39 protein-coding genes and 1 pseudogene are annotated in these 42,828 nt (G+C 68.7%); 15 read left to right on the top strand and 25 right to left on the bottom strand.

Translation table 11 applies throughout. The features are described from left to right. The first annotated feature begins 402 nt into the window (after positions 1–402). The 3 genes from ampD (at position 403) to ACIGKL_RS07835 (ending at position 4,341) form a co-directional block, all read left to right on the top strand. Positions 403–951 carry a 1,6-anhydro-N-acetylmuramyl-L-alanine amidase AmpD gene (ampD, locus tag ACIGKL_RS07845; RefSeq protein ID WP_397486101.1) on the top strand — a complete coding sequence of 183 codons (549 nt, stop codon included), beginning with the start codon at positions 403–405 and terminating at the stop codon, positions 949–951. A 12-nt stretch (positions 952–963) separates the two neighbouring features. Continuing rightward, positions 964–1,797, top strand: coding sequence for a regulatory signaling modulator protein AmpE (gene ampE, locus ACIGKL_RS07840; protein ID WP_397486100.1), 834 nt, complete (start codon positions 964–966; stop codon positions 1,795–1,797). A gap of 513 nt (positions 1,798–2,310) precedes the next feature. Beyond that, positions 2,311–4,341, top strand: coding sequence for a methyl-accepting chemotaxis protein (locus ACIGKL_RS07835; RefSeq protein WP_397486099.1), 2,031 nt, complete (start codon positions 2,311–2,313; stop codon positions 4,339–4,341). A gap of 281 nt (positions 4,342–4,622) precedes the next feature. Here ACIGKL_RS07835 and ACIGKL_RS07830 read toward each other — a convergent pair. From ACIGKL_RS07830 to ACIGKL_RS07810, 5 genes and pseudogenes are all read right to left on the bottom strand, one after another. Continuing rightward, positions 4,623–4,829, bottom strand: a pseudogene (locus tag ACIGKL_RS07830) (globin); the annotation flags it as partial. A gap of 12 nt (positions 4,830–4,841) precedes the next feature. Beyond that, complete coding sequence (locus ACIGKL_RS07825) at positions 4,842–5,060, bottom strand: DUF2788 domain-containing protein (protein WP_003240295.1); 219 nt, start codon at positions 5,058–5,060, stop codon at positions 4,842–4,844. 90 nt (positions 5,061–5,150) lie between these two features. Further along, complete coding sequence (locus ACIGKL_RS07820; RefSeq protein ID WP_021443909.1) at positions 5,151–5,630, bottom strand: Lrp/AsnC family transcriptional regulator; 480 nt, start codon at positions 5,628–5,630, stop codon at positions 5,151–5,153. Between the two features lie 386 nt (positions 5,631–6,016). Next, positions 6,017–6,901, bottom strand: a complete 885-nt coding sequence (locus ACIGKL_RS07815) for a cation diffusion facilitator family transporter (protein ID WP_397486098.1) — start codon at positions 6,899–6,901, stop codon at positions 6,017–6,019. A 7-nt stretch (positions 6,902–6,908) separates the two neighbouring features. Continuing rightward, positions 6,909–7,328, bottom strand: coding sequence for a polyribonucleotide nucleotidyltransferase (locus ACIGKL_RS07810; RefSeq protein ID WP_397486097.1), 420 nt, complete (start codon positions 7,326–7,328; stop codon positions 6,909–6,911). A gap of 362 nt (positions 7,329–7,690) precedes the next feature. Here ACIGKL_RS07810 and hrpB point away from each other — a divergent pair, with 362 nt between their 5' ends. Together hrpB and ACIGKL_RS07800 are read left to right on the top strand one after the other, a co-directional pair. Then, positions 7,691–10,225, top strand: a complete 2,535-nt coding sequence (gene hrpB / locus ACIGKL_RS07805) for an ATP-dependent helicase HrpB (RefSeq protein ID WP_397486096.1) — start codon at positions 7,691–7,693, stop codon at positions 10,223–10,225. A gap of 54 nt (positions 10,226–10,279) precedes the next feature. Then, positions 10,280–11,104 carry a TlpA family protein disulfide reductase gene (locus ACIGKL_RS07800; protein ID WP_397486095.1) on the top strand — a complete coding sequence of 275 codons (825 nt, stop codon included), beginning with the start codon at positions 10,280–10,282 and terminating at the stop codon, positions 11,102–11,104. 6 nt (positions 11,105–11,110) lie between these two features. Here ACIGKL_RS07800 and ACIGKL_RS07795 read toward each other — a convergent pair whose 3' ends face one another. Together ACIGKL_RS07795 and ACIGKL_RS07790 are read right to left on the bottom strand one after the other, a co-directional pair. Beyond that, on the bottom strand, positions 11,111–11,854 hold the full coding sequence (locus tag ACIGKL_RS07795) for a substrate-binding periplasmic protein (protein ID WP_397486094.1): 744 nt from the start codon (positions 11,852–11,854) through the stop codon (positions 11,111–11,113). Between the two features lie 88 nt (positions 11,855–11,942). Then, positions 11,943–13,022 carry an endonuclease/exonuclease/phosphatase family protein gene (locus ACIGKL_RS07790; RefSeq protein ID WP_397486093.1) on the bottom strand — a complete coding sequence of 360 codons (1,080 nt, stop codon included), beginning with the start codon at positions 13,020–13,022 and terminating at the stop codon, positions 11,943–11,945. Positions 13,023–13,113: 91 nt separating this feature from the next. Between ACIGKL_RS07790 and ACIGKL_RS07785 the strand changes: the two genes are divergently transcribed. Genes ACIGKL_RS07785 through ACIGKL_RS07775 form a run of 3 tightly spaced genes read left to right on the top strand, consistent with a single transcriptional unit; the run spans position 13,114 to position 14,972 of the window. After that, positions 13,114–13,353 (top strand): CDGSH iron-sulfur domain-containing protein, encoded by a 240-nt coding sequence (locus ACIGKL_RS07785; protein WP_397486092.1) that lies wholly within the window; start codon positions 13,114–13,116, stop codon positions 13,351–13,353. 33 nt (positions 13,354–13,386) lie between these two features. After that, positions 13,387–14,232, top strand: a complete 846-nt coding sequence (locus ACIGKL_RS07780; RefSeq protein WP_397486091.1) for an SDR family oxidoreductase — start codon at positions 13,387–13,389, stop codon at positions 14,230–14,232. Further along, complete coding sequence (locus ACIGKL_RS07775) at positions 14,232–14,972, top strand: substrate-binding periplasmic protein (protein WP_397486090.1); 741 nt, start codon at positions 14,232–14,234, stop codon at positions 14,970–14,972. The genes ACIGKL_RS07780 and ACIGKL_RS07775 overlap by 1 nt, the downstream gene beginning before the upstream one ends. A 46-nt stretch (positions 14,973–15,018) precedes the next feature. On the opposite strand, the gene ACIGKL_RS07770 is transcribed toward ACIGKL_RS07775, so the two are convergent. Together ACIGKL_RS07770 and ACIGKL_RS07765 are read right to left on the bottom strand one after the other, a co-directional pair. After that, positions 15,019–15,453 (bottom strand): VOC family protein, encoded by a 435-nt coding sequence (locus ACIGKL_RS07770; protein WP_397486089.1) that lies wholly within the window; start codon positions 15,451–15,453, stop codon positions 15,019–15,021. Between the two features lie 80 nt (positions 15,454–15,533). After that, on the bottom strand, positions 15,534–16,196 hold the full coding sequence (locus ACIGKL_RS07765; protein WP_397486088.1) for a YciC family protein: 663 nt from the start codon (positions 16,194–16,196) through the stop codon (positions 15,534–15,536). A gap of 118 nt (positions 16,197–16,314) precedes the next feature. Between ACIGKL_RS07765 and ACIGKL_RS07760 the strand changes: the two genes are divergently transcribed. From ACIGKL_RS07760 to ACIGKL_RS07750, 3 genes are all read left to right on the top strand, one after another. Continuing rightward, complete coding sequence (locus ACIGKL_RS07760) at positions 16,315–16,791, top strand: NYN domain-containing protein (RefSeq protein ID WP_397486087.1); 477 nt, start codon at positions 16,315–16,317, stop codon at positions 16,789–16,791. A gap of 8 nt (positions 16,792–16,799) precedes the next feature. Next, entirely contained in the window at positions 16,800–17,399 is a 600-nt protein-coding gene (locus ACIGKL_RS07755; RefSeq protein ID WP_397486086.1) for a PolC-type DNA polymerase III, read from the top strand. 138 nt (positions 17,400–17,537) lie between these two features. Next, a complete protein-coding gene (locus tag ACIGKL_RS07750; RefSeq protein ID WP_397486085.1) occupies positions 17,538–18,881 on the top strand; it encodes a DEAD/DEAH box helicase in 1,344 nt (447 codons plus the stop codon). Between the two features lie 56 nt (positions 18,882–18,937). On the opposite strand, the gene ACIGKL_RS07745 is transcribed toward ACIGKL_RS07750, so the two are convergent. From ACIGKL_RS07745 to ACIGKL_RS07735, 3 genes are all read right to left on the bottom strand, one after another. Beyond that, positions 18,938–19,810: a neutral zinc metallopeptidase gene (locus ACIGKL_RS07745; protein ID WP_397486084.1), complete on the bottom strand. Its 873-nt coding sequence runs from the start codon at positions 19,808–19,810 to the stop codon at positions 18,938–18,940. A gap of 67 nt (positions 19,811–19,877) precedes the next feature. Next, the gene (locus ACIGKL_RS07740) at positions 19,878–20,312 is read right to left on the bottom strand and encodes a DUF411 domain-containing protein (RefSeq protein WP_397486083.1); all 435 of its coding nucleotides are present in this window, start codon (positions 20,310–20,312) and stop codon (positions 19,878–19,880) included. 103 nt (positions 20,313–20,415) lie between these two features. Next, a complete protein-coding gene (locus tag ACIGKL_RS07735; protein WP_397486082.1) occupies positions 20,416–21,765 on the bottom strand; it encodes a hypothetical protein in 1,350 nt (449 codons plus the stop codon). A 424-nt stretch (positions 21,766–22,189) separates the two neighbouring features. On the opposite strand from ACIGKL_RS07735, the gene ACIGKL_RS07730 reads away from it, so the two are divergent. Next, positions 22,190–22,573 carry a DUF4345 family protein gene (locus tag ACIGKL_RS07730; RefSeq protein ID WP_397486081.1) on the top strand — a complete coding sequence of 128 codons (384 nt, stop codon included), beginning with the start codon at positions 22,190–22,192 and terminating at the stop codon, positions 22,571–22,573. 48 nt (positions 22,574–22,621) lie between these two features. Here ACIGKL_RS07730 and trmA read toward each other — a convergent pair whose 3' ends face one another. Further along, complete coding sequence (trmA, locus tag ACIGKL_RS07725; protein WP_397486080.1) at positions 22,622–23,710, bottom strand: tRNA (uridine(54)-C5)-methyltransferase TrmA; 1,089 nt, start codon at positions 23,708–23,710, stop codon at positions 22,622–22,624. A 134-nt stretch (positions 23,711–23,844) separates the two neighbouring features. Continuing rightward, on the bottom strand, positions 23,845–25,137 hold the full coding sequence (locus ACIGKL_RS07720; RefSeq protein WP_397486079.1) for an NCS2 family permease: 1,293 nt from the start codon (positions 25,135–25,137) through the stop codon (positions 23,845–23,847). A 193-nt stretch (positions 25,138–25,330) separates the two neighbouring features. On the opposite strand from ACIGKL_RS07720, the gene ACIGKL_RS07715 reads away from it, so the two are divergent. Then, complete coding sequence (locus ACIGKL_RS07715) at positions 25,331–25,882, top strand: DJ-1 family glyoxalase III (RefSeq protein ID WP_397486078.1); 552 nt, start codon at positions 25,331–25,333, stop codon at positions 25,880–25,882. A gap of 102 nt (positions 25,883–25,984) precedes the next feature. Here the strand turns inward: ACIGKL_RS07715 and ada are convergent, their stop codons facing one another. After that, the gene (gene ada / locus ACIGKL_RS07710; protein ID WP_397486077.1) at positions 25,985–27,007 is read right to left on the bottom strand and encodes a bifunctional DNA-binding transcriptional regulator/O6-methylguanine-DNA methyltransferase Ada; all 1,023 of its coding nucleotides are present in this window, start codon (positions 27,005–27,007) and stop codon (positions 25,985–25,987) included. 120 nt (positions 27,008–27,127) lie between these two features. On the opposite strand from ada, the gene ACIGKL_RS07705 reads away from it, so the two are divergent. Both ACIGKL_RS07705 and ACIGKL_RS07700 read left to right on the top strand, forming a co-directional pair. Beyond that, on the top strand, positions 27,128–30,637 hold the full coding sequence (locus tag ACIGKL_RS07705; protein ID WP_397486076.1) for a response regulator: 3,510 nt from the start codon (positions 27,128–27,130) through the stop codon (positions 30,635–30,637). A 157-nt stretch (positions 30,638–30,794) separates the two neighbouring features. Then, a complete protein-coding gene (locus ACIGKL_RS07700) occupies positions 30,795–31,982 on the top strand; it encodes an HD domain-containing phosphohydrolase (protein WP_397486075.1) in 1,188 nt (395 codons plus the stop codon). 411 nt (positions 31,983–32,393) lie between these two features. Here the strand turns inward: ACIGKL_RS07700 and ACIGKL_RS07695 are convergent, their stop codons facing one another. The 10 genes from ACIGKL_RS07695 to ACIGKL_RS07650 all read right to left on the bottom strand — a co-directional run bounded on the left by ACIGKL_RS07695 (position 32,394) and on the right by ACIGKL_RS07650 (position 42,755). Next, on the bottom strand, positions 32,394–33,365 hold the full coding sequence (locus tag ACIGKL_RS07695) for a peptide ABC transporter ATP-binding protein (RefSeq protein ID WP_397486074.1): 972 nt from the start codon (positions 33,363–33,365) through the stop codon (positions 32,394–32,396). Beyond that, on the bottom strand, positions 33,362–34,342 hold the full coding sequence (locus ACIGKL_RS07690) for an ABC transporter ATP-binding protein (RefSeq protein WP_397486073.1): 981 nt from the start codon (positions 34,340–34,342) through the stop codon (positions 33,362–33,364). Before ACIGKL_RS07690 ends, ACIGKL_RS07695 begins: the two co-directional genes overlap by 4 nt. A 129-nt stretch (positions 34,343–34,471) precedes the next feature. Continuing rightward, on the bottom strand, positions 34,472–35,374 hold the full coding sequence (locus ACIGKL_RS07685; RefSeq protein WP_397486072.1) for an ABC transporter permease subunit: 903 nt from the start codon (positions 35,372–35,374) through the stop codon (positions 34,472–34,474). 117 nt (positions 35,375–35,491) lie between these two features. Continuing rightward, a complete protein-coding gene (locus tag ACIGKL_RS07680) occupies positions 35,492–36,502 on the bottom strand; it encodes an ABC transporter permease subunit (protein WP_397486071.1) in 1,011 nt (336 codons plus the stop codon). Positions 36,503–36,665: 163 nt separating this feature from the next. Further along, positions 36,666–38,261 (bottom strand): ABC transporter substrate-binding protein, encoded by a 1,596-nt coding sequence (locus tag ACIGKL_RS07675; RefSeq protein WP_397486070.1) that lies wholly within the window; start codon positions 38,259–38,261, stop codon positions 36,666–36,668. Between the two features lie 41 nt (positions 38,262–38,302). Beyond that, entirely contained in the window at positions 38,303–39,901 is a 1,599-nt protein-coding gene (locus ACIGKL_RS07670) for an ABC transporter substrate-binding protein (RefSeq protein ID WP_397486266.1), read from the bottom strand. 224 nt (positions 39,902–40,125) lie between these two features. Beyond that, positions 40,126–40,836, bottom strand: a complete 711-nt coding sequence (locus tag ACIGKL_RS07665) for an SIMPL domain-containing protein (protein WP_397486069.1) — start codon at positions 40,834–40,836, stop codon at positions 40,126–40,128. A gap of 121 nt (positions 40,837–40,957) precedes the next feature. Next, positions 40,958–41,512, bottom strand: a complete 555-nt coding sequence (locus tag ACIGKL_RS07660; protein ID WP_397486068.1) for a DUF922 domain-containing protein — start codon at positions 41,510–41,512, stop codon at positions 40,958–40,960. Continuing rightward, the gene (locus tag ACIGKL_RS07655; RefSeq protein ID WP_397486067.1) at positions 41,509–42,093 is read right to left on the bottom strand and encodes an IMPACT family protein; all 585 of its coding nucleotides are present in this window, start codon (positions 42,091–42,093) and stop codon (positions 41,509–41,511) included. The genes ACIGKL_RS07660 and ACIGKL_RS07655 overlap by 4 nt, the downstream gene beginning before the upstream one ends. After that, entirely contained in the window at positions 42,093–42,755 is a 663-nt protein-coding gene (locus tag ACIGKL_RS07650; RefSeq protein WP_397486066.1) for a TetR/AcrR family transcriptional regulator, read from the bottom strand. Before ACIGKL_RS07650 ends, ACIGKL_RS07655 begins: the two co-directional genes overlap by 1 nt. Positions 42,756–42,828: the final 73 nt, after the last annotated feature.

Genomic DNA, 42,828 nt, shown 5'->3' with positions numbered 1-42,828 from the left:
TGGGCTTCGTCGCGGGCTCCTCAGCCCAACCTACGATTGAACCGGCAATCGGCCATTTATGTGGCGTAGGTTGGCGCTGAGCGCAGCGAAGCCCAACACGGGAGGCAACGCTCCCCGCTGATTTGGACGCGGCGTGCGCCGGTGTTGGGCTTCGTCGCGGGCTCCTCAGCCCAACCTACGATTGAACCGGTAATCGGCCATTTATGTGGCGTAGGTTGGCGCTGAGCGCAGCGAAGCCCAACGCGGGAGGCAACGCTCCCCGCTGATGTGGACGCGGCGTGAGTCGATGTTGGGCTATGAAGCGGCGTGCTCGATTTACGGGTCGAATCTTTTCCAATCCTTGCGCGCCCTTGGCCGTTGCGGCCGGCTGCTCTAGAGTGGGGCCTCGTTCAGGAGCGCCTCATGCAGCTTGACCCCTCCACCGGCTGGTTCCAGGGCATTGGCCACTGCCCCTCGCCGAATTTCAATGCGCGGCCAAGCGGCGAGGTATCGCTGCTGGTGGTGCATAACATCAGCCTGCCGCCCGGGCAGTTCGGCACCGGCAAGGTGCAGGCGTTCTTCCAGAACCGCCTGCCGCTGGACGAGCATCCCTTCTATGCCGAGATCGCCACGCTGCGGGTCTCCGCGCATTTCTTCATCGAGCGCGACGGTGCGCTGACCCAGTTCGTCTCCTGCCTGGACCGCGCCTGGCATGCCGGGCAGTCCTGCTTCGACGGGCGCGACAACTGCAACGATTTTTCCCTCGGCGTGGAGCTGGAAGGCACCGACGAGCAGCCCTACACCGATGCCCAATATGCCTGTCTGGGCGAGCTGACGCGCCAGTTGCTGACCGCCTACCCGGCGCTGTCGGCGCAGCGCATTCGCGGCCACAGCGATATCGCCCCCGGGCGCAAGACCGACCCGGGGCCGGCCTTCGACTGGTCGCGCCTGCACGCCGCGCTCAAGGATTAAAGGAGAAGTACGATGAGTTTTCTGGTGATTTTGCTGGTGCTGTGGGTCGAGAAGTTTTCCGCCTGGCGCCTGCGTATCCAGCAGGACGGCCCCTGGCTGGCCCAGTTGCAGCGCCTGCAGCAGGGCAGCCTGCAGCAGGCGCCCTGGTTGTGCCTGGCGGCGCTGGTGCTGCTGCCCGTGCTGGCGCTGGGCCTGCTGCTGCTGGTGCTCGAACCGCTGGCCTACGGCTGGCTGGCGCTGCCGGTGCACCTGCTGGTGCTGATCTACAGCCTGGGACGGGGCGATCTGCTGGCCGGGCTGGGACCGTTTCGCGACGCCTGGCGCCGCGGCGACGGGCAGGCGGCCTACCACGTGGTGGAGCGTGACCTGGCGCTGCAACCGGAGGAGGGCACCGAACTGTTGCAGCAGGTGCAGGGGCATCTGCTGTGGCAGGCCTACCAGAGTTTCTTCGCGGTGATCTTCTGGTACCTGCTGCTCGGCCCCATGGCCGCCCTGGCCTATCGCCTGCTGGCGCTCTGCGCCGAACATGCCGAGCAGGCGGGGCTGCGCGAGCGTGCGGTGCAACTGCGCCACGCCTTCGACTGGCTGCCGGCGCGGGTGCTGGCCTCGAGCTTCGCCCTGGTCGGCAATTTCGTCGCGGTCAGCCGCGCCTTGCTGCACGAGCTGCTCAGCTGGGACATTTCCGCGGCGCAGCTGGTGATCAAGGCCGGCCGGGCCGCCGGGGAAATGCCGGAACCGGTGCTGGGCGAGGCGGGCGTCGACACCCTGGATCAGCTCTGGCAACTGCTGATCCGCGCCGCGGTGGTCTGGTACGCCGGCTACGCCCTGTGGGTGCTGCTGGTCTGAGCGCTGCCGGCCGGCCTTGGATAGGGTTGTGTCTACTTACCTGTCGATTGCTCGCTCGGGCTTCTGTAGGGCTTCAGCCGCGAATTTCGCGAAGACATCGGATCGCGCCCGCCGCTCCTGCACGGCGTTCGACACTTGACCCATCCGCAGCCTGGATTACGCGCCTGACCTCTAGATATGTTCTGAAAAAGCCATTTATCGTCACTCCCGCGAAGGCGGGAGCCCAGGGACTACGCAGGTTCTGGATTCCCGCCTGCGCGGGAATGACGGCTATTTCAGAGTTTCCCCAGGGACAGACGCTTAACCTTAAGTTACAGAGATCGGCGTCGATAACGGGTATATAGGAGGCCGTAGTCGATCCTGTTTTCGTGATGTCCGTCTCACTACCTGCCTGTAGAGACGGCGCCTACCCACATACAGATCGGGCTGCACAGGATGTGGCCGTCAGCCCATGAGAGGCTCGGCGACGGTCCAGGCAACACTCATAACAATAATGGCAACTGGAGACGTCTAGTGAAGACCGTGTTGTATCCGGCCATCGCGCTGATGAATCGCCTCAGCTTCGGCATGAAGTTCAGCCTGATCAGCGTGCTGTTCTTCCTGCCCATGCTGGTCACCAACTTCTACCTGGTGCGCGACTCCTATCGCCAGTTCGTCGGCACCCAGAGCGCGCTGGAAAGCCTCGAGCTGCTCGGCGACAGCCTGCAGTTGCGCCGCGATCTGGAGAGCCTCAACGACCTGGTGCAGATCAACGCGATGATCGGCCAGTCCGGTCAGGCCGGCGATCTGGAGGGGCGCATCAGGCAGTTGCAGCAGGCGCTCGATGCCAGCCTGCAAGGCCTCGAGCCGGTGGCGCGCGATGCCGAGCAGGCCGCCGAGTTCGTCGCCAAGCGCGACGAGATGCTCGCCGCGCTGAACAGCGCCGAGGCCGAGACCTCGTTGCAGAGCAAGACGGTGATAGTCGAGAAGCTGCTCGGCGCCTCCCAGGTGTTCATCAAGCTGGTGGCCAGCCAGGCCGGCCTCAGCCAGGACCCGCAGCGCCAGGTGCGGCAGATCACCGAGCTGATCGCCAACGTCACCCCGCAGGTCACCGACGTGCTCAGCCAGGGCCGAGCCATCGGCTCCTACTCCCTGGGCCAGGGCTTCCTCAACTCCGCGGCCAGCACCAAGTTCGACGACCTGCTGCTGCAACTGGAGAAGCTGCACGCCGAGTACGGCCTCAACCTGCAGGAAGCGCTGGCCGGCAACGTCGCCGCGCAGAACGGCCTGGGCAGCCTGGCCGAGGCCAGCCGCCAGACCCTCAAGGACAGCGCCGTGCTGTTCGAGGATCAGGTGATCATCGCCGACAGCCTGGACACGCCCTGGGCGCAGTTCTACGACCAGGTCAGCCAGCAGATGGCCAAGACCCACGCCTTCAACGACGGCCTGCTGGCCTTCCTCGACAGCCAGCTGAGCGAGCGCCTCAACGACAACCGCGCGCAGATGGTGCTGCTGGTAGCGGCCCTGGTGGTGGTGTTCCTGCTGATCCTCTATCTCTACGCCGGCTTCTACGTCTCCACCCGCACCACCCTGAAGACCCTCGGCCAGGTGATGGACAAGGTCGCCGCCGGCGACATGACCGTCAGCTTCCAGGCGCAGAGCCGCGACGAACTGGGCGAATTGGGCCAGGTGTTCAACCAGACCGTGGTGCGTATCCACGACCTGATCGAGCGGGTCGGCCACACCGTCGGCGAGGTCGAGGGCCAGGCCGACCGCGTCGAACTGGTGTCCGGCGAGAGCAACCAGGCGGTGGCCGGCCAGCGCGCGCAGATCGAACAGGTGGCCACGGCGATGAACCAGATGTCCGCCACCGCCCAGGAAGTGGCGCGCAGCGCCGCCGCCGCGGTGGGCAGCGCGCAGAGCGTCAACCAGGAAACGGTCAGCGGCCGCGCCCTGGTCGAGACCCAGGTCGGCGCCATCCAGCGCCTGGCCGGCGAGATCGACCAGTCGGTGGCGGTGATCAACCAGCTGGCCAGCGACAGCGCCTCGATCAGCCAGGTGCTCGACGTGATCAAGGGCATCGCCGAGCAGACCAACCTGCTGGCGCTCAACGCCGCCATCGAGGCGGCGCGCGCCGGCGAACAGGGTCGCGGCTTCGCCGTGGTGGCCGACGAGGTGCGCAACCTGGCCAAGCGCACCCAGCAGTCCACCGAGGAAATCGAGTCGATGATCGCCAAGCTGCAGGGCGGCGTCGGCGCGGCGGTCAAGGCGATGAACGCCAGCCACCAGATGGCCGACGGCACGGTCAGCGAGTCCGCCAAGGTGCAGCAGGCGCTGGAGAACATCCTCGGCGCGGTGGGCATGATCGTCGACCAGAACCAGCAGATCGCCGCCGCCGCCGAGCAGCAGACCGCGGTGGCGCACGATATCGACCAGAACATCGTCGAGATCAACCACGCCGGCGAACGCACCGCCGCCGGCGCCAGCCAGACCGAGCAGGCCAGCCGCGAGCTGAGCGAACTGGTGTCGCGGCTCAAGCAGCTGATCGGCGCGTTCCGCGTCTAGCCGCTGGCGCGGTGCAGGCGGGCCCGCCCTCTGGCGGGCCTTTGCGTTTTTGGAAGTCGGGCGCAGCGGTGCCAAGGAAGTTCTGAGAAAGCCATTTATTGTCACCCCCGCGAAGGCGGGAGCCCAGGGACTACGCAGGCTCTGGATTATTCCCCTGCGGGCCAGCGCAAGCGCTGTTCAGCGATAGAGCAGCTGTCCCGCCTGCGTGGGAATGACGGCTGTTGCAGAGTTTCCCCGAGTGTCGGTGTGCACGGCGCATCTACGAGGTGGTGCCGCCGTTTTCAGTAACCTGCCTTGATCACCGCGATGCCCTTGTTCAGCATCTCGCGCCAGGCCTGGCGAATATCCGCATCGCACGCCTCGTCGTGCTCGCCGACGGTCAGCAGCAGCGCGTCGAGCCACAGCTCGTAGAGTTCGGGGCGGATGCCCAGGCGCTGGCGCGAGTGCGATTCGCCGAGGGCGCGCAGCTTGGTCTCGGGCAGGCCGCGCCGCGGACGGGGCTAGCCGTGAATGCCGCGGGCGGTCTCGATGATGTAGGTGATGATCGGCTTGGCGAGGAAGGCGAACAGGCACAGGCCCAGGCCGAGGAACAGGATGGCGGTACCCAGGCGGCCGGCCTTGGACTTCTTCGCCAGGTCCCAGATGATGAAGAACATGAACAGCATCAGCCCGCCGACCAGCACGTACATCATCAGGGCTTCGAATTGTTCGGTTTCCATGGGGCCTCGTGGTTCGGACGGCAAACGCGGGGCGCAGATTATACGCGCCCCGATCCGCCCTGCGGCATTGCCGCGCTGGGCCTGCGACCTTCAGTCGCGCAGGTGCTGCAGCGGCAGCTGGGTGCTGGAGAGGATCTGCTGCAGGACGAAGCTGGAGCGCACGCTGGAGACGCCGTCGATGCGGGTCAGGGTGCCGAGCAGCAGCTTCTGGTAGTGATCCATGTCCGGCACCACCACCTTGAGCTGGTAGTCGGCGTCCATCCCGGTGACCAGGCAGCATTCGAGCACCTCCGGGCACTTGCGGATCTGTTCCTGGAAATGCTCGAAGCGCTCCGGGGTGTGGCGGTCCATGCCGATCAGCACGTAGGCGGTCAGGCTCAGGCCAAGCTTCTTGCGATCGAGCAGGGCGACCTGGCCGAGGATGTAGCCGTCGTCCTCCAGCTGCTTGACCCGCCGCGAGCAGGGCGAGGGCGACAGGCCGATGCGTTCGGCCAGCTCCTGGTTGGACAGGCCGGCGTCGCGCTGCAATTCGGCGAGAATGTTGAGGTCGTAGCGGTCGAGTTTGTCCACTTTTTGCTCGCTTTCTAATTTTATTGCTTTCAATCATGCACGCTTAGTTAAAAATTGCGCAAGTGGTGGGTTATTGAGCAATGTTAGCAATCTTTCTTCGGCGCTGCGGGCGTAAGCTTTCTCTCAGTTTCACGGCCCGGACGACAAGTCCCACCGGCCTTGCCCAACCAGGCGAGCCGGAGCCGCCGATCCCACCGGATCGCCGCGGCACCCGGGTCCGCACTGCCCAACCAGGCGGGCGACGAAAGCGGCGACAACACCGCCAGCACCGGACAGATTCCCCGAGGGGGCCGCAAGGCCCCTTTTTTATTGGTCGCGCAATAAGGCGAGTCGCGTTCGCAGGTGGGCGCCGCGCGCATCAGCCGCTCATGGTGGCGGGCGCAGCCTCAGCGCTCGACCACTTCCGGCGGGTCGGCGTGCACCAGCACCTCGGCGCGCGGGAATTCGCTGCGGATCGCCGCCTCCACCGCCACGCAGTGGGCGTGGGCCTGGGACAGGCTGATCTCGCCGGGTAGTTCCAGGTGCAACTGGACGAACCAGCGGGTGCCGGAGATGCGCGTGCGCAGGTCGTGGGCGCCGAGTACGCCGGGCACCGCGCAGGTCAGCTCATGCATGCGCGCGCTGATCTCCGGCGGCAGTTCCTGGTCCATCAGCACCGCCACCGCTTCGCGGACGATGCTCACGGCGCTCCAGAAGATGTAGCAGGCGATGCCGACGGCGAACAGCGCGTCGCCCTGCTGCCAGCCGAAGCTGGCCAGCAGCAGGGCCAGCAGGATGCTGCCGTTGAGCAGGATGTCCGAGCGGTAGTGCAGCGAGTCGGCGTGGATCGCGGTGGAGCCGGTCTGGCGTACCACGTGGCGCTGGAACAGCAGCAGGGCGACGGTCAGCGCCAGCGACAGCAGCATCACCGCGATGCCCAGGCCCTCGGCCGCCAACGGCTGCGGCGCGAGCAGGCGCTGCACGCCCTGAATCCCCACCAGCACGGCGCTGATGCCGATGAACAGCGACTGGCCGAGGCCGGCCAGGGCTTCGGCCTTGCCGTGGCCGTAGCGGTGATCCTCGTCGGCCGGCTGCAGGGCGAAGTGCACCGCCACCAGGTTGATCAGCGAGGCGGCGCTATCGAGCAGCGAGTCGGTGAGCCCGGCCAGCAGGCTGACCGAGCCGCTCAGCCACCAGGCGATCGCCTTGGCCAGCACCAGGCTCAACGCCACCGCCAGCGCCGCGGCGGTGGCCAGGCGCATCAGCCGGGCGTGGTGGCGCTGGATCTGCATGGGCGGGTCAGGCCGCCGGGCGTAGGCCGAAGGCGGCCAGCTGCTCGGCGCTGCCGCTATGGCGGATCAGGCGCGGATCGTCCAGCGGCAACTGGTGACCGGTGCTGCGCTCGATCAGCGCCTTGAGGCCGGCCTGGTCGAGCTTGCCCTCGGCATCCACCAGCTGCTTGAGCTGCTGCGGGTCGAGCTGGGCGGTCTGGCCGCCGGGCAGGTAGATGGCGCCGGTGGCGAAGTCGATGGCGAAGGCGATCAGCCCGGGAATGACGAAGAACAGGATGCCGATGGCGTCCATGGCGGCGACCGCCGGGTCGATCTTGCCTTCGATCTGGCCGCGACGGTCCGGGTAGAACAGGGTGCCGCAGGCGGTCAGCTGGGTGAACAGGGCGACGGCGAGAACGCCGGCGATAACGCGGGATTGCGTGCGCATCGAGCACCTCCAGGGAGAAAAGTGGCGCGACTATAGCAAGGCGGTGATTGCAAAACTGCTGCTCGCAGCTTCAGACCTGAGGGTCTGTTGGCAGTTCGCCGCTATAGGGCGCCTCTAAAAACGTAGGCGAGGCAGTCAGCGCAAGGCAAAACCAGGCGAGAAACGCTCGGAGTCGCGGGCGACTTTACGAACTGTAAATGAGCATTTTGATCGGACTCGCGCACGAGCCTGTTTTGACTCGCTTCGCTCGCCCTTCGGGCCAGCCTTCGGCTGTTACTCCCGTTGGTCGTTGCAACGCAGCGATGACAACGTAGGTAGTTTTTAGAGGTGCCCTATAATCGCCGGCCTGCCGTGGAGACCTTATGAACGCCCTGCCCATCGATGCCCTGCTGCCGGCCCTGCGCGAGGCCCTGGCCGCCCGTGACGAAGCCGTACTGGAGGCGCCGCCCGGCGCCGGCAAGACCACCCGCGTGCCGCTGGCGCTGCTGGACCAGGCCTGGCTGGCGGGCCAGTCGATCCTCATGCTCGAACCGCGGCGCTTGGCCGCCCGCGCCGCCGCCGAACGCCTGGCCAGCGAGCTGGGCGAGCGGGTCGGCGAGACCGTCGGCTACCGCATCCGCCTGGACAGCAAGATCGGGCCGAACACCCGCATCGAGGTGGTCACCGAGGGCATCCTCGCCCGCCGCCTGCAGGACGATCCGGCGCTGGACGGCGTCGGTCTGGTGATCTTCGACGAGTTCCACGAGCGCAGCCTCGACGCCGACCTGGCCCTGGCGCTGTGCCTCAATGGCCGCGCCATGTTTCGCGGCGCGGACAGCGGCGCGCCGCCGCTCAAGGTGCTGCTGATGTCCGCCACCCTGGAAGGGCAGCGCCTGGCCGCGTTGCTTGGCGAGGCGCCAGTGCTGCGCAGCGAGGGCCGTATGTTCCCGGTGGATATCCGCTGGGGGGCTCCGTTCCAACCGGGCGAGTGGATCGAGCCGCGCGTCGTGCAAACCGTGCTGCAGGCGCTGGCCGACGAGCCGGGCAGTCTGCTGGTGTTTCTCCCCGGCCAGGCCGAGATCCGCCGCGTCGCCGAGCAGCTGGGCGAGGCCCTGGCCGGGCAGGGCGACATCCGGCTCTGCCCGCTGCACGGCGAGCTGGATCTGTCCGCCCAGCGCGCCGCCATCGAGCCGGCGCCGCCCGGCACGCGCAAGGTGGTGCTGGCCACCAATATCGCCGAGACCAGCCTGACCATCGACGGCGTGCGCGTGGTGGTCGACGCCGGCCTGGCGCGGGTGCCGCGTTTCGATCCGGCCAGCGGCATGACCCGCCTCGATACCCAGCGCATCTCGCGCGCCTCCGCCACCCAGCGCGCCGGCCGTGCCGGGCGCCTGCAGCCGGGTGCCTGCTACCGGCTATGGTCGGAGCACCAGCACGAACAACTTAGCGCCTACTCCGGTGCGGAAATCCTGGCGGCCGACCTGGCCGGGCTGGCCCTGCAGCTGCTGCGCTGGGGCGTGACGCCGCAGGAACTGAGCTGGCTCGACGTGCCGCCGCCGGCCGCCTACGCCCAGGCGCTGGACCTGCTCGGCCGCCTCGGCGCGCTGGATGCGCGCGGCGCGCTCAACGGCCACGGCCAGGCCATGGCCGAGCTGCCGGCGCATCCGCGCATTGCCCATCTGCTGCTGCGCGGCCAGGCGCTGGGCCTCGGCGCCCTGGTCTGCGACCTGGCGGCGCTATTGTCCGAGCGCGATATCTTGCGTGGCGGCGGCGCCGACCTGCACAGTCGCCTGGCTCTACTCAGCGGCGACAGCCGTGCCGGGCGCTCGGCCCAGGGCGGCGTGCAGCGTGCGCGGCAACTGGCGCGGCAATTCCAGGGCCTGCTCAGGGGCCGGCCGGTGATTCAGGCGGTCAGCGACGCTGAACACCCGCGCTGGCTCGGCTGCCTGCTGGCCTTTGCCTACCCGGATCGCATCGCCCAGCAGCGCCGCGCCGGCGGCGCCGACTACCGCCTGGCCAATGGCCGCGCGGCGCAATTCGCCGAGGCGGACGCGCTGATGAAGCACGAATGGCTGGTGGTGGCCGATCTGGGCAGTCGTCAGGGCCAGCGCGAGGAGCGCATCTATCTCGCCGCCGAGCTCGACCCGGCGTTGTTCGAGCGCGAGCTGGCCGAGCAGGTCGAGACGCTGGACCTGCTCGACTGGGACGAGCGCGAAGGCGTGCTGCGCGCCGAGCGTCAGCGCAAGGTCGGCGAGCTGGTGCTGCAGCGCCAGGCGCTGGCCGCGCTGGACGAGGAGGCGCGCTGCCGGGCGCTGGTCGGCCTGGTGCGGCGCAAGGGCCTGGAACTGCTGCCCTGGACGGCCGAGCTGCGCCAGTGGCAGGCGCGCGTGGCGCTGCTGCGCGAGCTGGACATGCAGCAGCAGGGCGCCAGCGACTGGCCGGATCTGTCTGATGCCGCGCTGCTGGCCAGCCTCGAGCAGTGGCTGACGCCTTACTTGAGCAAGGTCAATCGCCTCAGTCACTTCGCCGCCCTCGATTTGCCGGCGATCCTGCAGACGCTGCTGCCCTGGCCGCTGCCGCAGCGTCTCGACGAGCTGGCGCCGCGGGCGCTGACGGTGCCATCCGGCTCGCGCATCGCCATCGACTACGGGGAACAGCCGCCGGTGCTGGCCGTGCGCCTGCAGGAGCTGTTCGGCCTGGCCTCCACCCCGCGCATCGCCGGCGGCCGCCTGGGGCTCAAGCTGCACCTGCTGTCGCCGGCGCGGCGGCCGGTGCAGGTGACCCAGGACCTGGCCAGCTTCTGGGCCAATACCTACGCCGAGGTGAAGAAGGATCTGAAGGGCAGGTACCCCAAGCATTACTGGCCGGACGACCCGCTGATCGCCGAACCCACCGCGCGGGCCAAGCCGCGCAAGTGAACCCGCGGCGGCCGGGGGCTGTCCCAGCCGCTGCTTTCTGTCTGCGGAGCTGCCATGCTGACCCTCGATATCGGCCCATTGGCCCTGGCCACCAACCATCTGCTGTTGCTCGGCAGCCTGCTGCTGGCGACCCTGGCGGGTTGGTGGAGCGGCCGGCGCCAGGGCTGCAACCCGGAGCGGCAGCTGTTTCGCCTGTTGCTGCTGGGGCTGCTGGTGGCCCGGTTGGCCTTCGTGCTGGTCTACGCCGAGTTCTACCGCGCGGCGCCGTGGCGGGTGCTGGATATCCGCGACGGCGGTTTTCTCGCCTGGCCGGGGCTGCTTGCCGCGTTGGCCCTGGGTGCCTGGTACCTCTGGCGCGACGTGGGTCTGCGCCGGCCGTTGGTAACGGCCATGGCGCTGGGCCTGGCTTGCTGGCTAGGCGCCGGCGCGGTGCTGCAGGCCCTGCAGCAGGGCACCCGGCTGCCCGATCTGGCCCTGCAGGATGTGCAGGGGCGTGCGGTCAATCTGCAGGATTTCGCCGGCAAGCCGCTGGTGGTCAACCTCTGGGCCAGTTGGTGCCCGCCCTGCCGGCGCGAGATGCCGGTGCTGGCCGCCGCGCAGCGCGACGAGCCGGGGATGACCTTTCTGTTCGTCAATCAGGGCGAGTCCGCCGCGCAGGTGGCGGCCTTTCTCGATGCGGAGGCGCCGGGACTGGGCAACGTGCTGCTCGACGTCGGCAATCGTTTGGGCGAGCAGGTCGGCTCGCGCGCCTTGCCCAGCACGCTGTTCTACGCCGCTGACGGGCGTCAGCTGGGCAGCCATCTCGGCGAGCTGTCCGCGGCCAGCCTGGCCCATGCGCTGACGCTGCTCAGAGACGGCGAGAGCCCTGAGCCGCGCTGACACGGCTCAGGGCAGCTGCAGGTCTGCGCCGGCGGCGCGCAGTTCCTCGTAGGCGCGGTCGAGGGCGTCGCGCAGCGCCTCGGCGCCGGGGGCGTGGCGCGAGACGATCAGCTTCAGCGGCAGGCGCTGCAGCTGGACGAAGGGCAGCTCGCCCATGCCCAGGCGCCGGCGCGCCTGTTCCACCGGGGTCTGGTAGTCCAGCAGGTAGTCGCCACGGCGGCGCTGCAGCATCTCCAGCGCGGCGGTGTGGCTGGCGGTGCGGTGCTGGGCGATGCCCAGCGCCGGGTCGGCGAGCCACTGGTTGACCTCCTGCCAGTAGCTGTAGCCGCTGATCAGGATCACCCCGCTGTCCTTGAGATCCTCGGGCAGGCGCGGCAGCGGCGTGTCGCGGCGGAAATACAGGTTGAGGCTGATCTCGCCGAGCAGGTGGCGGCTCTCCAGGGTGTCCCCGGCCAGGTCGGGTTTGCCCGGGGCGCCGGGCCACAGCTGCACGCTGCCATCCTGCAGGCCGCTGTACAGGCGCGCACCGGGGTAGGAGCGGAACTGCGCCTGGTAGCCGGCATGGCGCAGCAGGCGCGCGCTGAGTTCGAGGATGGCGCCGCTGGGCCGGCCTTGGGCGTCGGTGTAGGAGTAGGGCGGGAATTCGTAATAGCCGACGCTGACCTGGCGCAGCGCGTCGATCTCGGCCGTGGCGGCAAGGCTCGGCAGCCACAGCAGGGCGGCGAGCAGTAGGCGGCAGCATCTTGGCATCTGGAATTATGCGGCTCGGCGCCGTCTTCGTTATAAAAGCGTCACGCGGCCAGCATGGCCAACTGCGGTGGCGCTTGTCCAGCCCCTGCTAATCGCGGCTGGGTAGAAAGAAGCGGCCGACCAGCGGCAGATGATCGGAGATGCGCAGCGTGTCGTGCTGGCGTACCGCGCTGCTCAACAGAGTCAGGCGCGGGCTGTGCAACAGGTAGTCGAGGGTGCGGTCCGGGCCGCTGGCGGCCGGGTCGTTGGGGTAGTGGGTGTACCAGCGCGCCTGCTCGCCGCCGGCCGCCTGATCCAGGCTGGGGATCAGCGGGTAGCGCGCGGCCAGCGCCTGCAGGCGGTTGTCGTTGGCGTAGCGGCTGCGCTCAGCCTCCGGCAACTGGCCGGGCGGCAGCAGCTCGAAGTCGCCGCCGAGGATCCAGGGCGTGCCCGCGGCCTGCAACTGGCGCAGCAGGCCGTCGGTCATGCTCAGCTGGCGCGCCTGGGTGTCGTCGTCCCGGGCGAAGGCATCGAAATGGCCGTTGAGCGTCACCAGCTCGCCGCCGCCGCGGATCGGCAGGTGGCTGAGCAGCAGCGCGGGCTTGGGCTGGAACGGGTGCGTCAGCGGGTTGTCGGGCCGCCGCGGCAGTTGCAGGCGTTCGGCGCGGGCGATCTGGAAGCGGCTGAGGGTGGCCAGCTTCATGCCGACGCTGCCGAGGATGCGCGGGTGCGGGACGAAGCCGGCCCGCCAGTAGAAGGCCTGGCTGGCGCAGGGGTAGAGGTCGGCCAGGCGCGCCTGCAGCAGGGCCAGTTGATCCTGATGGTTGCTGGCGCGGGCGCCGTCGTGCAGCTCCTGCAGCAGCACCAGGTCCGGCTGCTCGTCGCGCAGCACCCGCACCACCTCGTCGAGGGTGCTGGCCAGATCCGCGGCGCTGGGCCGGTCGTCGGGACCGTCGCCGCCGGGCAGGTCGTACCAGAACACATAACCCTTGCCGGCCAGGTACTGCAGGTTCCAGGTCATCACCTTGAGCGCCTGCCCCGGCTGCAGCTGCGCCGCCTGGCCGCTGCAGGCCAGCGGCGCCTCCTCGCGCGGCGCCGGGCGCCAGCTCAGCGCATGGACCAGGGCGAGGGACAGGCCGAGCAGCGCCACCAGGGCGAGCAACAGGCGAAGCGGGCGGGGCAGGGACATGGCGACGCGGGCGGCTATGCTGGAGGGAGGCGAGGATACCCGACTGCGGCCCATCGGCCCAGGCGTGGCGGCGTCCTGCCGGGAGGGTGCGATGAACGAGCCGCTGATCGCCCAGCGCGGCCCCTATGCGGTCGAGGTGCAGGCCGGGCAGGATTACTTCTGGTGCCGCTGCGGGCGCAGCGCCAGCCAGCCGTTCTGCGACGGCAGCCACAAGGGCAGCGGGCTGGCGCCGCTGAAGTACCATGCCGAGCAGGCCGACACCCTGTTTTTCTGCGGCTGCAAGCACACGGCCACGCCGCCCTGTTGCGATGGCAGCCATAACAGGTTGTAGTGTCGGCCAGGCTTGGCTCGTGGGGGGCAGTGCATGTATCGCAAGGTATTCGCCAACAAGGTATTCGACCGCAAGGTGGTGCTGATCAGCGGCGGTTGCGCCGGCATCGGTCGCGCCCTGGCCGTGCGTATGGCCCAGGCCGGCGCGCGTCTGGTGATCCTCGATCTGCAGCAGGCGGCGCTCGACAGCCTGGTGCAGCACCTGGCCGACCACCACAACGCCGAGGCCCTCGGCCTGCTCTGCGACGTCGCCGACGCCGCCGCGGTGCAGCGCGCCGTGGCCCTGGCCATCGAGCGTTTCGGCGGCATCGACGTGCTGGTCAACAACGCCGGCATCACCCACCGCAGTGCCTTCGCCGACACCAGCCTGGAGGTGTTCCAGCGGGTCATGGCGGTCAACTACTTCGGCGCGCTGCATTGCACCCAGGCGGCGCTGCCCAGCCTGATCGCCCGCGGTGGGCAGATCATCGTGCTCAGTTCGCTGTCGGGCATCGCCCCGCTGCTCTACCGCAGCGCCTACAACGCCAGCAAGCACGCCCTGCACGGATTGTTCGAGACGCTGCGCTACGAGCTCAAGGGCTCGGGGGTGAACGTGATGCTGGTGTGTCCCGGCTTCACCGCCACCGACCTGCGCAAGAACGCCCTGGTCGGCGACGGTTCGGTGGCCGCCCAGCCGCCGCTGGCGATGGGCAAGGTGGCCTCGCCGCAGGACGTCGCCGAGGCCATTTACCACGGCGCCCTGAGGCGCCGGCGCCTGCTGGTGCTGTCCAACGTCGACTGGCGCGCGCGGCTGCTGGCGCGGTTCTTCCCGCGGCTGTTCGAGCGGGTGCTGCTGCCGCGGCTGTCCGGGCTCAAACCGCAGGGTTCGGGGCGCGTCTGATGCGCTTCTGCTGGTTGATCTTGTTGTTGCTGGCGCCGCTATGCCGGGCCGGCGACGCGCCGCTGCGGGTGATGACCGACCTGTGGCCGCCGTTTCGCATGGAGAGCGCCAGCGGCGAGCTGCAGGGCCTGGATATCGACCTGCTGGCGGAGCTGTCGCGCCGCACCGGGCTGCGCTTCGAGGTGCAGCGGGTGCCTTGGGCGCGCGGGCTGGCGGCGCTGGAACAGGGGCGCGCCGACCTGATGACCGGGCTGGCCAGAACCCCCGAGCGCGAACGCTATATCCACTACCTGGAACGCCCCTACTACGCCTGCGCGCCGCGCTTCTACGCCAGCCCGGCGCTGGCCGCGCAACTGGGCGACTACGCCGCGCTGCGCGGGCTGCGCATCGGCTACGTGCTGGAGTCGGCCTATTTCCAGCCGTTCGACGGCGACGCCGGGCTGGACAAGGTCGGCGTCAGTAACGAGAGCCAGTTGCTGGAGATGCTCGCCCGCGGGCGTATCGACGCGCTGGTCGGCACCGATTGCCAGGTCGACTACGCCCTGCTCGATCCGGCGCTGGCCGGACGCATCGTCAAGGCCGCCTACCGCCCGGCGGCGCGCACCGAGCTGTATCTCGGCTTCTCGCGCCAGCGCCTGGCGCACCTGCCGCAGCTGGCCGCCGCGCTCGACGACCTGCTGCGCGAGGGCTGGGTCGCCCGCGCCGCGTTGCGCTACCAGCCGGTGGCGACGAGTCAGTAGCCGGCCAGTGCGTGGCCCCGCGACAGCCGGCAGGGCGTCGACTCGACTAGTGGTTGTGCGGCTCGCCGTAGAGCTGCTGAACCAGCGCCATGTCCCAGTAGGCGGCCTCGATCTTGTGCCCGTCGAGGTCGCGCACGAAGCAGCCGTAGTAGGGCTCGCCATACTCCGCGCGCGGCCCCGGCTGGCCCTCGTCGCGGGCGCCGGCGGCCAGTGCGGCCTGGTGGAAGGCGTGCACCGCGGCCTTGTCCGGGGCGACGAAACCGAAATGGCTGCCGTTGCCGAGGGTCGCCGGCTGGCCGTCGATCGGCGTCTGCACCCAGAACTCCGGGTACTCGCGGCCGAAGGCCACGGCGCCGGGATGGCGCATGATCTCCTGGCAGCCGAGGGTGGCCAGCACCTTGGCGTAGAACTCGCAGGCCGCCTCGAACTGGTTGGTGCCGATGGATACGTGGGACAGGATGCTGGGGTTGGCGTCGCTCATGTCGGGTGCTCCTTGCTGTTGAGGTGGTCAAGCCTAGCAGGCTATTGGGCAAGCATTCCGACGCCTCGTTCGGCAGCCGGCTAGTCGTTGTCGTGCCCTGCCGGTTGCCGGTCGAGCAGCATGAACAGGCGGAACAGCACCACCAGGGCGAACAACTGGAGGAAGCCGCTGGCGGCCTGCTGCAGCACCCACAACAGGCTGTCGTCGCGGTTCGGCAGGGTCCACCAGTCGAGCAGCCAGAGCGGCACCAGCACGCTGGCCAGGCAGCTGAACACCTCCCAGAAACGCCCATTGGTCAGCTCGAAGCTGCCGCGCAGGGCGCTCATCGGCGGCTGTTCGCGCAGCACCAGGAGCAGTTCGGCGAAGGCCAGCTTGACCATGATCCAGATGCCCGGCAGCACCAGCAGCGACAGCCCGAGCAGGATCGCCAGGGTGCTCAGCCCGGCCAGCAGGGCGAAGGCCGGCCACAGGCGCAGGGCGGCGGCGAACAGCTGGTTGCCGGTCGCTTCGCGGCCGTTGCTGCGGGCGTCGAGGAAGAGGATCAGCTGCGCGGCGTAGAGCGGATAGAACAGCACGCCGAGGAGGATGCCGTAGGCCGGATTGGCGCCTTCGCCGAGCTGCGCCGCCAGCAGCGCCTGGGCAATGGCCTCGACCAGTAGCAGCGGCAGGCATAGGCGGGCGATGGCCGCCAGGTTGTGGCTGAAGAAGAACCAGGCGTCGCGCAGGATCGGCAGTGGATTCATCGGCAGAACTCGGCAATGACGAAGACCCGCACTGTAGCAGAGGCGCCGCGCGCTCCGCGCTGATGGCAATGCTCTGGCATACTGGCAGGGCTTTCCGCCCGCCGACCGAGGATGCCCGGTGAAGAAGATCGCCGTATTCGCCGACGTACAGAACCTCTACTACACGGTGCGCCAGGCCCATGGCTGCCATTTCGACTACGCCGCCTTCTGGGCCGACGTCAGCCGCCAGGGGCAGATCGTCGAGGCCTACGCCTACGCCATCGAGCGCGGCGACGCCAAACAGCAGCAGTTCCAGCAGATCCTGCGCAAGCTCGGCTTCACCGTGAAGCTCAAGCCCTATATCCAGCGCAGCGACGGCTCGGCCAAGGGCGACTGGGACGTCGGCATCTGCATCGACGTGCTCGACGCCGCCGAGCGGGTCGACGTGGTGGTGCTGGCCTCCGGCGACGGCGATTTCGACCTGCTGCTCGAGCGGGTGCGCCAGCGCGGCACCGAGGCGATCGCCTACGGCGTGCCGGGGCTGACCGCGCAATCGCTGATTCGCGCCGCCAGCCGTTACGTGCCCATCGAGGGCGCTCTGTTGCTCAGGAATTAAGGATTTTCGTGGAATCCATCGCCGTCATCGACTTCGAAACCACCGGCGTGTCGCCGGCCCAGGCCCGTGCCACCGAGATCGGCGTGGCCATCATCGAGGGCGGGCAGATCGTCGCCCGCTACCAGAGCCTGATGAACGGCGGCGCCTGGGTGCCGCCCTTTATCGAGCAGCTCACCGGTATCAGCAACGCCATGCTGCGCGAGGCGCCGCCGTCGGCGCAGGTGATGGCCGAGGTGGCCGACTTTATCGGCGAGCGCCCGCTGCTGGCGCACAACGCCGCCTTCGACCAGAAGTTCTGGGACGCCGAACTGGCGCGCATCCGCCGTCGCCGCTCGCAGCCCTTCGCCTGCTCGCTGCTGCTGTCGCGGCGCCTGCTGCCGGAGGCGCCGAGCCACAAGCTGGGCAACCTCAACGCCTGGGCCGGGTTGCCGGACACCGGCCGCGCCCACCGCGCCCTGGCCGATGCCGAGATGGCGGCCAACCTGACCCTGCACCTGTTCGATTTGCTGCGCCGGCGTCACGGCCGCCACCAGGCCGATCACGCCTTGCTCTGCCAGTTGCAGAAGCTGTCGGCGGCCAAGGTGCGGGCGTTGCTGGCTGCCGGGTAGGCTCCAGTATGGACAGCGGGGGCGCCTAGCCTTGCCGGCGATGGTGAATGACGCGAAGGTATCGCCCGCAAGCGGGCTCCTACAAGTGTGCTGGCGCGGGTAAACTGCGCGCCTGTTTCTTTTCGACCGGTTGCCCCCATGACCTTCGCCTCCCTCGGCCTGATCGAGCCGCTGCTGCGCAGCCTCGAAGGCCTCGACTACCAGACCCCGACCCCGGTGCAGAGCCAGGCGATTCCCGCCGTGCTCAAGGGGCGCGACCTGATGGCCGCGGCGCAGACCGGCACCGGCAAGACCGCCGGTTTCGCCCTGCCGCTGTTGCAGCGCCTGACCCTGGAAGGCCCGCAGGTGGCGAGCAACTCGGTGCGCGCGCTGGTGCTGGCGCCGACCCGCGAGCTGGCCGAACAGGTGCTGCAGAGCTTCCTGGTCTACGGCCGGCACCTGCCGCTGAGCTGCTACGCGGTGTACGGCGGGGTCAGCATCAACCCGCAGATGATGAAGCTGCGCAAGGGCGTCGACGTGCTGGTGGCCACGCCGGGGCGATTGCTCGACCTGTACCGGCAGAACGCGGTCAGGTTCAACCAGCTGCAGTGCCTGGTGCTTGACGAGGCCGACCGCATGCTCGACCTGGGCTTCGCCCGCGAGCTGGACGAGCTGTTCAGTGCGCTGCCGAAGAAACGCCAGACCCTGCTGTTCTCCGCCACCTTCTCCGACGTTATCCGGCAGATGGCCGGCGAGCTGCTGCGCGACCCGCTGTCGGTGGAGGTCAGCCCGCGCAACGCCGCGGCCAAGAGCGTCAGGCAGTGGCTGATCCCGGTGGACAAGAAGCGCAAGGGCGAACTGTTCCTGCACCTGTTGCAGAAAAAACGCTGGGGCCAGGTGCTGGTGTTCGCCAAGACGCGCAAGGGCGTCGATCAGCTGGAGCAGGAACTGCTGGCCATCGGCGTGGCCGCCGACTCGATCCACGGCGACAAGCCGCAGCCGACGCGGCTGCGCGCCCTGGAGCGCTTCAAGGCCGGCGAGGTGCAGGTGCTGGTGGCCACCGACGTGGCCGCACGCGGGCTGGATATCGACGACCTGCCGCTGGTGGTCAATCTGGATCTGCCGATCAACGCCGAGGACTACGTGCACCGCATCGGCCGCACCGGCCGCGCCGGCGCCACGGGCGAGGCGATCTCGCTGGTGTGCGCCGACGAGGTGGAGCAGCTGGCGGCCATCGAGAACCTCACCCAGCAGCTGATCAAGCGCGTCGACGAGCCCGATTTCATCCCCGACCACCGCGTACCACTGACGGCGGTTGGCGGCCAGGTGCTGAAGAAACCGAAGAAGCCCAAGCAGAAGCTGGTGCCCGGCGCCGCCAAGCCGGCCGGCAAGGGCAATATTCACCTCGGCCGCTGGTTCGAGGATGAGGATGCCAAGCCCAAGGCCAAGGCGGTGCGCAAGGTGCCGAGCTTCGGCGGCAAGCCCAAGGGCGGCAAGAAGTAGGGGCGCCGTGCGCACCTCATGCAGATGAGGGCGGCTGGTCGGCCTCGCGACTACGGCTACAACCGCGCCACCTTGAAGGTATCGCAGCGTCCGGGCTGGCCGCTGTCGAAGCCCATGCGGAACCAGCGCACGCGCTGCGCCGAGGTGCCGTGGGTGAAGGCGTCCGGTACCACCTGGCCGCGCGCCTGTTTCTGCAGACGGTCGTCGCCGATGGCGCTGGCGGCGTTCAGCGCCTCTTCCAGATCGCCTTCCTCCAGCCAGGCATGGCGGCGCTGCGCGTGGTGCGCCCAGACCCCGGCCAGGCAGTCGGCCTGCAGCTCCTGGCGCACCAGCAGGCCGCCGTCGCCCTCGACCCGTTCGCCGCGCTGGCGCGCCGCGTTGACCTTGGCCGAGACGCCGAGCAGGGTCTGCACGTGGTGGCCGACCTCGTGGGCGATGACGTAGGCCTGGGCGAAGTCGCCGGCGGCGGCGAAGCGCTGCTCCAGTTCGCGGAAGAACGCCAGGTCGAGATAGACCCGCTGGTCGCCCGGGCAGTAGAAGGGGCCTACCGCGGAGTTGGCGAAGCCGCAGGCCGAGTTGACGCCGCCGGAAAACAGCACCAGCTTGGGATCGCGGTACTGCTGGCCGGCGCTCTGGAACAGCTCGCGCCAGGTGTCCTCGGTGTCGCCGAGGATGGCGCGGACGAACTCGCTGTGCTCGTCGCCCGCCGCCGGTGCCTCGCCCTGGGGCAGGCCGACCTGGCTGGTCTGGGTGGCCTGGCCGGCGATCTGGCCGAGGATCTGCAGCGGGTCCTGGCCCATCAGCAGGCCGACGATGACGATCACCGCCACCCCGCCCAGGCTCAGCCCCTTGCCGCCCATGCGCATGCCGCCGGAGCGGCCGCGCGCGTCCACTACGTTGTCACTGCGTCTTGCCTTGCGCCAGCGCATCTTCGCTCTCCCTGTGGCTCGGACTGTTCAGTGTCGTCGGCGTCTGTGCTGCGCGCCAGGCCGGCCGTCAGTTGCCGGGGTAGTCGGCCAGCACCTGGTCGCGGCGCTCGCGGTCCAGGCCGATCACCTGGTAGGCGTCGACGCGGTCGCCGTACTCCATGCCGGGCGAGCCGACCGGCATGCCGGGCACGGCGGCGCCGAGCAGGTCCGGGCGCTGGCGCAGCTTGAGGATGTCGGCGGCCGGCACGTGGCCTTCGACGAACTTGCCGTCGATCACCCCGGTGTGGCACGAGGCCAGGCGCGGCGGCACGCCGAGGCGCAGCTTGACCGCGGCCATGTCGGTTTCGACGTGGTCGTTGACGGTGAAACCGTTGTCCTGCAAATGGCTGATCCAGGCCTTGCAGCAGCCGCAGTTGGCGTCGCGGTGGACGTCGATGGTCAGCGGTTCGGCGGCCTGGGCCAGGCCGGCAAAGAGGGCGATGGCGAGTAGCGAGCGGCGCATGATGGGACTCCGATGGGCTATGGCGCAGAGCATAGCGCCATGGCCGGGGATGCCCAAGGACCGCGATGCGGCTCCGGAGGCGAACTCCGGAGCCGCGGCAGGGTTACTCCAGTTGCATCAGGCCGGGGTCGCGCTGCACGGGCTGGATCTGCTCCTGCTTCACCCCGCTCTTGAGCATCAGCTTGAGCTGGCTGGCCTTCTGGCAGGCGTTCTGCCCATCGACGAAGACGCCGCCCTGATTGCACTTCCAGTCATAGAAGTTGGCCAGGCCGCCGGCCAGCTGCAGGCTGTAGTCGGTGCTCTTGGTGCCGGGGCTGAAGGGTTGGCCGGCGGGGATGTTCTGGAACCAGCGCATCCACTCGGGCGAGCCGACGGCCGGCGGATTGGCCTGGAAGGTCGGGTTCATGATCGCCAGTTGTGGGTATTCGCCGGTCATGTGGCAGCTCATGCAGGAGCTCACCGGATTGTCCACCGGGCCGTTGAGGCGGCCGTTCCAGCCCAGGTGGGTGGGCGGCAGCTCTGCGCTGTTGGCGTTGATCGCGGTCTGCTTGAGGTTGGGGTTGATCCGGGTCTGGCTCGGCTGCGGGTTGCTGTAGTCGTTGCCGGTGTCCTGCGGGTCGTTGCCCCACATGATGCCGACCGGTACCAGGTTGTCCCAGCCGGCCTTGCCGGTGACGGCGCCGTTGTACTGGAAGGTGCCGAAGATCCAGCCGGTCTCGTTGATGCGGGTGTCGCGCACGGCGATGTCCATCTGGATCAGGGCGACTTCCTTCACCTCGCGGTCGGCCGAATCGAAGCTCGTGGTGATATAGCCCTGCCAGAGCACCGGGTTCTGCAGGAACGGCACCTGGCTGCGGTCGACGTCGGCGAACAGGGCCTTACACACCACGGTGCCGTCGGCGAAGCTGTTGGGCGTGGAGGTGAAGTCCGGGTTGGGGTTGTGCGGATCCTTCCAGACCTGGCCGATGGTGTAGGCGCCGATGTCGTTGTAGATGCCGACCGCGTAGGTCTGGCCGGTGGTGGTCTGGGTCGGGGCGAGTTGCTTGGCCTGGATCTGCGCTTCCTTGGTCAGGCCGTGAATGCCTTCGCGGCCCAGCGGGCCATAGTGCTGCCAGGGCATATGGAACCATTGGCGCAGGCTGTTCTTCTGCACGTTCCAGTCGTTTTCCACGTTGCCTTCCAGGCAGTAGTCCTTGACCGCGGCCATGTACTCGCGCCAGGTCTCGAAGTCGTTGCTCGGCGAGCTCGGCAGCAGCTTGAAGAATGCCGGCAAGTCGGACGCCGGCGGCGCCTCGGCGGGGTAGGACTGGCTGAGCTGGAACAGCGGGCCGCTGTATTCGCTGGCGGGAGGCTGGTAGCCGAAGTCGGGGTAGGCGCCGGCCTGGGCCAGGGCGGCGAACAGGGGCGTGGCAATCGCCAGTGTGCTGATCAGGGTTCCTTGGGACTTGCGCATGGATCGTCTCCTTGACGTGGTGCACGCCTGCCGGGCGCGGGACTCGCGCGATGGAGCAGGGTGTCCGTTATGTCTGTATTGGCTGCGCCGCGCCGCTGGGCGCGGGCGACTCACGGTGCTGCGGGCTGGGCTCCTTAGACGGATGGCAGGGAAGGTACTCAGGCAGACGCGCGGCGCTGTGCCGGCGAGCGGAAGGACGAGAGCGGCGCGAGGGGGGCAGGCGGGCACGTCGACCTCCTTGTCGAGTACGGTGGGGTGCGGCTGGTGCAGGGGTAGTTGTAGATCATCCTGACGAAAGCGCCATGAACATTTGCCCGCAACTGTGCGCAAGCGCAAGGTGCGCAGGCCTGCGGCGCGCGAGTCCAGGCTTTCGGCCGGGGCGGGCCCGGACTATGCTCGCCACTCGTCGCACGAGGAGTCGCCCATGCTGTTCGCCCGGATCGTGGTACTGATCCAGATCGCCGCCCTGACCGGGCTGGGCCTGGTGTATTTCGTCAAACCCCATGAAATGGCCAGCCTCAGCGGCGCGTTGCTGATGGGCAATGCCGCGGTGACCGAGGTGCGCGCCTACTACGGCGGCCTGCAGTTGGGCCTTGCCGCCTACCTGGTGCTGGCGCTGCTGCGCCTGGAGCTGCTGCGCCCGGCCTTGACGCTACTGGTGCTGCTCTACAGCGTGCTGGCCCTGGCGCGTATCGCCGGGCTGTGGCTGGACGGCGGCGCGCAGCAGACCTTCAACCTGGCCGCATTGCTGCTGGAGCTGGTCTCGGCCGGGCTGGCGGGGTGGGCGTTGCGCGGGTTGGATCGCTAGCCCGTAGCCCGGATGCAATCCGGGGCAGGTGATTCGGCCGAATGCCGCTCAGCGCCGCTCCAGCAGCACCCCGGCTTCCATATGGTGGGTGTAGGGGAACTGGTCGAACAGCGCGCTGCGCGTCACCTTGTGGGTGTCGTTGAGCTGGGCGATGTTGGCGGCCAGGGTCTCGGGGTTGCAGGAGATGTAGAGGATGCGCTGGAAGCGCCGGGTCAGCTCGCAGGTGTCCGGATCCATGCCGGCGCGCGGCGGGTCGACGAAGACGCTGCCGAAGTCGTAGCTCTTGAGGTCGATGCCGGCCAGGCGGCGGAACGGCCGTACCTCGTTGAGCGCCTGGGTCAGTTCCTCGGCGGAAAGGCGCACCAGCTCGACGTTGTCCACGCCGTTATCGGCCAGGTTGGCCAGCGCGGCGTTGACCGAGGTCTTGCTGATCTCGGTGGCCAGCACGCGGCGCACGCGAGTGGCCAGCGGCAGGGTGAAGTTGCCGTTGCCGCAGTACAACTCCAGCAGGTCGTCGTCGCGCTGGCCGAGGGCGTCATAGGCCCAGTTCAGCATCTTCTCGCACACCGCGCCGTTGGGCTGGGTGAAGGCGCCTTCCGGCTGACGATAGCGGAAGGTCCTCCCGGCCGCCCTCAGTTCTTCTTCCACGTAATCGCGGCCGATCACCAGGCGCTGGCCACGCGAGCGACCGACCAGGCTGACGTTCAGCGCGGCGGCCAGGCGTTCGGCCTCGGCCTGCCAGGCGGCGTCCAGCGGACGGTGGTAGGCCAGGGTGATCAGCGCATCGCCGGCCAGAGTGGTGAGAAATTCCACCTGGAACAGTTTGAACGACAAGGTTTCGCTGGCCTGCCAGGCGGCGCGCAGGCGCGGCATCAGCTGGTTGATGCGCAGGCTGGCGATGGGGAAGTCGTCGAGCAGGATCGGCGTGTGCTTGTCGCCCGGGGCGAACATCGCATAGTGACGCTGGCCGTCCTCGCGCCACAGGCGGAACTCGGTGCGCAGGCGGTAGTGCTCGCGCGGCGAGTCGAACAGCGCAGGCTCGGGCGCGCCGAAGGGCGCCAGCAGTTCGACCAGGCGGGCCTTCTTCTCGGCAAGTTGGGCGTCGTAGGCGGCGGGGTCGAATGCGGGGCGGCTCATCGGTCACTCTTGGGGCGGGAAAACGGGCCGCCATTGTAGCGGAGCCGATGCCGGCGTGCCTTGGGCTGCTCGTCGGCGTTCGCTGAAGGTGGGCCGAAGCGGCGCGCCGCCCGGCCCATCCTGCAGGGGAGGGGTCAGGCGAACAGGCTCAGCTTGACGACGAACAGCGCGGAGAGAATCCACATCGCCGGGTTCAGCTCGCGCCAGCGCCCGGACAGCAGCTTGACCGCAGTCCAGGCGATAAAGCCGAAGGCGATGCCGTTGGCGATGGAGAAGGTCAGCGGCATGGCCAGGGCGGCGGCCACCACCGGGGCGGCGACGGTGAGGTCGTCCCAGTCGATCTGCGCCAGGCTGCTCATCATCAGCACGGCGACGAACAGCAGCGCCGGCGCGGTGGCGTAGGCCGGCACCGAACCGGCCAGCGGGGCGAAGAACAGGCTGAGCAGAAACAGCGCGGCGACCACGCAGGCGGTCAGGCCGGTGCGCCCGCCGGCGCTGATGCCGGCGGCGGACTCGATATAGCTGGTGGTGGTGCTGGTGCCCAGCGCGGCGCCGGCCATGGTGGCGGTGCTGTCGGCCATCAGCGCGCGGCCCAGGCGCGGCATCTTGCCGTCCTTGTCCAGCAGGTCGGCCTTCTGCGCCACGCCGACCAGGGTGCCGGAGGTGTCGAACAGGTCGACGAAGAGGAAGGCGAAGATCACGCTGATCAGGCCGATGTCCAGGGCGCCGGCGATATCCAGCTGGAGCAGGGTCGGCAGCAGCGACGGCGGCATCGACACCACGCCCGGCAGCTCGGAAAGACCCAGGGCGATGGACAGGCCGGTGACCAGCAGGATGCCGATCATCACCGCGCCGGTGATCTTGCGATAGGCCAGCGCGGCGATCACGAAGAAGCCCAGGCAGGCGAGCAGGGCGCCGCCCTGGCTGAGGTCGCCGAGGCCGACCAGGGTGGCCGGGTGATCGACCACGATGCCGGCGTTCTTCAGCGCGATGATCGCCAAAAACAGGCCGATACCGGCGGCGATGCCGGCGCGCAGGGCCAGCGGGATGCTGTTGATGATCCACTCGCGGATCTTGAAGATCGACAGCAGAAAGAAGATCGCGCCGGAGAGGAACACCGCGCCCAGGGCGGTCTGCCAGCTGTAGCCCATGGTCATCACCACGGTGTAGGTGAAGAAGGCGTTGAGGCCCATGCCCGGTGCCAGGGCGATCGGGTAGTTGGCCAACAGGCCCATCACCGCCGAGCCGATGGCCGCCGCCAGGCAGGTGGCGACGAACACCGCGCCGTGGTCCATGCCGGTCTCGGCCAGCATGTTGGGGTTGACGAAGAGGATGTAGGCCATGGTCAGGAAGGTGGTGAGACCGGCGATGACCTCGGTGCGCACGTTGGTGTGGTGCGCTTTGAGTTGGAACAGTCTTTCCAGCATGGTGGGCTCCCCGGAGGCGCGAACGCGCCGAAAGTGGTGTGCAGCAAGCTAAGCATATTCGCGGCGGAAAATTGCCCGTTTGCGCAAAAGCCGCGCATCATAGCAGCAAGGTTTTTCCCGGTGAATTTATGGTCTGTCGTCTCATTTTATGACCAGGCGGACAGATTATTTTCCTGCCTGAAGGAGTTGAGATATGAGCAAGCGTGCGCTGATCGCCGTCGCCGACGGCGTCGAAGACCTCGAATGCGTGACCCTGATCGACGTGCTGCGCCGCGCCGACATCGAGGTGCTGGTGGCCAGCATCGAGGAACGCCGCATGATCACCTGCGCCCGCGGCACGCGGCTGACCGCCGACGCCATGCTGGTGGACGTGCTGGCCCAGGATTTCGACCTGATCGTGCTGCCCGGCGGCATGCCCGGCGCCCAGCACCTGGCCGATTTCGAACCGCTGGCCGAGCGGGTGCGCCGGCAGGCCAAGGCCGGCGAGCTGTTTGCCGCCATCTGCGCCGCGCCGGCGCTGGCCCTGCAGCAGTACGGCGTGCTCAAGCAGCGGCGCATGACCTGCTACCCGGCGTTCAGCGAGCGTCTTTCCGGCTGCACCTTCGTCGACGAGGCGGTGGTGGTCGACGGCAACTGCATCACCAGCCAGGGACCGGGTACGGCGTTGGCCTTTGCCCTGTGCCTGGTGGAACAACTGGTGGGCCGCGGCACGCGCGGCGAGGTGGCCAAGGCGATGCTGGTGTAGATGCCTGGATCGAACACCGGCGATATTGGTGCGCACAGCGCACCCTACGGATTGGCTGCGGGCCTGTAGGGTGCGCCGCGCGCACCGAGAACCCGCGATGCTCTACGACTGTTCCTGCTCCAACAAGCGCCGCTTGCGCGCCAGCCCCCAGCGGTAGCCGCCCGGGCTGCCGTCGCTGGCCACCACGCGGTGGCAGGGCAGCAGCAGGCCGATGGCGTTGCTGGCGCAGGCGCGGGCCACCGCGCGCGGGTGGCTGTGCAACTGGCCGGCCAGTTCGCCGTAGCTGCGCGTCTGTCCCGGCGGGATCGTCTGCAGCGCCTGCCAGACGCGCTGCTGGAAGGCGCTGCCGCGAATATCCAGGGGCAACTGGGCGGCCCGCGCGGGCTCGTCCAGTTGCTGCAGCACCTGTTTCAGCCAGGCTTTCAGTCCCTGGCCGTCTTCTTCCAGCCGCGCGGCGGCGAAGCGCTGCTGCAGCTCGCCGCGCAGCGCCTGCTCGTCGTCGCCGAACAGCAGGGCGCAGACGCCCTTGGCGCTGGCCGCGATCAGCACCTGGCCCAGTGGGCAGGGGGCACTGGCGTAGCGCAGGCGTTCGCCGGCGCCACGCCGGCGGCGCTGCGCCGGGCTCATGGCCTGGGGTTTTTCATACAGGGCGCGGGTGCCGGAATAACCGGCGGCCAGGGCGGCATCGAGCACGCTATCCGCCGTGCCCAGTTGCGCCTCCAGGCGCTGGCGCCGCTGGGCGGCGGCCCAGGCATGCGGCGTCAGCCCGGTGCGGGCCTTGAAGGCGCGGGCCAGGTGCGAGGGCGACAGGCCGATGCGCGCCGCCAGCTGGGCCAGGCTCAGGCGCTGCTCGCCGCGCAGCAGCTGGCAGGCGGCGGCGACCAGGGCGTCGAGCTGCTGCGCCGGGCTCTGCCCCTGCGGCGAGCAGCGCTTGCACGGGCGAAAGCCGGCGGCCTCGGCGCTGGCCGCATCGCCGTGGAAGCTGACGTTGTCGCGCCGCGGCCGCCGCGCCGGGCAACTGGGCCGGCAGTAGATGCCGGTGCTGCGCACGGCGAAGACGAAGCGCCCGTCCTGGCCCGCATCGCGGGCGCAGACGGCTTGCCAGCAGTGGTCGGTGTCGAGCATGGGACCTTCCTCCTGATGCTGTCGATTGTCGGCCGGCAGCCGCGCGCTGCCAATCCGTAATGCGCTTTCAAAGCCGGGCTAGGCTTACAGCCCATCGACGGCCGGCAAGGGGATGCAGGCATGGCGCGTTATGCTCGTTGGGCGCTGGCGATGCTGCTGTGGGGCGCGCTGGCGCCGGCACTGGCGGCGTTGCCGCTGAGCAAGGCGGAGCAGCACTGGCTGGCGCAGCACCCGCAGCTGCTGGTGGGGGTGGAACGCACCGGCTGGCCGCCGTTCGACATGGTCGAGGACGGTCGCTATGAGGGCATCAGCGCCGATTACCTGCGCCTGCTCGGCGAGCGCCTGGGGGTGGAGATCGACGCGGTCTACTTCGACGACTGGGAGCAGGCCCTGGCCGCGCTGCGCGAGGGTCGCATCGAGATCCTGCCGTCGGTGGCGCGCACCCCCGAGCGCGAGGGCTGGATGCGCTTCAGCGATCCTTATCTGATCAGCAGCAGCCTCATCTTCAGCCGCCCCGAGGTGCCCGTGCAGCAGGTCGCCGACCTGGCCGGCAAGCGGGTGGCCATCGAGCGTGGCTACGTGCTGCAGCAACTGCTGCGCGACGAGGTGGCCGGCATCGCGTTCGTCGAGACCCTGAACACCGAGGAAGCCCTGCGCGCGGTGTCGTCCGGGCGCGCCGAGGCCTACGTCGGCGACATGATAGTGGCCAGCTACCTGATCCGCCGGCACAACCTGACCAACCTGGAGCTGCGCGGCGAGTCGGGGCTGAGCAGCAGCGAGATCCGCTTCGGCGTGCGCCGCGACCTGCCGCAACTGGTCGACCTGCTCGACCGCGCCCTGGCCAGCCTCGGCCGCGAGGAGCGCGAGGCGATCCGCGATCGCTGGCTGCCGCCGCTGACCGAGTTCAACTGGCGCAAGGCGCTGCAGGTGGGCTGGCCCTACGCCCTCGGCCTGCTGGCGCTGATCGTCTTCGTGCTGGTGTGGAACCGTCGCCTGGCGGTGCAGATCGCCGAGCGCCAGCGCGCCGAGGCCGAGGCCAGGCGCCAGCGCAGCACCCTGCTGGCGCTGATCAACGCGATTCCCGACCCGATCTGGTTCAAGGACGTCGAGGGCGTCTACCGCGGCTGCAACCCGGCCTTCGCGGCGATCTTCGCGCGCAGCCCGGAGAGCCTGGTCGGCTGCCGCGACGAGCAGCTGTTCGACGCCGCGCTGAGCCGCGAGCGCGCCGGCCTCGACCGCCGCGCCCTGGCCAGCCGCGCGCCGCTGGAAACCGAGACCTGGCTGGATCACGCCGACGGCCGGCGGGTGCTCTACGACACCCTGCGCGCGGCCTTCTACGACGACCGCGGGCAGTTGCTCGGGCTGGTCGGCACCGGCCGCGACATCACCGTGCGCAAGGAGGTCGAGGAGGCGATGGCGCGGGCCAAGGCCCTGGCCGAGCAGGCGGCGCGGGCCAAGGCGGACTTTCTCGCCAACATGAGCCACGAGATCCGCACGCCGATGAACGCCATCATCGGCATGTCGCACCTGGCGCTGAAGACCGACCTCGACCCGCGCCAGCGCGACTATCTGAACAAGATCCAGCAGGCCGGCCAGCACCTGCTCGGGGTGATCAACGACATCCTCGACTTCTCCAAGATCGAGGCCGGCAAGGTCAGCGTCGAGTGCATCGAGTTCGACCTCGAGCAGGTGCTCGACAACCTGGCCAACCTGATCGGCGACAAGGCCGCGGCCAAGGGCCTGGAACTGCTGTTCCGCCTCGATCCGCAGGTGCCCTGCAGCCTGCTCGGCGATCCGCTGCGGCTGGGGCAGATCCTGATCAACTACGCCAACAACGCGGTGAAGTTCACCGCCGAGGGCGAGGTGGAGGTGCGCATCGAGCTGCAGCGGCGCGACGGCAAGCAGGTCTGGCTGCTGTTTTCGGTGCGCGACACCGGCATCGGCCTGGACGCCGAGCAGCAGGCGCGGCTGTTCGAATCCTTCCAGCAGGCGGACAGCTCCACCACCCGCAAGTACGGTGGCACCGGCCTCGGCCTGGCCATCTGCAAGCGCCTGGCCGAGGCCATGGGCGGCGAGGTCGGGGTCGACAGCCAGGTCGGCGTCGGCAGCCGCTTCTGGTGCCGCCTGCCGTTCGCTCTGGCCAGTCGCCAGCGCCCGGCGCTGCAGCCGCAGGCCGATCTGCGCGGGCGGCGGGTGCTGGTGGTGGACGACAACGACAATGCCCGCCAGGTACTCGCCGAGCTGCTGGGCAGCATGACCTTTCGCGTCGCCGAGGCCGCAGGCGGCTTGCAGGCGCTGGCCCTGGTACGCCAGGCGCAGGCCGCCGGCGAGGGCTTCGAGCTGCTCTTCATCGACTGGCAGATGCCCGGGATGGACGGCCTGGAGCTGGCCAGGCGGGTGCGCGCGCTGGCGCTGACGCCGCCGCCCAAGTTGCTGATGGTCAGCGCCCACGGCCGCGAGGAGCTGCTGCAGGGCGCGCAGCGGGTCGGCGTCGAGGACGTCCTGCTCAAGCCGCTCAACCCCTCGCTGCTGTTCGATGCGGCGATGCGCTGCCTGGGCGGCAACGGCGGGCTGAGCAGCTATGCGCGCAGCGGCGTGGGCGAGGCGGTACCGGATTTCGCCGGTCGTCGTGTGCTGCTGGTGGAGGACAACGAGCTGAACCAGGAAGTGGCCAGCGGCCTGCTGCAGGAGGCCGGGCTGCAGGTGGAGCTGGCCGGCGACGGTGCGCAGGCCATCGAGCGCCTGCAGGCGGCGGCGGACGAGCATTACCAGCTGGTGCTGATGGACATGCAGATGCCGGTGCTCGACGGCCTGGCGGCCACTCGCGTGCTGCGCGCCCAGCCGCGCTTCGCCGCGCTGCCGATCCTGGCCATGACCGCCAACGCCCTGGACGCCGACCGCCAGGCCTGCCTGGACGCGGGGATGAACGATCACCTGAGCAAGCCCATCGAGCCGGCCACGCTCTGGGCCACCCTGCAGCGCTGGCTGCCGGCGGCCGCGGCGGTCGCCGGCGCGCCGGCAGAGCCGACCGATCTCGGTTTCGCGCTGGCGGGCGTGGACGTGGCCAGCGGCCTGCGCCGGGTGCTGGGCAAGCGCGCGCTGTACCTGGAGCTGCTCGGCAAGTTCGCCGCCGGGCAGGGCGAGTTCCCCGCGCAGCTGCGCGCCGCCCTGGCCGATGCCGACGGCGCGCGCGCCGAACGGCTGGCCCACACCTTCAAGGGCCTGGCCGGCAGCATCGGCGCCGGCGCCTTGCAGGCGCAGGCCGCGGCGCTGGAGCAGGCCCTGCGGCAGGGCGCCGCCGTGGCGCGGATCGAGGCGCTGCTCGGCGAACTGGAGCCCGCGCTGCAGGCGCTGCTCGCCGCCATCGCCGCGCAACTGCCGGCGCCGCCGTTGCCGCGCGCGGTGGTCGTCGAGCGCGGCGAATTGCAGCGGGTCTGCCAGCAGCTGGCGCGGTTGCTCGACGAAGACGATCCGCGCAGCGGAAAACTGCTGGAGGAACAGCGCGAAATGCTGCAGAGCGCCTTTAATGAGGGGTATGCCGCCATCGCCCGCGCGGTGCGCGGCTACGATTTCGAGCGGGGGTTGCTGGCCTTGCGCGAGGCGGCGGCCGGGCAGGGCATAGAGTGCTGAGAACGTGTTTACGATCTGCTGCGCGTCGGCCCTGCTGCGTTGAAAACAGGCTCGGACTGCTCATTTACAGCTCGTAAACTCCGCGTCCTCGCCTGTTTTCGCCTTGCATGGCTCTAGCTCGCAAGATCGTAAATACGTTCTGAAACAGGGGGATGCGATGGTCGAGATGCTCGACAGGCCCGAGCAGGAGATGATCCTGGTGGTGGACGACACCCCGGACAACCTGCAGCTGATCAGCGAACTGCTGATCGACCGTTACCGGGTCAAGGTTGCCAACAACGGCGCCAAAGCCCTGCGCATCGCCCAGGGCAGCCCGGCGCCGGATCTGATCCTGCTCGACATCATGATGCCGGAGATGGACGGCTACGAAGTCTGCCGGCGGCTCAAGGCCGACCCGCAGACCCGCGACATTCCGCTGATCTTCCTCACCGCCAAGAGCGAGGTGGCCGACGAACAGCTGGGCTTCGACCTCGGCGCCGCCGACTACATCACCAAGCCGATCAGCCCGCCCATCGTCCTCGCCCGGGTCAAGGCGCAGCTGCAGCTCAAGGCCGCCACCGACTACCTGCGCGACAAGAGCGAGTACCTGGAGCTGGAGGTCAAGCGCCGCACCCGCGACATCCAGAAGCTGCAGGACGTGACCATCGAGGCCATGGCCAGCCTGGCGCTGATGCGCGACAACCCCTGCGGCCGCCACCTGGCGCGGATCGAGCGCTATATGAGTTGCCTCGCCGCGGCCCTGGCGCGCCAGCAACCGGCGCTGTCGCGGCAGCTGGACGGGGAGCGTATCGCCCAGCTCGGCAAGTCGGCAATGCTCCATGTGATCGGCCGCCTGACCCTGCCCGACCGCGTGCTGCTCAGCCACGGCGAGCCGGACGAACGCGATCTGCGCCTGCTCCAGGACGGCGTGATCGCCGGGCGCGACGCGCTGGAACGGGCCGAACGCAAGCTGGGCAGCAGCACCAACTTCCTCTCCGACGCCAAGGACATCGTCTACGGCCAGCACGAACGCTGGGACGGCAAGGGTTACCCACAGGGCCTGCACGGCGAGCAGATCCCGCTGTCGGCGCGGCTGATGGCGCTGATCGGTCATTTCGAGGAGCTGACCTGCCAGCATCCCTACCTGCCGCGCATCAGCCCGGCGCAGGCGGTGACGCAGATCTGCGCGGCCAGCGGCACACGCTTCGACCCCATGGTGGTGCTGGCCTTCGTCGAGGCGACGCCGGAGTTTATCCGCATCGCCGAGTCCCTGGCCGACGATGCCGCCGCGGTAGGCGCCGAGCTGCAGCGGCTGGAGGATTCGCTGGCGGAAAGCATCGAGCTGACCCTGCCGCCGGCGCCTTGAACGGCGAGGAGGTTTTTTCTCGCCCGTAGGTTGGGTTGAGGAGCCGGCGACGAAGCCCAACGAAATTCGCGAGCGCTGCCCGCGGGCTGCTCGTTGGGCTTCGCTGCGCTCAGCGCCAACCTACGGCTGAGCCCATGGCTTACGCGGCGCGCTGCGCCAGCTGGTAGGTTGGGTTGAGGAGCCGGCGACGAAGCCCAACGAAATTCGCGAGCGCTGCTCGCGGGCTGCTCGTTGGGTTTCGCTGCGCTCAGCGCCAACCTAGGGTTGAGCCCATGGCTTACGCGGCGCGCTGCGCCAACCCGTAGGTTGGGTTGAGGAGCCGGCGACGAAGCCCAACGAAATTCGCGAGCGCTGCCCGCGGGCTGCTCGTTGGGTTTCGCTGCGCTTAGCGCCAACCTGCGGTTGAGCCTGCTAGCCGTTGATCCGCTCCACATGATGACAGGCCACCTGCCGTGCATCGATCAGGCGCAGCTCGGGGCGTTCGCCGCGGCAACGCGCGTCGGCATGCGGGCAGCGCTGGTGGAAGGCGCAGCCGGACGGCGGGTCGAGCGGGTTGGGCAGCTCGCCGACTATCCTGATCCTGGGCTTGTGCGGATCGGGATGAATCGCCGGGGTGGCCGACAGCAGCGCCTGGGTGTAGGGGTGCAGCGGGCGATGGTAGATGGCGGCGCTGGCGCCCATTTCCACCGGGCGGCCGAGGTACATCACCAGCACCTCGTCGGCGACGTGGCGCACCACCGCGAGGTTGTGCGAGATAAACACGTAGCCGGTCTCGTACTGTTCTTGTAAGTCCATAAACAGGTTGAGCACCTGGGCCTGGATCGACACGTCCAGCGCCGAGGTCGGCTCGTCCGCCACCAGCACCTTGGGCTGCAGCATCATGGCGCGGGCCAGGGCGATGCGCTGGCGCTGGCCGCCGGAGAACATGTGCGGGTAGCGCGCATAGTGCTCGGGGCGCAGGCCCACCTGCTGCATCATCGCCTGCACCTTTTCGCGTCGTTCGGCGCGCGACAGGGCGGTGTTGATCAGCAGCGGCTCGGCCAGCTGGTCGCCGATCTTCTGCCGCGGGTTGAGCGAGGCATAGGGGTTCTGGAACACCATCTGCACGTCGCGGCGCAACTGCTTGCGCTCGGCCCTGCTGGCGCCGGCCACTTCGCGGCCGGCGATCTGCAGGCTGCCCGAACTGGGCTCCTCGATCAGGGTCAGGGCGCGGGCCAGGGTGGACTTGCCGCAGCCGGACTCGCCGACCACTGCCAGGGTCTTGCCGGCCTCGAGGCTGAAGGACACGCCGTTGAGCGCCTGCACCGTTGCCGCCGGCTTGAACAGGCCGCGCGAGACGCTGTAGTGACGGGTCAGTTCTTGGGCTTGGAGTACGCTGCTCATCGGGCCACCTCCAGGGGAAAGAAGCAGCGCGCGGCGCCACGCTCGTGTGCGTCCAGCGCCGGCCGCTCCTCAAAGCAGCGCTGCTGCACGTAGGGGCAGCGTGGCGACAGCAGGCAGCCGTGCGGACGGTCGTAGTGGCCGGGCACGATGCCGGGCAGGGTGGCCAGGCGGCGGGCGCCGGCGCCGTGTTCGGCCAGGCTCCTCTCGGGAAGCGCCTTGAGCAGCGCCTCGGTATAGGGGTGTATCGGTGCGTCGAACAGGGTCGGCACGCGGCCCAGCTCCACCGCCTGGCCGGCGTACATCACGCAGACGCGCTGGGCGGTTTCGGCGACCACCGCCAGGTCGTGGGTGATCAGCACCAGGGCCATGCCCTGGTCGCGCTGCAGGTTCAGCAGCAGTTCCATGATCTGCGCCTGGATGGTCACGTCCAGCGCCGTGGTCGGCTCGTCGGCGATCAGCAGCTTGGGTTCGGCGGCAATCGCCATGGCGATCGCCACGCGCTGGCTCATGCCGCCGGAGAGCTGGTGCGGGTAGGCATCCAGGCGGCTGGCGGCGGCGGGGATCTCCACCCGTTCGAGCAGCTCGAGGGCACGGGCGCGCGCCGCCTTGCCTTTCAGGCCCATATGCTGGCGCAGCACTTCCTCGATCTGGAAACCCACGCTGTAGCTGGGGTTGAGCGCGGTCATCGGGTCCTGGAAGACCATGGCCAGGTCCTTGCCGACTATGTGCCGGCGCTGGCGGCCCTTCAGGCGCAGCATGTCGGTGCCGTCGAACTGCAGGCAGTCGGCATGGACGATGCCAGGCGCGTCGATCAGGCCCATCAGCGCCATCATGGTCACCGACTTGCCGGAGCCGGACTCGCCGACGATGGCCAGCACCTCGCCCTTGTCCACCGAGAGGTCGAGTCCGTCGACGACCGGCACGGCATCGGCGGCGCCGAAGCGCACCGAGAGGTTGCGGATATCCAGCAGGCTCATGAGCGGGCCTCCGCATGGGCTTGGTGCGCACGGCGCACCCTTCGAGGTGCAGGGTACGCTGTGCGCACCGAGACCGGCTTGAATGCTCCGGATTGCATCCGGGCTATGCGGTTACTCATTCCGGGTTCCTTACTGCGCATTCTTGAGTTTCGGGTCGAGGGCGTCGCGCAGGCCGTCGCCCATCAGGTTGATCGCCAGCACGCTGAGCAGGATGGCCAGGCCGGGCAGGGTCACCACCCACCAGGCGCGCTCGATATAGTCGCGCGCCGAGGCCAGCATGGTGCCCCACTCGGGCGTCGGCGGTTGCACGCCGAGGCCGAGAAAGCCCAGGGCGGCGGCGTCGAGAATCGCCGAGGAAAAGCTCAGCGTCGCCTGCACGATCAGCGGCGCCATGCAGTTGGGCAGCACGGTGACGAACATCAGCCGCGGCAGGCCGGCGCCGGCCAGCTGCGCGGCGGTGACGTAGTCGCGACCCAGCTCGCCCATCACCGCGGCGCGGGTCAGGCGCACGTAGCTGGGCAGGGAGACGATGGCGATGGCGAAGATGGTGTTGATCAGCCCCGGGCCGAGGATGGCGACGATGGCCACCGCCAGCAGCAGCGAGGGCAACGCCAGCATGATGTCCATCAGGCGCATGATGCCGGGGCCGAGCAGGCGCGGGAAAAAGCCGGCGGCCAGGCCCAGCAGGATGCCGGGGATCAGCGACAGCAGCACCGAGGCCAGGCCGATCAGCAGCGACAGGCGTGCGCCGTGGATCAGGCGCGACAGTAGGTCGCGGCCCAGCTCGTCGGTGCCGAGCAGGAACTGCCACTGGCCGCCGTCCAGCCACACCGGCGGGGTGAGCAGGAAGTCGCGATACTGCTCGCTGGGATGGTGCGGCGCGACCCAGGGCGCGAACAGCGCGCAGAACACCATCAGCAGCATGAAGCCGAGGCCACAGACGGCACCCTTGTTATGGCTGAAGGCTTGCCAGAATTCTTTCAGCGGCGAGGGGTAGAGCAGGCTCTGGTCGAGGCTGGTAGCTGCAGTCATGGGCATACCCCCTGGGTAGGGTGCGCTGTGCGCACCGATGGTTGGTCGCCGCTATTGGGGCGCACGGCCTGGGCGGCCCCGCGCCCCCCTAGGGTCTGTCGATTCATCACGCCTTCCTCACTTCTGATGGCGAATACGTGGATTGGCCAGGCCATAGAGGATGTCCACGGTGAAGTTGACCAGGATCACCAGGCAGGCGATCAGCAGGATGCCGTTCTGCACCACCGGGTAGTCGCGCGCGCCGATGGCCTCGATCAGCCATTTGCCGATGCCCGGCCAGGAGAAGATGGTCTCGGTCAGCACCGCGCCGGCCAGCAGGCTACCGACCTGCAGGCCGAACACCGTCAGCACCGGGATCAGCGCGTTGCGCAGGCCGTGCACGAAGACCACCCGCGCCGGCGACAGGCCCTTGGCCCGCGCGGTACGGATATAGTCCTCGCGCAGCACTTCGAGCATGGCCGAGCGGGTCATCCGTGCGATCACCGCCAGCGGGATGGTGCCGAGCACCACGGCCGGCAGGATCAGGTGGCGCAGGGCGTCGACGAAGGCGCCTTCTTCGTCGCTGAGCAGGGTGTCGATCAGCATAAAGCCGGTGACAGGCTCGATGTCGTAGAGCAGATCGATACGCCCGGACACCGGCGTCCAGCCCAGGCCCACCGAGAAAAACATGATCAGCAGCAGGCCCCACCAGAAGATCGGCATTGAGTAGCCGGTCAGCGAGATACCCATCACCCCGTGGTCGAACAGCGAGCCGCGCTTGAGCGCGGCGATCACCCCGGCGATCACCCCCAGGCTGCCGGCGAACAGCAAGGCCGCCAGGGCCAGTTCGACGGTGGCGGGGAACAGGGTGAGGAACTCGTGCCACACGCTTTCACGCGAGCGCAGCGACTCGCCCAGATCGCCGCTGGCGAGCTGGCCGATGTAGTCGAAATACTGCGCATACAGCGGCTTGTTCAGCCCCAGGCGCTCCATGGCCTGGGCGTGCATTTCCGGGTCGACGCGGCGTTCGCCCATCATCACTTCCACCGGGTCGCCAGGGATCAGGCGGATTAGGGCGAAGGTCAGCAGGGTGACGCCGAAGAAGGTGGGGATCAACAGCCCCAGGCGTCTGGCGATAAAGGACAGCATCAGGCGGTTCTACTCCGTGGCAGGATGCGGGTGCCGGACTGCATGGTCCGGCGCTGTTGTGGTAATGGCGCGGTCGCGGGGTGGCATGAGGCGTGTGGGAGGGGCTTTAGCCGCGAGCCTGTCGCCGCTAAAGCGCCTCCCACATGAGCCGGGCTACGACTATTCATGGCAGCTTCACCCTGGCGAAATTGTTCGAGCCCATGGGGCTGAGCACAAAGCCTTTCACCCCCTTATGCAGGGCGACGAACTGCTTGGGGTGGGCCAGGGCGACCCACGGCGCCTGCTCGTGGAAGATCGCCAGGGCCTGGCGATACAGCGCCGCGCGCTTGTCCTGCTCGGGCTCGCGGCGCGCCTGGGCGAGCAGTGCGTCGAAGGCCGGGTCGCACCAACCGGCCTGGTTCTCGCCGCTCTGGGCGGCGGCGCAGGACAGGTTGGGGGTGAGGAAGTTGTCCGGGTCGCCGTTGTCGCCGGCCCAGCCCATAAATACCAGGTCGTGCTCGCCGTTCTTGGCCCGCTTGATCAGCTCGCCCCACTCGAATACGCGGATGTCGCTGCGGATGCCGATGGCGGCGAGATCGGCCTGCAGCATCTGCGCGCCGATACCGGGGTTGGGGTTGGTCGGGCCGCCACCGGGACGGGTCCAGATCGACAAGGCCAGGCCATCGCCGTGACCGGCCTCGGCCAGCAGCTGGCGGGCGCGCTCGGGATCGTGGGGCCAGTCCGCGAGTTGCGGGTCATGGCCCCAGAGCGTCGCCGGGTAGGGCGCCACGGCGGGCGTGGCGTTGCCTTCGCCATATTGCGCGCGAATGTAGGCGGCCTTGTCGAACGCCAGGTTCAGCGCCTGGCGCACGCGCACGTCGTCCAGTGGCGTATGGCGGGTGTTGATGCCGATATAGGCGGTCAGCAGCGAGTCCAGCTCCAGCACCTGCAGCGTCGGCTCGGCCTTGAGCGCCGGGATGTCCACCGGCCGCGGGTAGAGGGCGATCTGGCAGTCGCCGGCCTTGAGCCGTTGCTGGCGCACGTTGGGTTCGGGGGTGATGGCCAGCACCAGGCGCTCGATCGTTGGCGCGCCGTTCCAGTAATCGGGGTTGCCGCGAAAGCGCACCTGGGCGTCCTTGGCGTAGCGCTCGAAGACGAAGGGACCGGTGCCGATGGGCGCGTTGTTGAGACGTTCGGGCTTGCCGCTGGCGAGCAGGTGCTCGGCGTATTCGGCCGAGTAGATCGAGGCGAAGCCCATGGCCAGGTTGGCCAGGAAGGGCGCCTCGGGATGCCAGAGGACGAAACGCACGCGGTGCTCGTCGAGTTTTTCCACACGTTCGATCAGCTGCGCCAGGCCCATGGCCTCGGCATAGGGAAAACCGCGCAGCGACAGCTTGTGCCAGGGATGCGCCGGGTCGAGCTGGCGCTGAAAGCTCCACAGTACGTCGTCGGCGTTGAACGCGCGGCTCGGGGTGAAATCCTGGTTGGCGTGGAACTTCACCCCGCGGCGCAGATGAAAGGTGTAGCTCAGGCCGTCGTCGCTGATGTCCCAGCTTTCTGCCAGCGCCGGCACCATCTCGGTGCTGCCGGGGGCGAAGGCCACCAGGCGTTCGAACAGGGTCTCCGCGCTGGCATCGGCGGTAGTCGCCGCGGTGTACTGGACGATATCGAAACCTTCCGGGCTGGCTTCGCTGCACACCACCAGATTGGCGGCGTGCGCCTGCACGGCAAGCAGCGCGACCAGCAGCAGGCCGCCACGGAGAAAGGGCGTGGGTGACATGAAAACTCCTCGAAGCGGCGCCCTTGCGGGCGCCGCGTGCATCACTTGTCGATGCTTACACCATAGAAGGAGTTGAGTGCGAAGGGGCTGATGCGGAAGTCCCGCACCTCCTTGCGCATCGGCTGGTACACGGTGGAGTGGGCCAGCGGGGTGATCGGCACCTCGCGCTTGAGGATCACCTGCGCCTGCCGGTACAGCTCGGTGCGTTCGGCCTGGTCGGTGGTGCGCTTGGCCGCCTTGACCAGCTTGTCGTAGTCCTCGAAGCACCACTTGGAGAAGTTGTTGCCGTCGACCGCGTCGCAGCCGTAGAGGGTGCCGAGCCAGTTGTCCGGGTCGCCGTTGTCGCCGCTCCAGCCGATCAGCATGGCGTCGTGCTCGCCGGCCTTGGCGCGCTTGAGGTACTCGCCCCATTCGTAGCTGACGATGCGCGCCTGGATGCCGATCTTGGCCCAGTCGGCCTGCAGCATCTCGGCGATCTGCTTGGCGTTGGGGTTGTACGGGCGCTGCACCGGCATGGCCCACAGGGTGATCTCGGTGCCTTCCTTGACCCCGGCGGCCTCGAGCAACTGCTTGGCTTTTTCCGGGTCGAAGGCCGGGTCCTGGATGGTCTCGTTATAGGACCACTGGGTCGGCGGCATGCCGTTGACTGCCAGCTGCCCGGCGTTCTGGTACACCGCGTCGAGGATGGCCTGCTTGTTCACCGCCATGTCCAGCGCCTGGCGCACCTCCAGCTTGTCGAACGGCGGGTGGGTGACGTTGTAGGCGATATAGCCGACGTTGAAGCCGGCCTGCTCGGGCATCTGCAGCTTGGCGTCCTGCTGCAGCGAGGCGATGTCGGCCGGGCGCGGGAACAGGGTGACGTGGCATTCGCCGGCCTTGAGCTTCTGCATGCGCACCGAAGCGTCGGTGTTGATGGCGAAGATCAGGTTGTCGATCTTCACGTCCTCGGGCTTCCAGTAGTCCGGGTTGCCCTTGTAGCGGATCACCGCGTCCTTCTGGTAGCGGCTGAACACGAAGGGGCCGGTGCCGATGGGCTTCTGGTTGATGTCGGCGGCCTTGCCGGCCTTGAGCAGCTGCTCGGCGTACTCGGCGGACTGGATCGAGGCGAAGCTCATCGCCAGGTTCTGCACGAAGGCGGCGTCCACCTGGTTGAGGGTGAAGCGCACGGTCATGTCATCGAGCTTCTCCAGCTTGGCGATGTTGGCGTCCATGCCCATGTCGGTGAAGTAGGGGAACTCGGTGGGGTAGGCCTTGCGGAAGGGGTGATCCTTGTCGAGCATGCGGCCGAAGGTGAACAGCACGTCGTCGGCGTTGAATGCGCGGCTGGGCGTGAAGTACTCGGTGGTGTGGAATTTCACCCCGGGGCGCAGCTTGAAGCTGTAGACCAGGCCGTCCTCGGACACCTCCCAGCTCTCGGCCAGGCCGGGCTCGACCTGGGTGCCGCCGCGCTCGAACTGGGTCAGGCGGTTGAACATGGTTTCCGCCGCGGCGTCGAAATCGGTGCCGGTGGTGTACAGGCCCGGGTCGAAACCGGCGGGGCTGCCTTCGGAGCAGAACACCAGGTTGGCGGCGCTGGCGAGGGGGGCGCTGGCGATCAGCCCAGCGGTAAGCAAAGCCTGGATAACGGCGTTCTTGCGCATCATGACCTCATCGTTGTTGTGGTTGTGATCCTTGAGGAGCCTCTTGTGGAGGCCACCGCCGAAACTATGCAGAGCCTGTGCCCGAGGCAAGCGGTGCGGCGCATTTGCAGTGGTTAGCGCTACAGCGATGTAAGTTGCTGTCGCATTTATAGAAGAACGTCGGCGAAAAATGGCAAAACGCCGCTATCTCTCGATAGCGGCGTTGTCGCTGAAAAGGTGCCGGGTCAGGGCATCTGCACTTCGATGACGCCGTCGGCGCTGACCGTGACCTGGCTGGTGCCGGCCTCGATCTCCGGGGTGGGCGCCGCTTCCATCATCGCCATGCCCTTGGCCGCATAGTGGCGCGGCATCGGCGGCTGGAAACCGCCGGTGTTGAGGTTGAGGCTGACCAGCTTGTAGCCCTTGCCGCCGAGCGCCTCGGTGGCCAGCTGGGCGCGGGCCTTGAAGGCATTCACCGCGTCCTTGAGCATGGCGTCCTCGCGGGTCTTGCGGGTGTCGCTGGCGATGCTGAAGTCCATGCCGGCCATCTTCATCTGTTGCAGCAACTCGCCGGTCAGTGCCGACAGGCGGGCGAAGTCGGCGCTTTCCAGGCGCACCTCGGCGCGCTCGCGCCAGGCGCTGATCTTCTGGCCTTTCTCGTCATACACCGGGTAGCTGTGGCGGCTGCCCAGTTTGACCGAGACGCCGCGCACCTGGCGCACCTGCTCCAGCGTCTGGTTGAGGGTGGTGGTGATCTCGGCGGCCAGCTTGGCCGGGTCGGCGTGCTGCGCCTCGGTGTAGAGGGTGACGTGCATCAGGTCGTGGGCCACTTCCTGGTTGACCTCGGCGCGCAGGGCGATCTGGTTGTAGCGCGCCTCGTCGGCCAGCAGGCCGGTGCTGGCCAGGCTGGCGACGGTGAGGGCGAGGGCGGTGGCGATACGGGTCATGGTGCGCATGGGCGGTTCCTTGTCGATGGCCGATGGGCCGTTACGCGAGGGTAGACGAAGCAGAGTGACTGTCCGGGTTAACGGCGGTTCAACTTTTTTCTTGACCGCGTCGGCACCGGGGCCTGCCGGCTCAATCGTCCAGCCAGGCGCCCTGGGTTTCGCCGTGGCCGGTGTCGCGGTCGTAGCGGCGTTCGCGCTCGATATGGCGTTGCAGGGTGGCGCGGGCGCGGGCATTGGCCTGCTGTTCCAGGGTCCTGCAGTCGGCCTGCTCCGGCAGCGCCAGCAGCGCCGCGTCGATGGCCTGCGCCGCCGCCTGGCCGATGCGGTAGTGGCCCAGCTCGTGTTCCTCGAGCGCCGCCAGGTAGCGGGCGAAGCGCTGTTGCTGCTGGGCGTCGCCGCCGTGCAGGCGCGGCAGGGTGATGCTGGCCTGCAGCTGGGTGCTGCTGCGTTCGATACGGCAGCGGCCATCGCGCGCCTCCCGCCACCAGAAGCGCCAGTCCACCTGCCAGCGGGTGAAGCCGTGGTAGGTCTGGCCGCCCAGGCGGATCGGCGAGGCGCTGCTCAGCGCCTGGCGCAGGCTGGCGTGCGCTTCGAGGCGGGCGTGGTAGTGGCGGTAGTCGAGCTGCTCGCGCACCTCGGCGTGCAGCGGCGCGGCCAGCAGCAGCGGCAGCAGGGCGCGTTTCATAAGGGGCGCAGCTGTTCGCGGCCGCGGCTGAGGTCAGCCAGCAGACGGTTCAGCGCGTCCAGCCGGGCGGCGGGCACGGCCAGCTGGAGGCGGGCGCCGTTGGCGTCGAAGGCCTCGTGCTCCAGCAGGGCGTCGAACTCGCCCAGGCGCGCCTTGAACGGCGCCAGTTCGGCGAACTGCAGGTGGCAGTGGCAGGCCTGGCGCGGCACCAGCTCGCGGCGCTCACCCGCCTGCAGGCACTTGGCCGCGCTGCCGCCGTAGGCACGCGCCAGGCCGCCGGTGCCGAGCTGGATGCCGCCGTACCAGCGGATCACCAGCACCGCCACCCGGTCGCACGCCTGGCCTTCGATGGCGGCGAGAATCGGCCGGCCGGCGCTGCCGCCGGGTTCGCCGTCGTCGTTGAAGCGGTACTGCGCACCGACCTTCCAGGCCCAGCAGTTATGCGAGGCGGCGGGGTCGCTGTGGGCGGCGATAAAGGCCTGCGCCTCGGCCGCGCTGGCGACTGGCGCGGCGAGGGCGAGAAAGCGGCTCTTGCGGATCTCCTCGCGGTACTCGCAGGGGGCGTCGAGGGTGAAGGCCATCAGGGCTTGGCGGGCGGCGTCAGGCCGCAGCCCTTGAGGATGATCTGGATCAGGTTGCCGGTGGCGGCTTCGAAGTCCTGCTTGGTCAGGCGCGAGCGGCCAGTGACGCGGCAGATCTGCGAGGCGAAGTCGGCGTAGTGCTGGGTGCTGCTCCACAGCAGGAAGATCAGGTGCACCGGGTCGACCGGGTCCATCTTGCCGGCGGCGATCCAGGCCTCGAACACCGCGGCGCGGCCGCGGAACCAGTCCAGGTAGTTCTGGTTGAAGTACTGCGACAGGCAGTCGCCGCCGCTGATCACTTCCATGGCGAAGATCCGCGAGGCCTTCGGCTGGCGGCGGGAGAATTCCATCTTGGCGCGGATATAGCGCGCCAGCGCCTCGGCCGGGTCGTCGTCGACGGTGAGGGTGTTGAAGGTGCTGTCCCAGAGTTCGAGGATGTTGCTCAGCACCGCCAGGTACAGGCCCAGCTTGTTGTTGAAGTAGTAGTGCAGGTTGGCCTTGGGCAGGCCGACGTTCTGCGCGATGGTGTTCATGCTGGTGCCCTTGAAGCCGTGGCGGGCGAACTCTTCTTCGGCGGCTTGGATGATGGCTTCTTCGTTCTTCTGGCGGATGCGCCCGGCGGGCTTGCCGCTGGCGCTATGGGCGGGGACTTCGAAGGTCATGGGCGATTCCGAACTGATCTGGGAGCACAGCGAGTGCACAGATACCCCAGCGTTGCCCGGGTGACAAGCGCAA

It is taken from the genome of Pseudomonas sp. NPDC077186 (assembly GCF_044543505.1).
Classification (GTDB): domain Bacteria; phylum Pseudomonadota; class Gammaproteobacteria; order Pseudomonadales; family Pseudomonadaceae; genus Aquipseudomonas.
Note: the sequence above shows the minus strand (reverse complement) of the source record. Positions and strands in the feature narration are given on the sequence as shown.

Bases quoted from the DNA above. Each gene is read 5' to 3' on its own strand.
- ACIGKL_RS07685 (WP_397486072.1), bottom strand. From the start codon at position 35,374: ATGACTGCAGCTACCAGCCTCGACCAGAGCCTGCTCTACCCCTCGCCG.
- ampE (WP_397486100.1), top strand. From the start codon at position 964: ATGAGTTTTCTGGTGATTTTGCTGGTGCTGTGGGTCGAGAAGTTTTCC.
- ACIGKL_RS07680 (WP_397486071.1), bottom strand. From the start codon at position 36,502: ATGCTGTCCTTTATCGCCAGACGCCTGGGGCTGTTGATCCCCACCTTC.
- hrpB (WP_397486096.1), top strand. From the start codon at position 7,691: ATGAACGCCCTGCCCATCGATGCCCTGCTGCCGGCCCTGCGCGAGGCC.
- ACIGKL_RS07815 (WP_397486098.1), bottom strand. From the start codon at position 6,901: ATGCAGATCCAGCGCCACCACGCCCGGCTGATGCGCCTGGCCACCGCC.
- ACIGKL_RS07765 (WP_397486088.1), bottom strand. From the start codon at position 16,196: ATGAATCCACTGCCGATCCTGCGCGACGCCTGGTTCTTCTTCAGCCAC.
- ACIGKL_RS07785 (WP_397486092.1), top strand. From the start codon at position 13,114: ATGAACGAGCCGCTGATCGCCCAGCGCGGCCCCTATGCGGTCGAGGTG.
- ACIGKL_RS07745 (WP_397486084.1), bottom strand. From the start codon at position 19,810: ATGCGCTGGCGCAAGGCAAGACGCAGTGACAACGTAGTGGACGCGCGC.
- ACIGKL_RS07655 (WP_397486067.1), bottom strand. From the start codon at position 42,093: ATGGCCTTCACCCTCGACGCCCCCTGCGAGTACCGCGAGGAGATCCGC.
- ACIGKL_RS07825 (WP_003240295.1), bottom strand. From the start codon at position 5,060: ATGGAAACCGAACAATTCGAAGCCCTGATGATGTACGTGCTGGTCGGC.
- ACIGKL_RS07800 (WP_397486095.1), top strand. From the start codon at position 10,280: ATGCTGACCCTCGATATCGGCCCATTGGCCCTGGCCACCAACCATCTG.
- ACIGKL_RS07790 (WP_397486093.1), bottom strand. From the start codon at position 13,022: ATGTCCCTGCCCCGCCCGCTTCGCCTGTTGCTCGCCCTGGTGGCGCTG.
- ACIGKL_RS07695 (WP_397486074.1), bottom strand. From the start codon at position 33,365: ATGAGCAGCGTACTCCAAGCCCAAGAACTGACCCGTCACTACAGCGTC.
- trmA (WP_397486080.1), bottom strand. From the start codon at position 23,710: ATGAGCCGCCCCGCATTCGACCCCGCCGCCTACGACGCCCAACTTGCC.
- ACIGKL_RS07735 (WP_397486082.1), bottom strand. From the start codon at position 21,765: ATGCGCAAGTCCCAAGGAACCCTGATCAGCACACTGGCGATTGCCACG.
- ACIGKL_RS07740 (WP_397486083.1), bottom strand. From the start codon at position 20,312: ATGCGCCGCTCGCTACTCGCCATCGCCCTCTTTGCCGGCCTGGCCCAG.
- ACIGKL_RS07705 (WP_397486076.1), top strand. From the start codon at position 27,128: ATGGCGCGTTATGCTCGTTGGGCGCTGGCGATGCTGCTGTGGGGCGCG.
- ACIGKL_RS07810 (WP_397486097.1), bottom strand. From the start codon at position 7,328: ATGCGCACGCAATCCCGCGTTATCGCCGGCGTTCTCGCCGTCGCCCTG.
- ACIGKL_RS07675 (WP_397486070.1), bottom strand. From the start codon at position 38,261: ATGTCACCCACGCCCTTTCTCCGTGGCGGCCTGCTGCTGGTCGCGCTG.
- ACIGKL_RS07670 (WP_397486266.1), bottom strand. From the start codon at position 39,901: ATGCGCAAGAACGCCGTTATCCAGGCTTTGCTTACCGCTGGGCTGATC.
- ada (WP_397486077.1), bottom strand. From the start codon at position 27,007: ATGCTCGACACCGACCACTGCTGGCAAGCCGTCTGCGCCCGCGATGCG.
- ACIGKL_RS07780 (WP_397486091.1), top strand. From the start codon at position 13,387: ATGTATCGCAAGGTATTCGCCAACAAGGTATTCGACCGCAAGGTGGTG.
- ACIGKL_RS07720 (WP_397486079.1), bottom strand. From the start codon at position 25,137: ATGCTGGAAAGACTGTTCCAACTCAAAGCGCACCACACCAACGTGCGC.
- ACIGKL_RS07690 (WP_397486073.1), bottom strand. From the start codon at position 34,342: ATGAGCCTGCTGGATATCCGCAACCTCTCGGTGCGCTTCGGCGCCGCC.
- ACIGKL_RS07730 (WP_397486081.1), top strand. From the start codon at position 22,190: ATGCTGTTCGCCCGGATCGTGGTACTGATCCAGATCGCCGCCCTGACC.
- ampD (WP_397486101.1), top strand. From the start codon at position 403: ATGCAGCTTGACCCCTCCACCGGCTGGTTCCAGGGCATTGGCCACTGC.
- ACIGKL_RS07795 (WP_397486094.1), bottom strand. From the start codon at position 11,854: ATGCCAAGATGCTGCCGCCTACTGCTCGCCGCCCTGCTGTGGCTGCCG.
- ACIGKL_RS07715 (WP_397486078.1), top strand. From the start codon at position 25,331: ATGAGCAAGCGTGCGCTGATCGCCGTCGCCGACGGCGTCGAAGACCTC.
- ACIGKL_RS07770 (WP_397486089.1), bottom strand. From the start codon at position 15,453: ATGAGCGACGCCAACCCCAGCATCCTGTCCCACGTATCCATCGGCACC.
- ACIGKL_RS07665 (WP_397486069.1), bottom strand. From the start codon at position 40,836: ATGCGCACCATGACCCGTATCGCCACCGCCCTCGCCCTCACCGTCGCC.
- ACIGKL_RS07650 (WP_397486066.1), bottom strand. From the start codon at position 42,755: ATGACCTTCGAAGTCCCCGCCCATAGCGCCAGCGGCAAGCCCGCCGGG.
- ACIGKL_RS07750 (WP_397486085.1), top strand. From the start codon at position 17,538: ATGACCTTCGCCTCCCTCGGCCTGATCGAGCCGCTGCTGCGCAGCCTC.
- ACIGKL_RS07775 (WP_397486090.1), top strand. From the start codon at position 14,232: ATGCGCTTCTGCTGGTTGATCTTGTTGTTGCTGGCGCCGCTATGCCGG.
- ACIGKL_RS07660 (WP_397486068.1), bottom strand. From the start codon at position 41,512: ATGAAACGCGCCCTGCTGCCGCTGCTGCTGGCCGCGCCGCTGCACGCC.
- ACIGKL_RS07700 (WP_397486075.1), top strand. From the start codon at position 30,795: ATGGTCGAGATGCTCGACAGGCCCGAGCAGGAGATGATCCTGGTGGTG.